This is a genomic window from Mesorhizobium sp. M0621 (assembly GCF_040320745.1).
Lineage (GTDB): Bacteria > Pseudomonadota > Alphaproteobacteria > Rhizobiales > Rhizobiaceae > Mesorhizobium.
The window spans coordinates 1-50,756 of the sequence record NZ_JAMYQF010000049.1 but is presented as its reverse complement, the minus strand read 5'-3'; the positions used below and the strand labels follow the sequence as shown (position 1 = coordinate 50,756).

Sequence of the window (50,756 nt, the reverse complement as noted above, 5' to 3'; positions counted from 1 at the left end):
GCCGGCATGGTCGGCACGCGCCAGTTGGAGCGCGTGCTTTCCCATGCGGCGGACGTTGGCGCGAAAGTCGTCCTCGTCGGCGATCCGCAGCAGCTGCAGGCAATCGAAGCCGGGGCTGCATTCCGCTCGATTCACGAGCGACACGGCGGCGTCGAAATCAGCCAGGTGCGCCGGCAGCGCGAGGACTGGCAGCGTGACGCAACGCGCGATCTGGCAACCGGCAGGATCGGCGCCGCGATCAACGCCTACGACGCGCAAGGCATGCATCAGGCTGCAACGCGCAATGAGGCACGAGGTGAACTCGTCGAGCGCTGGGACCGCGACAGGCAGGCGCATCCAGAGGCAACCCGGACAATCCTTACCCACACAAACGACGAGGTGCGCGCGCTCAACCAGGCAGTGCGCCAGCGGCTGCGCACTGCCGGCGATCTCGGCGACGAGGTTCAGGTGAATGTCGAACGCGGTGCAAGGGCCTTCGCCAGCGGTGACCGCGTCATGTTCTTGCGCAACGAGCGCGGGCTCGGCGTCAAGAACGGCACGCTCGGCATCGTGGAGGAGCTCAGCACACAAAGCATGACAGTTCGCGTTGACGATGGGAGGTCGGTGCGGTTCGACCTGAAAGACTACGCGCACATCGACCACGGCTATGCCGCGACCATTCACAAGGCGCAGGGCATGACGGTTGACCGCACCCATGTGCTCGCTACGCCGGGCATGGATGCACATGGCAGCTACGTCGCACTGTCGCGACATCGCGAGGGGATGGACCTGCATTATGGTGGCGACGACTTCGCGACCCGCGAGCGGCTCGCACGCACGCTATCACGCGACCGCGCCAAGGACATGGCGTCGGACTACGAGCAGATTGACCCGGCGCAGACCTATGCCGAGCGGCGCGGTATCACCTTCCGCGAGCGTGTGGCCGAGATCGTGCGCCGGATCGTTCCGGAGAAGCTGCGCGACAGGATCGGCGGGCTGCTGGACGGGTTGCGCTCGCCCGGAGACGACGAGCCCAGGCAGGAACGTGGACCTGGGCCGGGAAGGGAGAGTGTTGGGGCGCAGATCGGAGATGCAGGCCCGACGCCCGGCGGAGAAAATCTCGTCACCGGCGCGCCGCGCGACACGAATGTGCCGGTGGACGCGGAAGCGGCGTTGCGCAGCGCTCGCACAAAGGCGCTTGTGCGTCACGCGCGCGCTCTCGACGCGATGTCGCACAACGCAAACGCGGACGGGCAGGGCAGTCCCGACCAGATGCGCGAATTGAGGGATGCCCGTAGCACTTTCGAGAAGGTGCGGCCGCATGGCTGGCGCGATGCCGAAGCGGCTTATGTGAAAAATCCCGAGCTTGTCCGCGAGGCGGGGGCCGGCCGCGTCAGCCGCATCGTGCTTGCTCTCCAGCTTGAAACAGAAATCCGAACTGGGATGGACATCGATCCCGGCCATCGCGCCGACCGTTTCGTGGAACGTTGGCAGAAGCTCCACCGGACAAGCCAGGATCAATACCAAGCAGGCGACATGTCCGGCTACAAGTCAACGCGTTCGGCCATGTCCGATATGGCCAAGAGCCTTGAACGCGACCCTCACCTTGAATCCCTACTGGCAAACCGCAAACGCGAGCTTGGCATCAACGTGGAGTCGGGTCGTCGCCTGGGCGCGGAACTCGCCTTCAGCCATGGCATCGGTAAGGGGCGGGGCATTGGGATCTAAGGTATGCCGATTTGCCGCCGTTTCCACCCCGCAGCCGGCTGAGGCGACAAACCTCATTGCCTCCGGCATGGGTTCGTCCTCTCTGTCCCAGCAGAAATCAGCAAGAACCAGTGAGGTGCAGGCAAGCTATGCCCGAGCCGGATCGTATTATACGCCTCAAAACCGTCCTTGCCAGGACCGGCCTGTCCCGTTCAACCATCTATCGCAAGATCGGCGAAGGCACGTTCCCGGCGCAGATCAAGATCAGCATAAATGGTGCGGGATGGAGGGAATCCGACATCAATCGGTGGGTCGCTGATCCTGTCTCCTGGCACACCAAAGCGGGGCGAAAAAACAGCGACTAGTGGCGGTGGAGTGGCATGTTGCTGTCAACGTTGAACACTCCTCTCTGAGGCAAGTTCAACGACTGGGAAGGGGCCCGCAGCTGACTGTCCACTACTAGATGGCAACCTCGCGAAAGCAGTCGTCGCCCTGTGATCAAGCCAAAACTCGACGACAGTTCGTGTCTCGTCAAACTGAGCACTCCCGTCGGAGCCGCCCCGCCGCCTATCGCCAGACCTCCCGGAAGCCAGCTTGGTCGAGGTTAATCGGCGACTTCTGCTTCCAGAACGCCCCCTTGCCTTCGGCCACCGTCAGAGCGGCGAACTGCCCGATAACGGCCAGGCGATAGGCCATGATGTCGATGGAACAGCTTCGAAAACGCCGCCGCGGTCTCGTAGCCGACGCGGGTCGCAATCCGTGCAATCCCCTCGTCGCTTGTTTCGAGCAGAAACGCGGCCTCCGACATCCGGCGCGCGATCAGATAGCGGTACATGGACTCGCCGACGAGCTTGGTGAAGCGAGCCGAAAAAGCCGAACGACCAAGTCCCACGCTTTGCCCGAGGTCGCCAAGCGTCCAGGGCCGATCCGGCCGTTCGTGGATCAACTGAAGTGCCGGTCCTATGTGCGGGTCCGCCATCGCCCCCAGCCACCCGCCTTCTCCGGGGCCGAGCGACTTGATCCAGCTTCGCAACACCTCGACGAAGAGCACTTCAGTCAAACGTGAGAGCGCAACGCCTTGTCCGGGACGCTCGAACGCCGCCTCGCTCACCATGCGTTGCAGAATCGCCGCGAGCCATCCTCCGTCTTCCGTCGGTTTCAGGAGAAGCACGGGCGGAAGCAATTCCAAAACGCTACCGCGCGAGGGCCGTGCCACAGTGAAACTACCACAGATCATCGTCGCGAGCGGCTGCTCGCCGCCTCCATGACGAATGAGGCCAAGACGCCCGGCTAGTCGATCGATGTCGAGAATCGGTAGCGGCTCCGTCCGGCTATCCGAGTAGATCACATGGGGCTCGCCACGCGTGACGACAACAAAGTCGCCCTCGGTCAAGTGGAGCTCTCGTCCCTGTTCGAGCGCGAGGGTAGCCGAGCCACGGCTGAGATAGTGGAACAGAGCGTAGGGGCGCCTTGGCAACGCGAGATTCCAGGGATGGCCGAGTTCGAAGTGGAACAGCAAGGTTCCGCCAAGGCGAACGCGATCGAGCACTTCAGCGAGGATGTCCATGTCACCGACGTTAGCCCTTCGGACGATCCGACACAACATTCGGACGATTGTGCCCTAGCGTCCGCGACCTTCGCGGACGATCTCATGTCGCAGCGGCCCGATGCATCGCGAGGTCATCCATTTCGCAAAACGGCAGATGGAAGAACCGTGCCTTCGCACAGACGGCTGCCCATTCCCGGACGCGCGTCGTCCGCCATTCTAACCGGAGCAATCCAATGCGAAATCTTCTACTTTCCGTCGCCACAGTCCTCATGGCCGGAGCAGCAATTGCCGCCCCCGCCCAATCAGCTCAACTGCCCAAGGGGGCGGCTCATAATATCGTGCTCGTCCATGGCGCTTTCGTCGACCAGACGAGCTGGAAGCCTGTCGCCGACATCCTCACGAAGAAGGGCTACAACGTCACGCTCGTCGAAAACCCTCTCACCTCCCTCGAAGCGGACGTCGATGCCACCAAACAGGCGCTCGCGAAACAGATCGGCAAGACCGTTCTCGTTGGCCACTCCTGGGGCGGCGTTGTCATCACGCAAGCAGGTGACGATCCGAAGGTCTCGGCGCTCGTCTATGTCTCCGCATTCGCGCCCGACGTAGGACAATCCCTGGCCACCCTGGCAAAGAGCGGTCCGGCAACCGAAGGCGGTGCGGCGATTCATCCCGACGAAAAGGGCGATCTCTACATCGATCCCAAAGTGTTTCCTTCGGCAGTTGCGGCTGACCTTCCTCCGAAGATCGCCGAATCCCTGGCAAACCATCAGCTCCCGTTGAACCACACCGCATTCGAGGCTCCGGTCGACACGGCAGCTTGGCACGATAAGCCGACGTTCTATGTGATCAGCACGAGGGACAAGGTCATCGCACCCGAGGTCCAGAAGTTGTTCGCCAACATGATGAAGGCCCAGACGACTGAGGTCGCCGGCAGCCATGCCTCCCTGGTCGTCCACGCAAAGGAAGTCGCCGCGGTGATTGAAAAGGCCGCACTCGTGAAGTGACGATACCGCTCCCGGCACTTTCGTGCCGGGAGCACCACGCCTGCTCGGCGGACTACGGAATGCCTTGGACCACGAGCGGCTCAAACCTAGCCAAAACCGCACCGGCTACTCCCACTCGATTATTTATGCCAAGCATCCGGAGGATGACATGACTGAACTCGACACCGCGACCCAGGACGCCGCCACACTAGAAACAGCGCCCACCCGTTACATCGAAGGCAGCGGAATCCGCTTTGCCTATCGCCGCCTCGGCCCACCGACCGGAACGCCGTTGGTTCTCCTGCAGCATTTCTCGGGCAACATCGATGCATGGGATCCCGCCCTCGTCAATGTCCTGGCGGCCGATCGCCCGGTGATCGCTTTTGACAACGCCGGGGTCGGCCGCTCGACAGGCCAAACGCCGGACAGTATCGAGGCGATGGCCCGAGACGCGGTCGCCTTTATCAACCTGCTCGGCCTCTCCCAAGTCGATCTGCTGGGCTTCTCCCTCGGCGGCTGCGTCGCGCAGCAGATCGCCGCCGAGCATGGAACGCTGGTCCGCAAGCTTATCCTCGTCGGCACCGCTCCGAAAGGCGGAGAGGAACACCTATTGGCGGTTCTGCAGGACGCGTTTTCCCAAACCGAGGCGCCAGACCCCCGCCTGCCACTGTTCTTCACGAAGTCGTCCGCCAGCCAGTCGGCCGGCAGCGCGTTTCTGAAGCGGGCGAAGGTGCGTAAGGAAGATCGGGATACCGATAACGGCAGCACGGTGACCGATCCGCAGGCCAAGGCGCTTATTACCTGGTGCGCCACTCCTGATCCCGAGCACGCCACTCTGCGCGCCATTCACCAGCCCGCCCTTGTGGTCAGCGGCAGCCACGACACCATGCTGCCGGCGGACAACGCCTACGCAATGTTCAAGGCTCTAAGCAACGCCCAGCTGGTCCTCTATCCCGATTCCGGCCACGGCGCCCTGTTTCAGTACCACGAATTGTTTGCCAGCCACGTCCGGACCTTCCTGGGAGCCTAACCGGCGTTGCCTCATCCCGGCGCAATCGGCCGCGCGTTTATTCATGAGAGCTGTTGCGGAGAAAGAAATGACAATCGCCAAGGTCGAGGTTGAGCGTTTCAGCCTGAGGTGTTCCAAACCATTCGACGCGGTTGTGGCCGCCCCTTAAGTCGGCGGTCGGTCAACCTGACATGGTAGAATTTTTCAAGTCGACGAGGGCCGCAAATTCTTCTCGGATTTGGAGCGCGTTGTGCAAAACGGCCTAGGCCGCACAGGTCTCATGCTCTTCGCGGAATTCGACTTGGGCGCCATTCTACGGCGCGAAACTGGGCTCGACACTCCTAAAAGCATGCGGTTCTTGGTGGGCAATCCGCTCATTATGAAAGAAATGGTCAAGCACGTTCCCGATGCTGGATCTTACGCCCCAGTCACAGTCCTTGTTGATGAACGTCCCGACGCCGAGCATGTCTCCTACGACAAAATGGAGAGTTATCTGCTTTCCTATGGTAGTTTGGAGGCTCTTGCTGTCGCCCGCACACTTGATGCGAAAATCACAACCTGGTTACGCGAATGCGCAAGCTAAACTCTCCTGATGACGCTTCAGACTGATGGAAGTGAGAGTCCTATCGAAAACACATGATGCCGCGAAGGCAACATGGCAGCGACGGCTTTGAGGAAAGCGGTCACCGAAGCGTTTGTGGGCTCGGCATCCTTGCGGGTCGTAGCGGAGCGGCTCGGTATGGTATCGCTTGGAGAGATTGTGACAGCCCTGCGGACAAGCGCGTTGCGTCTCGGCGGAACTACTTGCGTCATGACGCGCCCTGCGCTTTCCCCTAGCGAGTTCGTCGAACTCACGCATAGGCGCGGCAGCGGCCATTCTTTGGCGCATTGAATGAACGGCTGCTTTTGGGCCGCGACAACCACTTCGAACGGCCGGCATTGGGCGCATTGCTGACATTGATTCGGAAACAGATAATCCGTAAAGCCCGCAGGTGCCGCCTTCGGCTAACTGTTTGCGGTACCGCGTGACAAGCGCACACCAGGGCCACCGCCATTCTCTGGAATGAATTCTATTCCGGCTGCTTCGAGCGATAGCTTCAGCACTTGCAGAATCGATTCAGATGCTGGCTTCGAACCACGTTCGAACTGCACTATCGTCCTTAAACTTACCTTGGATATATCCGCCAGTTCCTGTTGAGAAATGTCGAGAAGCCCACGGGCCGCGCGAACTTGGGCCGCACTTACCTTCATTGTTCAAATGCCCTGTTGCACAAAAAGTGCAAATATGCTTGTTTTAGGAAACGGCCATTGGAAGTGGTTCCCCGCTTCCAATGGTCTAACCACGCCCACGCTTTGCGGAGCTCGGATCATGGCTGATTCCGACCATAGCACGACTATGCCTCTCGTTACGAATGGCAGGAATACGGCGTCGAACTGGTTGCCGGATGCAGACCCCCTAACTCTACTGCTGCGAGATTGGTTGCGGGCGCAGCATGTTTCTCAGGTCCTTTGCCGTCTTCAACAGCGTCTAAAGAGGCGTTATCTTGACGCTAGAGGCTCGGAAGCGATGGAGAAGCAGGTCGCCTATTCAATCGCCTGCCAAGCGGAGGTCGAGGCCTCCACTGTGGCCTTGGAGATTCAGGACAAGCTGCCCCACATACGGGCTCGCTCACTTCTCGGCGTCGTCGCCAAGCTCGAAATAATCTTCGGCGCAGATCGCGACATCGACGACCCGACAGATTTTCCCTGGCCACATATCGAATCGATACTAAGTGACTTGAAGGAAGTCGCCGGGAGTGTGCCGCTGGAGCGGCCTGACCGATCCATCCTTCAGGCGGATTGTCGGCGATATCAAGCAATTGCCGCCGATTTGATCGGTCTCGAAAATCATGCCGCTGACCTCCCTTCTGCTCAGCAGCCGGCCGTTGGAACTTATAGAGAGTAGAAAAGGATACGCAAGCGCACATAACGGCCATTCGGCGCTGAGTCGATTCCGGCGATCCTTGTCTCGATGCAGATGTGCTCGGGACAGAAGCGGTGAAGGCGAGACTGCGCGCTACAAAACGCAGCGTTGGACGCGATGCAGACTCCGATCTGTTTTCGCGCAGGCGCGTCGTTGACGAGGCGTTCCTGGAACGAGCGGCTCGTCTGTTTGAGTCTCGCATGGGGCGATCTCTATCAACGGAGGACGCACGGCAAATCGTCGACAATATCGGCGGCTTCTTCCGCCTCCTTGCCGAATGGGAACGGATTGACCGGGGCAAATAGCTGACGCTTGATGCTCACGTGATAGCCTTCGTTGTGCGACCGTGCGATGAACGAGGGGCACCCCAGATGAACCAGCGACCTGGACGGATCGCCAAGCCAGCAGGCTTTGTAAAGGCGCTGCTTTACGCGCGCGTCTCCTCCAAGGAGCAGGAGAAGGAAGGCTTTTCCATCCCGGCGCAATGCAAGCTGCTGCGCGACTACGCCCAGCAACAGCGGTTCGACATCGTGCAGGAGTTTATCGACGTCGAGACGGCCAAGACCACTGGCCGGACCAACTTCACCGAAATGGTAAAGTATCTGCGAAAGCATCCCGGCATTCGAAGCGTCCTGGTCGAGAAGACCGACCGCCTTTATCGCAACCTGAAGGACTGGGTGACTCTCGATGAACTGGATGTGGAAATCCACCTTGCGAAAGAAGGTGTGACGCTGTCGCGAGACTCGCGCTCGTCTGAAAAATTCATGCACGGCATCAAGGTCTTGATGGCCAAGAACTACATCGACAACCTGTCGGAAGAAGCCCGCAAGGGGCAGATGGAGAAGGCGGAGCAGGGCATATGGCCGACAAAGGCTCCGCTGGGCTATGTCAACACCACGGGGAAGGATGGCAGAAAGGTTATTGAGCCGCATCCTGAACTGGCTCCAGTCGTCACACAGCTGTTCGAGCGCTACGCAACCGGCCAGTATTCGCTCAAGACCCTGGCTAAGGCAGCCCATGGCGATGGGCTGATCTACCCTAAGAGCGGCATCCCGGTTCCGGTCAGCACCGTACATATGATCCTGCGCAACCGCCTCTATACGGGACTGTTCAAGTGGAACGACAAATTGCACCAGGGCAAGCACGAACCTCTCGTATCGATCGAACTATGGGAGCGGGTTCAGGGCGTCCTGACGGGCCGCAATTCGGTGCCGACCCACCCGATGGGAAACGAGTTCGCCTTCACCGGCCTGATGACCTGCACCGAATGCGGCTGCGCCATCGTGGCGGAGATCAAGAAGGGCAAATACGTCTACTATCACTGCACGGGGCATACCAACAAAGGTCGGGGTGGATACGGTGATTGCCGCCGCAAATATGTCCGCGAGGAAGTGCTCGACCAGACATTCGCCAACCTGCTTGACCGGTTGCATTTCGACGAAGAGATACTGGAATGGGTAAAGGCAGCCCTCTTGGCCAGCCATGCCGACGAGCGCCGCGAGCATGAACAGGCGATCCATCGATGCCAGGTCGAGTACAAGCGGCTCGAGGATCGGCTGCACGCCATGTATCTCGACAAGCTCGATGGCCGCATCGACAACGCCTTCTACGATCGGATGTCAGCACAGTGGCGGACCGAACAGACGCGGCTGCTTCGCGAGATAGAGCGTCATGGTGGCGCCGAGGAATCGTACATGGAGGACGGCATCCGGCTGTTGGAACTGGCACGCAAAGCCAGCCGACTGTTTGCGAAACAGCCCGCGCACGAGAAAAAACGGCTCTTGAATCTCGTGCTGTCGAACTGCCAATGGAGTCAAGGCGAGGTTTATCCGGTCTTCAGGCAACCGTTTGATCTACTTGCGGAAACGGTCGTAGCCGGCGCAGCAATGGGTGCACAGCAGACAGCTTTATCGACAAGGAGTCCAGTTTGGCTGGGGCGCCAGGATTCGAACCTGGGAATGTCGGTACCAAAAACCGATGCCTTACCACTTGGCGACGCCCCAATTGCCGTCAGAGTCGCTTGTGCGGCGCGTTATTAGCAGAGCAGCCGAAAAGCACAATCCTTATGAGCGGCAGTCAGAACGATCAAATTTGGTCAGGCAAAGCAGCGCCGCCGGACGACATGGGTGGCTACTCGGACCACACAGCAATCTCGTTGCCGGCCGGATCGACAAAGTGGAAGCGCCGGCCGCCGGGGAATGAAAAGATCGGCTTGACGATCGTGCCGCCGGCGCTCTCGACGGCACCGAGCGCATCTTCCAGATCCTTGCTGTAAAGCACGGGTAGCGGCTTGGCTGGCGCTTCCCCGGCGTCGGCCTGGAAGCCACCGTCCAGGCCTTCGGAAAAAGCCGAATAGGTCGGTCCATAGTCGGTGAACGACCAGGCAAAGGCATTGCTGTAGAAGGCCTTGAGCCGGTCCAGCGTTCCACCGGTCGCCGGCATTTCCAGATAGTCGAGTTTTCCGGACAGTTTCATGAATCACCTGTTTGTTCCCTTTATGTTCTTGCAGGAAAAGCCTAGGAATGGCAAGTCTTTTTGACTGATCCTCGGACCGGGCTTTTGCTTAATCGATTGTAGCGGCCGCACGGCTTCGCCGACGCTTGCCTTTCGCACTGCAGCATCATATCGCTCCAAAGTCGGACACGGGCGGAACTTTCCATTTCGCCAATCTTTCCAATCTCCTGCAACCGGAGAGCAAAGCATGACCAAATGGGTTTTCACCTTTGGCGATGGTGCGGCGGAAGGCCGTGCCGGCGACAGGAATCTGCTGGGCGGCAAGGGCGCCAACCTGGCCGAGATGTGCAGCCTGGGCCTGCCGGTGCCGCCGGGCTTCACCATCACCACAGAGGTCTGCAACGCCTATTATGCCAATGGCAGGACCTATCCGGCGGAGTTGGAAGCCGATGTCGCGGTTGCGCTCGATCACATCGGACATTTGACCGGCCGCCGGTTCGGCGACCCGTCGAAACTGCTTTTGGTGTCGGTACGTTCGGGGGCCCGCGCCTCGATGCCTGGCATGATGGACACCGTGCTCAATCTCGGGCTGAACGACGAGACGGTCGAGGCGCTGGCCGCCGATTCCGGCGATGCGCGCTTTGCCTATGACAGCTACCGCCGCTTCATCCAGATGTATTCCGACGTCGTCATGGGCCTCGACCATGAGGTGTTCGAGGAAATCCTGGAGGACCAGAAGGGCGGGCTCGGCCATGAACTCGACACCGAACTGACGGCGCTCGAATGGCAAGGTGTCATCGCGCTCTACAAGGCCAAGGTCGAGGAAGAACTCGGCAAGCCGTTTCCACAGGATCCGCACGAGCAGCTATGGGGCGCGATCGGCGCCGTGTTTTCGAGCTGGATGAACAATCGCGCCATCACCTACCGGCGCCTGCACGACATTCCCGAAAGCTGGGGCACGGCGGTCAACGTCCAGGCCATGGTGTTCGGCAATATGGGCGAGACGTCAGCCACCGGCGTGGCCTTCACCCGCAACCCGTCTACCGGTGAAAAGATGCTCTATGGCGAGTTCCTGGTGAACGCGCAGGGCGAGGACGTCGTCGCCGGCATCCGCACGCCGCAGAACATCACCGAGGCGGCGCGCATTGCGGCGGGCTCGGACAAGCCATCGCTGCAGAAGCTGATGCCGGACGCATTCCAGTCTTTCGTCACCATCTCCGACAGCCTGGAAAAGCACTATCGCGACATGCAGGATCTCGAATTCACCATCGAGCGCGGCAAGTTGTGGATGCTGCAGACCCGCTCCGGCAAGCGCACCGCCAAGGCGGCGTTGAAAATCGCCGTCGAGATGGCGCGGGATAGGCTGATCACGAAAGAGGAAGCCGTCGCCCGCATCGACCCGGCCTCGCTCGACCAGCTGCTGCATCCGACCATCGATCCGAAAGCCGCGCGCGACGTCATCGGCATCGGATTGCCGGCGTCGCCCGGTGCCGCCACCGGCGAGATCGTCTTTTCCTCTGCTGACGCCGAGGAGTTGAAGACGCAAGGCCGCAAGGCGATCCTGGTGCGCATCGAAACCAGCCCCGAGGACATTCACGGCATGCATGCGGCGGAAGGCATTCTGACCACGCGCGGCGGCATGACCAGCCACGCCGCGGTGGTGGCGCGCGGTATGGGCAAGCCTTGCGTGTCGGGCGCCGGCTCGCTGCGCGTCGACTACAAGGCCGGCACGCTGATGGCGATGGGCTCGACCTTCCGCAAGGGCGACATCGTCACCATCGACGGCGGCAATGGCCAGGTGCTGAAGGGCGCCGTGGCGATGCTGCAGCCCGAACTTTCCGGTGATTTCGCCGCCATCATGGAGTGGGCGGACGCGGTACGCCGCATGAAGGTGCGCACCAATGCCGAAACGCCGCTCGATGCGCGCATGGCGCGCTCCTTCGGCGCCGAAGGCATCGGCCTTTGCCGCACCGAGCACATGTTCTTCGATGGCGACCGCATCGTCGCCATGCGCGAGATGATCCTGGCCGACACCGAAAAGGACAGGCGCACGGCGCTCGCCAAGCTTTTGCCGATGCAGCGGTCGGATTTTCTCGAACTGTTCGAGATCATGGCCGGCCTGCCGGTGACGATCCGCTTGCTCGATCCGCCGCTGCACGAATTCCTGCCCAAGACCGAGGAGGAGGTGGCCGAGGTTGCCGCCGCCATGAAGGTGTCGCCGGACAAGCTCAGGCAGCGGACCGAGGCGCTGCACGAGTTCAACCCGATGCTCGGCCATCGCGGCTGCCGCTTGGCCGTCTCCTATCCCGAAATCGCCGAGATGCAGGCGCGTGCCATTTTCGAGGCGGCCGTCGAGGCCGGCAAGAAGGCCGGTGCACTTGTGGTGCCCGAAATCATGGTGCCGCTTGTCGGCCTGGTGAAAGAACTCGACTACGTCAAGGCGCGCATAGATGCCGTCGCCAAGAGCGTCATGGAGGAAACCGGCGTCAAGATCGACTATCTCACCGGCACCATGATCGAACTGCCGCGCGCGGCGATCCGCGCCCATGTCATCGCCGAGTCAGCCGAGTTCTTCTCCTTCGGCACCAACGACCTGACCCAGACGACGTTCGGCATTTCGCGCGACGATGCGGCGTCGTTCCTCGAGACCTACCGCCAGAAAGGCATTATCGACCAGGATCCGTTCGTCTCGCTCGACATCGACGGCGTCGGCGAACTGGTGCGCATGGCTGCCGAAAAAGGCAAGGCGACGCGGCCCGACATCAAGCTCGGCATCTGCGGCGAACATGGCGGCGACCCGGCCTCGATCCGCTTTTGCGAAGAGGTCGGCCTCGACTACGTGTCCTGCTCGCCCTATCGCGTACCGATCGCCAGGCTGGCTGCCGCACAGGCGGCGGTGCTGGTCGCAAAGGCAGGCCGCGGCTAGGATCCGTTCAGATCGAGCTTACGGTTTTGTAAGCCAATTCACGCGAACGTGCTGGCGGCATTGCATAATTTCGACACTGTTCGCGCTCAATTTGCAGATACCCAGCCAATTGTCCCGGAAGCAGATGTTGCAGACCTCACCAGCGCCGTTTCGCTCTATCCTGGTCATTCAAACGAAGTTCATCGGAGATCTCGTCCTCGCCTCGGTGCTGTCCGAAAACCTGCGGCTTGAATTCCCCGATGCTAGGCTTGTGTTTCTGTGCGAGGCTCGCTTCGAGAGCTTCGTGATCGCTCATGGCATCGCATCCGAAGTGGTCACGTTCAGCCGCGCCCGCATGCGCGGCACCCCGCTGGAACGTGGCAAAGAGCTTTACGCCACGGTGCGGGCGCTGCGCCGCTTCCGCTTCGACCTGACGATCGATCTGGCCGATTCGAAGACGTCGCGGCTCATCAACGGGTTCGTCAACGCAAGGACCCGCGTCGGCTACAATCCTTCCGAAAGACCCTTGCGTATGCTGGAGCGCCAGCCTGCCAACGTTTTTTCCAAGCCCTACGGCTTTGATGGCCAGCATTTTCTGTACCGCTACCTCTCGCCGCTCGAAGCGCTCGGCATCGAACTCCGCAAGGTGATTCCGAGCCTTCAGCCGCTGCCGCTGGAGACGGCGAAAGCATTGGCGCTGCTGGGCAAGCACCACCTGCGGCCAAACGCTTTCATCGCCGTGCATGCGGGTGCAAGCTTCGAGGGGCGACGTTGGCAGCCGGAGCGGTTTGCCGCGGCGATCGGCGAGATAATGGGCGAAACCGGTCTGGATGTCGTCCTGGTGGGCGGTCCGGACGAGCGGGAGATTGCCGAACGTATCGTCGCCAGGACCGCGCCGTCGGTCGTCAATCTCGTCGGGGACCTGTCGCTCGAAAGTCTGCTGGCGGTGCTGAAGCAAGCCCGGCTGTTTCTCGGCAACGAGAGCGGCCCGATGCACATGGCCGCTGCTACCGGAACCCCGGTTGTCGGGCTGTTCGGTTTGACGCATCCGTCGCGTTGGGGTCCTGTCGGCGTGCCCAGCATCTCGCTCCAGCCGCCGATGCCTTGCAACTGCCTTGCCAAGGATCTCTGCCGCGCGCCGGATCCCAGCAGGGCCTGCTGCGTCTGGGGTCTGGAGGTCAAGCCTGTGGTCGACGCGGTACGCGAGGTTCTTCCGCGCACCGAAATGAAGCTGGGACGCGCCATCTGACATCATGGTCGCGCGGACAACCGCTATCGCGGAATGGCCTGTTCACCACACGAACGGTCAAATTGTCGCGCCGCGCGCTTTTCTGCTATCCACCATCCCGATTTCCGCCTTCATGCGGGTCTTGGGATGCCTGCTTGAAACGACCGTCAGGAATTCGGTTTGATGCGCCTGCTGCACAAAAATCTCTGCGTGATCGCCATGGCGTTGGCCATGGTATCCGCCGGTCATGCCGCGCCGCTCATCGAGCCCACGCTGCATATCAGGCCGGAGGCGAGCGGAGCCGGCCGCGTTGCGCTCACGCTCGATGCCTGCGGTGGGCAGACCGACAACCGGATCCTTTCGGCGCTGGTGGAAAACAAGATCCCCGCCACCATTTTTGTGACCGGGATCTGGCTGAAGCGAAACGCCGCCGCCGTCGAGATCATGCGGGCGCATCCCGATCTGTTCGAGCTGGAAAATCACGGTGGCCATCATATCCCGGCGGTCGACACGCCGCAGAAAATCTACGGCATCCGCAGCGCCGGCAGCCCCAACGCGGTGCTGGCCGAGGTCGAATCGGGTGCCGCCGCTCTTGCCGGGACCGGCGAGCCGGCGCCGAAATGGTTTCGTGGCGCGACCGCCGAATACAGCCCGTCGGCAATCGCCATGATCCGCAAGCTTGGCTTCAAGATCGCGGGATTCTCGGTAAACGGCGACGGCGGCTCATTGCTTGGCGCCAAGGAGACAGCGCGGCGCATTGCGGCGGCCAAGGACGGTGACGTGATTATCTCGCACATCAACCAGCCGACCCATGCCGCCGGCGAAGGCGTGGTGCAGGGGCTCCTGGCGCTCAAGGCCAAGGGCCTGACCTTTGTGCGGCTCGACGATGCCGATGCCGATGGCCTTGGCGATCACGGCACCACAGACTGACGGTGCATTGATATTCAGGTGACGCCGGCCTGCGAATGTCGGTTTCCTGCGCTTCCGGTACTCACGGACCAAAAGTCCGCTCCGTTCCGGTTCTCGGAACCCACCATTCTCGCCTCGGCCTGACCTGAATCTCAACGCACCTCACGCCGAGTTCGCCTGGGTTCGAAAGTCGGTCAGTCCGGTTTGGCTTCGATCGTGACCTTGCTGGCATAGAACGCGCCGTGGTTGCGGATCTCAGCCATTTCGTCGAAAGGACGCTCGTAGGCCCACATTGCGTTCTGGCCGGTTTCGCCGGCAGGCAGCACGCTCCAATAGCTTGCATCGCCCTTGTAGGGGCAATGGGTCGAGTGTTCGGTGCTGCTGAGCTTGCCGAAATCGATGTCGGCGAACGGAATGTAGAAGGCCGCGGGATAGGGGGCCTCGGTCAGCACCTTGGCCTTCGCTGATGAAGCGATGACCACGTCCCCGGCGCGCACGGTGACGGTGCCGGCGTAGGGCTCGATGGTGATAACCTTGTCGGGATTGCGTTGAAAACCGGGGGAGGGGTTGGCGATCTGATCCATGCGGGGTATCCTTGCGTCGACTTTAAGTGTGTCGCGCAAGGGCGTTGTGCAAGGTCTGCTGTCGCCATCCAGCACGCAAGGCCTTACCGAGGCCGACAATGACAGATCGCGCCTCCGAAGCTAATAGAAACACCTGCCGCCAGCGGTCAGGCGGCAGCCTTGAACACGTCCATGAGACCGGCATAGGCGGCTGCGATGCCGGCCACCGGGTTGCTGCTTCTCGACGCGGTTTCGACCTTCAATGGGCCGCCGCCGGTCGGCAAGGTGAGCAGCAGGAACTGGCGATTGCCACCGTCGCCGACGGATGCGGCCGCGACATGCTGGCCTTCGCCCTGGTTCTGGACGCACATCTTGAACAGCAGCGTGCCGCCGACCGCTTCGAGCGCGCCGCCGACAACTTCAACAAATTCGTCTTCGGAAACAGTCTTTGCATCCGGCACCAGATCGGCCAGACCTTCGGCAAGCGTACTCTCAAGGGCTTTGTCGTCGAGCTGCGCGTCCATGCGAACCTCTTTCAGTCGCCAATCGCCCCTTGCCCGTTAACGAAGCTTAACGCCGACGATGGCCGGATTGTGGCGGTTTTCCACCAATGCAGCGCTCGGCTGCGCTGGCGGCTGGACAATCCGGCGGTTCGCTCCACAATGGCACAAAAAGCACAACGCAAAAGCGTGAGGGAGGAACCAAATGCTGGGACTGATGCAGGAATGGCCGCTGCTTTGCCACAAGCTCATCGACAATGCCGAGCGGCAGCATGGCGTGCGCGAGATCGTGTCGCGCTCGATCGAGGGGCCAATCGTGCGCACCACCTATGCCGACATCCATCGTCGCGCCCTGAAGGTCGCCCAGCGGCTGGAGCGTGACGGCTATCGCTTGGGCGACCGCATCGCCACGCTGGCCTGGAACACCGCGCGCCACATCGAGGCCTGGTATGGCATCATGGGCATCGGCGCCATCTACCACACGCTCAATCCGCGGCTGTTTCCCGAGCAGATCGTCTGGATCATGAACCACGCCGAGGACAAGGCTGTCTTCGTCGACCTGACCTTCATGCCACTGCTGGAGAAGATCGCCGGTGCCGTTAAATCGCTGAAACAGGTGATCGTGCTGACCGACAAGGCGCACATGCCGCAGACGACCTTGCCGAATGTGGTCGCCTACGAGGACTGGCTTGACGAGGCGGATGGCGACTTCGCCTGGAAAACCTTCGACGAAGGCACCGCGGCCGGCATGTGCTACACGTCGGGCACGACGGGTGATCCCAAAGGCGTCGTCTACAGCCACCGTTCAAACGTGCTGCACGCCATGATCGCCGCCATGCCCGACGCCATGGGTCTGTCGTCGCGCGATACGATCTTGCCGGTCGTGCCGATGTTCCACGCCAATGCATGGGGTCTTGGCCAGAGCGGGCCGATGATCGGCGCCAAGCTGGTCATGCCTGGCTGCAAGATGGACGGCGCCTCGATCTATGAACTGCTCGACAGCGAGAAGGTGACCTTCAGCGCCGCCGTGCCGACCGTCTGGATGATGCTGCTGCAGCATCTGGAGGAGACCGGGAAGAAGCTTCCCTATCTCAACAAGGTCGTGATCGGCGGCTCGTCCTGCCCGCGCGCGATCATGACGAAGTTTCAGCAGAACTATGACGTTCAGGTCATCCATGCCTGGGGCATGACCGAAATGTCGCCGCTCGGCACGCTGTGCACCTTGAAACCGGACTATGTCGGGCTTCAGGGGGAAGCCCGACTCGATGTCCAGCAGAAACAGGGCTATCCGCCCTTCGGCGTCGAAATGAAGGTGACCGACGACGACAACAAGGAGCAGCCCTGGGATGGCAAGACATTTGGCCGCCTGAAAGTGCGTGGACCGGCCGTTGCCCGCGCCTATTATGGCGGTGCTGGCCCGGAACAGTTCGACGAGGATGGCTGGTTCGACACGGGCGACGTCGCTCACATCGATGCCGGCGGCTACATGCAGATCACCGATCGCGCCAAGGACGTCATCAAGTCCGGCGGCGAATGGATTTCGACCATCGACCTCGAGAATCTGGCTGTCGGCCACCCCGATGTCGCTGAGGCCGCAGCCATCGGCGTCCCTCATTCGAAATGGGGCGAGCGGCCATTGCTGGTCGTCGTCCGCAAGCCGGGCAAGGAGCCGACCAAGGCTGATATTCTCGACTTCATGGATGGCAAGGTGGCCAAATGGTGGATGCCGGACGATGTCGCCTTCGTCGGCGAAATTCCGCACACCGCCACCGGCAAGATCCAGAAGATCAGCTTGCGCCAGCAGTTCAAGGATTATCGCTTGCCTACGGATTGATGGGATGTTGCGTGTTTCGGCTTCATGCCATTGCAAAAAGGTTCTAAGTCTCCGTTCGGGTTGGGGTGGTGCGGCAATCGATGGCAAGTATTCCTGAACGGCAAACGTCGAGGGCGGCCGGCTGGTCGCGGCGCACGGCCGCTTTTTCGGCGGTGCTGCTGCTGACCGCTTTCGTAGGCCATCGCTTCGACCTCGTCGAAACACCGGCTTTCCTGTGGGTGCTGGGTATTGTCGCTCTGCTGGCGGCCCTGGCGCTGTTGTTTGCCGGATTTGCCTTTTCGCGGCTGTGGAACTTCGGCGACCGCGGCGGTCGCGACCTGACAGTCGGCGCCCTCCTGGCGTTGCTGGTGCTCGCACCTTTTGGCGTTGCCGCCTACTGGGCGACAATCTATCCGCCGCTCAGGGATATCTCGACCGATTTCGACGAGCCGCCGGCGCTCGACGTAAGTGACCGGACGAAGGAGATGAACGTGCTCTCCCCGTCGACGCCTGGCGAACAGCGGCTGCAGACCGATAGCTATCCGCTGGTCAGCGCACGCAGCTACGACTTGCCGTTCGAGACTGTCGTCAATGCCGTCGAAACCGTGCTCGACCGGCGCGATTGGGACCTGTCCGAACCCTATCCTGACCTCGCCGGGCAAAGTGACGTGACCATTACCGCAGTCGCCAAGGGGTTCGTGATCGGTCTTCCCGCCGATGTGGCGATCCGCGTGACCGACGATGGCGATACCGTCATCGTCGATATGCGGTCAGCTTCGCGATACGGCCGCTTCGACCTCGGCGACAACGCCGCGCGTATCGTCGATTTCCTCGCCGAACTCGACCAGGAAGTCGCCGGTCAGGTTGGCGCGGCGCCGGCCGAGTGATGGTTCAGAACGCCTGTCGCCGTGGAGATGCAACTCGAGTCTGCGGCCGACTATTCGCCAGGGTCGAACTCACCTTTGAACAAGACTGTCTCCACCGGCCCGAGGGGATTGACGATCCGGCTCTCCAGGACTTCGACAAGTTTGCGTCCGACACCCGCTATGTCCACGAAATGAACGCCGATCTTCGCAGGCAGGAAGCGCGATAGCCGCGTGCTGTCCCGAGTGACAATGTGGATGTCACTCCCTGGCGCGAGACCTCTTCTGCCAAGAGCGTGTAGTGCTCCCAGAAGGCCCAGTTCGTTGGCGCATGCCAAGCCCGTCGGCGGATCTGACCAGGCCAGCATGCGATCGAACCAGGCTGCGCTCGATTCCATGGTGAACATTCCATGACCGATCAGCGACTGGTCGATCGGAATACCAGCCTCGGCCATTGCCCTTCCATACCCGGAAAGACGCATGGCACTCGCCTGGTCCCCCGGAACGAGAAGTTGCAGCGCAATGCGTCGGCAGCCCTTGTCCATGAGCCGCCGGGTCGCCTCGTAGGCAATCTGTTCATTGTCGATGTCGACATAAGGATATGCTGTGTCTAGGTCAGTTCTTCCAAACGCGACGAATGGCATGCCTTTATCCAGCAATAGCTTAACGCGCGGATCACCCGAGACCATGCGCGTGATAATCAGTCCGTCTGTGCTGCCCGCCTGAAGCTGTCGCTGCACACTCTCGACCGGATCGTCATCGGGCGTGGTGGAATAGATGGACAGACTATAACCCGCTTGCCGCGCCGCCAGCGTCATGCCTTCGATCAAGGGAAGCTTCAACAGATCGGACAGATGGTCTTGTGTCTCCATCGGGTATACGGCCGTCATCGTCAGCGTGCGGCCAGTTTTGAGCGCGCGGCCATGATGATTTGGCACATAGCTGACCCGCTTCGCCGCCTCCTTGACGCGAGCGATGGTGGCGGGATGAACTTCCGGCCCATCCTTCAGAGCGCGTGACACCGTGGTCACCGAAAGGGAAAGTTCCGCCGCGATCTGTTTTAGATTGGCCACCTCGCCCGACCTCGTTTGTGAAAGCGCCGGCTGATCTTGCTGACCGTCACACGTTACCGGATTCCACCTCACGGTCAATCCAAGCTCTCGCTAAAGCAGCTTGACACTGGCACGCTTGGATGTAATCGTAACGTTACGATTACAAAGAAATGGCTATTTTAAGCGCATCTTGACAAATCCCAAGGAGGAGAACCTATGTCCTGGCTACGCATTTCCTTGACGGCATTGGCTATCTCGACCGCCGTGCCGGTCTATGCCCAATCAGTCACCATCACGACCGCGGGTGGCGACTATGGCACCGCCATGAAGGAGGCCATGTGGGCCCCTGCTGCAAAAGAGCTTGGCTATGATGTCCGCGAGGAGACCCTAAGCGACGGCCTGGCCGCCCTGAAGATGCAGGTCACCTCGGGTGCGGTCACAACCGACGTCATTCACCTGGGCTCACCGGAAGGCGCGCAGGCCGCCGCACAATCGCTGCTGGAGCCGCTCGACTACAAGATCATCGACCCAAAGGCCGTGCCGGACGGCGCAAAGTCCGACTACTGCTATCCGTTCGACTCCTATGGCACCGTCTTGTCGTGGAACACCAAGACCTATGGCGAGAACCCGCCGAAGACATGGGCGGAGTTCTGGGACGTTGCCAAATTTCCCGGCCGTCGTGCGCTGCGTGCCAATGCCCAAGACTCGATTGAGATCGCGCTGCTCTCCGATGGCGTAGCACCGGCGGACGTCTATCCCGTTCTCAGCACGCCGGAGGGTCTGGATCGCGCCATCAAGCGGCTTGAAGCAATCAAACCAAATGTCGCCGTGTGGTGGACCTCGGGAGCGCAGTCGGCGCAGTTGCTGAAAGATGGTGAGGCGGATTTGGTCGTTACCTGGAACGGGCGGGCCCAAACCGTGAAAGCGGATGGCGGCGCAGCTGACTACACATTCAAGGGATCGGTCATTGGCACCGACTGTCTTGCGGTGCCGAAGGGGGCGCCGAACAAGGAAGCAGCTATGAAGCTCATCGCGGCGATGACACAGCCCGCGCGCGTGGCGAAGCTGACCGACTTCATAGCCTATGGCCCGGTCAATCCTGCTGGCTATGAGGGTGGCCTTATCCCCGAAGACCGTCTCAAGACCCTGGCGACCGCGCCTGAAAATGCTGGCACTTCGGTGTTTTCGAGTGCGGACTGGTGGGTCAAGAATGGCGAGGCTGCCCAAAAAGCCTTTGATGAGATGATGGCCCGCTGAGTCTCAGCTCTAAGGCTTGAGCACATGATGAAGTCGCTCCCGATCACCATCGACAGCGTGCGCAAGACCTATGGGTCTTACGTCGCGCTGGACGATGTCTCGCTCGACATACGGGCTGGCGAATTCCTCACGCTGCTGGGGCCGTCGGGATCGGGCAAGACCACGCTGCTCATGGCTTTGGCCGGTTTTGTCCGGCCCGATTCCGGTAAACTCTTGTTGGACGATCGGGACATCACTCGCGTGGCCCCCAACAAGCGGGACATCGGCATAGTATTCCAGAACTACGCCTTGTTCCCCCACATGAACGTCCTGGCGAATGTCGAGTATCCGTTGGTGCTGCGCAAGGTGCCGAAAGCCGAGGCCCGCCAGCGGGCGCTCGACACCTTGGCCCGCGTGAAGCTGGATGGTTTGGCGGAGCGCAACATTGCCGCATTGTCCGGCGGCCAGCGCCAGCGCGTAGCGTTGGCGCGGGCGATCGTCTTCGAACCGCGCGTGATGCTGATGGACGAGCCGCTGTCGGCGCTCGACAAGAACCTGCGCGAAACCATGCAGTACGAGATCCGGCGTCTGCATGATCATCTACGGATCACCACGATCTATGTAACCCACGACCAGCGCGAAGCGCTGATTATGTCAGACCGGGTCGCGGTGATGAATTCCGGCCGCATCCAGCAGATCGACACGCCGCAGCGGATCTATGATCGTCCATCGACCCGCTTTGTCGCGGAGTTCATGGGCGAGGCCAACATTGTGGCCCCAGGCTCGCTGCGCAGAATAGACGGCGCCGAAGCATCACGCGAAACCCTGATGATCCGCGCCGAAAGCTTCCATCTTGATGCGAAGCTCGTCGGGGGAGACGGAGTGGCTCTCGAAGGAATACTGCGCGCCAAAGCGTTCCGCGGCGAGAACTGGCTTTTGACGCTGGCACTTGACGGCGGGCAAGAGGTTCTTGTCTGCATTCCGGCAGCCCTGGCCGGCGGCTGCGCCGAGCTTGCCGCCGGTCAGCGGATGACCGCATATGCACCGGCAGCGAAGGTTCACGCGATACCGGGAGCGATGGCGTGACCGTCGTCCGGGACCCGGCGCTCGCGGCGGACGCGCGGCGCGAGCGGCGGTTTTTTCTTTCACTTTCGCTCCCGGCGCTGTTCATCGTTGGACTGGCGGCGATACTGCCCATCCTTTGGATCATCCGGCAATCCTTCCTGACCACCGGGGGTGAGTACACCGTCGGCAACTACGAGAAGGTCCTTTCGAGCGGACTGACGTGGTCGGCGCTCGTCACGACCCTCGAACTATCCTTGGGTACGCTGGCGGCCTGCGTTGTTCTCGGCACTCCTCTAGCGCTGGCTCTGGCCAGCGTCAGACCAAGGCTGGCCAACGTGCTGATGGCATTCGTCATGCTGCCATTATGGACCTCGATCCTCGTGCGCACCTATGGCTGGCTCGCACTCTTGCGGCGCGACGGCCTGATCAACGCGGCTTTGACCGGTTCAGGCCTGACAGCGGAGCCATTGCCACTGGTCTACAACTTCACGGGAACGCTCATCGGCATGGTGCACTATATGCTGCCACTTTTTCTGCTGCCTGTTTATGCTGCGATGCGCGATATCGACCCAAATCTCATTCGCGCGGCTGCGAGCATGGGGGCCACTCTCAGGCAGGTCATCCGCACAGTCATTATGCCGCTTTCGGCGGGCGGCATCTTCTCGGGTTCGATCATCGTCCTCATCTACGCCATAGGTTTTTTCATCACGCCGGCGGTGCTTGGCGGCGGCAAGGTAAATCCGCTCTCTACCCGGATCGAGCGTACACTATCGACCTTTCAGGACTGGGGGTCGGCAAGCGTCCTGGGCATTCTGCTCCTCGTTCTTATGGCGCTGATCGGCGTGATGTTGCTGGCGGCACGCCGTCTGGTGGCCCGGAACACCGTGGAAGCCTCCCATGCTTGAAGCTTATCCGCAAAACAGGCTCGCCCGCATTTTGCTCTGGAGCTTTGCCGCTCTTGTCATGGCATTTCTGATGCTACCGACGCTCGTGGTGGTGCCGCTTTCCTTCTCGGCGTCGAATCTCCTCGAGTTTCCGCCGCACGCCTACTCGTTGCGCTGGTACGAGAACTTTTTCGGCTCGGCAACGTGGATGGCCGCGCTGAGAACGAGTTTGATTCTTGGGACGTTGACGGCGTTGATCGCGGTGCCTTTCGCGCTGCTCGCCTGCATTTCAATGAATCGGCTGGGCGGAAAGACCGCTGCGGCCATCCAGAGCGTCCTGCTGACCCCCTCGATCACCCCAGGTATCCTGCTTGCGATCGGTCTCTTCTTTGTGTTGGCCGCACAACATCTGATCGGAACGCTATTCGGTGTGCTGGTCGGACATGTGGTGCTGGCCGTTCCAGTCGCCTGCATTGTGTTGCTACCCGCTCTCGCCCGCTTTGACTGGAACCAGGTTCAGGCGGCACGCAGCCTCGGTGCAAACTGGGCCAGGTCCATTGGCGGAATCATCGTTCCGCAACTTCGGATCAGCTTGCTGTCAGCGACATTGATGGCGTTCCTGACTTCGCTCGACGAGTCTGTGATTTCGATCTTCATCGCAAGTGGTCGCAACAGCACGATGCCGAAGCTTATGTTCCTGTCGCTGCGCGATCAGATCGATCCGACCATTGCGGCGATCTCGACATTGTGGACCGTCATCGTCGTGGCCGTGGTCCTGATTGTGACCCTTCGCCAAAAATCCTGACCGAGACTGGAAACATGCCCACCAATTACCATGCAGCCGACGATCTGACGGATTATTCGACGGACATCCCTCAGGTAGGGTTGGCCATCATCACCGGGTCGGCCAACTGGGGACTTGCCTTCCCGGAAGATGTCGAATTCGAGGGTGTGCGCACCTTGCGGCGCGACATGAGTTTTGAAACGCCTTTCGGTCGCTCCGACAACTGGAAGCTTCTCGAGTTCGATGCGTCGATTACAGCCGAAGGTAAAACCAAACGTGCATTGTGCATGTATTCGCACGGCAATCCCCGAGACCATATCGACCATTCCTGCCATCGCCGCGCGTTCTGGGTGTTGATGAGCGCGGGTGTACGGCAAGTCCTCGCTTGTTCGACCGTTGGCGCCGTCAACAAGGCGATCCAGCCCGGAGACATGGTGGTGAGCGCCGATATCATCGAACTGTCGCAGACCCCGTTTTCACTGCTGCCTGGCCGCCAGAGCTTCGACTGCTCGGGCAAGCAGATCGTATGTCCAAGATGCGCGGCATTGCTGGCCGAGACCGCCCGGCGCCATTGGCCTGCCGAATGCCGGGTCCATGGCATCGAACAGCAGTTGGTGGCCGCTCATTGCTATGGGCCGCGATTGACCACCCCCGCTGAAGCTCTGGCGTATCGGAACATGGGAGCGGATGTGCTCAACCATTCGATCGCCCCTGAGGCTACCTTGTCGCGCGAGATCGGCGCGTGTTTCGTGCCCTTTGCGTTCGTGACCGCGGGTTTCAATGACTATATGGACCGCAACCGCCAGGAATTGCTGCAGGCAGACGTGTTGCCGAGCCTCTCCATGACGGCCTCGCGGGTTGCTCTGGAGACCGCGGCACGACTTCCGGCTAACCCTGAATGCTCTTGCCAGGGCTTGAAGTCGCCCCAACCGGCAGAGCGCTCCAGCCGTTTCTAACGCACGAGAGCACGGATGAACTCGTGCCCAGGTTTTAAGCGGCCGGCACGAAAATACCGGCTATGGCCGGGTCGCCGTCGGTGCCGACAAGACCGCGCGCCACCAGGTCCTCGAGATGGGCAAGCACCGACAATCCGGCGGCGCCATGCAGCCGCGGGTCGGTATCCCTGTAGATCGCCTTGACCATGTCCACGATCGTCCGGTCGCCCGCTCTGACACGCTCCAGTATGGCCCGCTCGCGCATTTTGCGGTGCGTCTTCAATCCGCGCATGAAGGCGCGCGGCGCCGTCACCGGCCCGCCATGTCCCGGCAGCAACAAGCGGTCCCCGCGTTCGATCAGCCGGTCCAGCGAGGCCATATAGTCGGCCATCGCCCCATCCGGCGGGGCGACGATGGAGGTTGCCCAGGCCATGACATGATCGGCAGAAAACAGGATGCCGGTTCCCTCCAGTGCGAATGTCGCGTGATTGGCGGTGTGGCCCGGGGTCAGAACCGTCCTGATCGACCAGCCGTCGCCGTCGACCACCTCGTCGTCGGAAAGGGCTATATCGGGGACGAAAGCCATGTCGGCACTGGCGTCGAGCGCATTGGTCTCGCCGATATGCAGGGGTCTTGCCGGCCTGTGTGACCCCTCTGCCAGTACGGGCGCGCCGGTGCGCTCTTTCAGCCGGGCCGCCAGCGGGGAGTGGTCGCGGTGCGTGTGGCTGACGAAGATATGACTGACCGGCCGGCCTGCGATCACGTCGAGCAGGATCCGCAGATGCGCTTCGTCATCCGGTCCCGGATCGATCACCGCCAGCGTATCGCGGCCAACGATGTAGCTGTTGGTGCCGTGAAAGGTGAAGGGGCTCGGGTTGCGGGCCGTGATGCGCTGGATGTCGGGCGCGACGCTTACCCCCTGGCCATAAAAGGGGTCGAAGCGGGTATCGAATTTGAGTGCCATGGCGGATGCAGCGGTGCCTTGTTTCTGAAAACGGCAAAACCGATTGCCGCATAACACGCAAGCCAATATAGGAGAACGTGAGGCCGCGAACATCGGATAGCGGCAACCGGATTGGGGAAATGCCATGGCAATTGCAACTACGATGCGTCCGCTTGTTTCTCTGGCTCTGCCGCAAAATGCCGCGGCGCGGCTGGCAACGCAGCTTTTCCTGGCCATCGCCGGAACGCTGCTGCTGACCCTGTCGGCCAAGACCAAGGTGATGCTCGGGCCGGTCGACATTTCGATGCAGACGCTGGCCGTGCTGCTGATCGCCGCCGCCTTTGGCATGCGTCTCGGCGTCGCCACCCTGCTGCTCTACATGGCGGAGGGCGCCATGGGCTTCCCCGTCTTCCAGAGCACTCCGGAAAAAGGTCTCGGCCTTGCCTACATGCTCGGCTCGACCGGCGGCTATCTCGCCGGCTTCGTGGTCATGGCGGCAATTGTCGGCTGGGCCGCCGATCGCGGCTGGGACCGCCATCCGATCAAGCTTTTCAACGCCATGCTGGTTGCCGAAGTCGTCATGATGGCCATGGGCTTCGCCTGGCTGGCGCTGCTGATCGGCCCGGAAAAGTCGTGGCAGTTCGGCGTCGTGCCCTTCATCGTCGGCGACCTGATCAAGGTGGCGCTCGCGGCAAGCCTGGTGCCGGCGGTGTGGACGTTGCTGAAGCGCGGCTGAAACGCGAGCAGCAGCCAGCGGCTTGAGCAATCAATCCTGGCTGGATCGGAGTGACTGGCGGGCGTGGTGTCAGCCAAGTGATCCCATCTAGGTTTCCGGAAACAGCTTCGGAAACAGCGCATCCAATGCGTCGGCCCGGAAGCGTAGCGACACTGGGCCTTTGGGTGTTTCCGACGCCAACAGACCGAGCGCGATCACGTCATTGAACACGCGACGCGCCGTGCGCTCGGGCAGTCCGCTAATACGGGATGCTTCGCCGCGTTCAAATTCGCCGCGCATTAGCGCTTCCTCCAGGAAGCGGCCGGCTTCGGGTTTCAGGCCGCTGCGCTCGACATAGCGACGTAGCCGCGTCGCGAGCGTGTCGAGATCGAACAAACCGGTCATAAAGTTCACCTGATCGATGCACACCTGCATGAACCATAGCGTAAAGTCGCCGAGTGCACGCTCGGAGAGGTTGCCTCGTCCGTCGAGATCTCCCTGGCGGGGCATATCGGCATGATCCATCATCCGCTTGTAGTCCGTGCGGCTTTTTAAGCCGCGCGCCAGACCGCGTGAGATCGACCACAGCCCATGCGCGGCGATCCCCGCTTCATGGGCCATGGCGTGGCTCATCAAACGGCTGACGCGGCCGTTGCCGTCGGGGAACGGGTGAATGAAGTTGAAACGATGATGCGCGGCGGGAATGGCCAGGATCCGTCCGGCTTTGCCCAGCCTATCGAAGCGATAGCGCATGGCAAAATGCTGCATGAAATCGTCGACGCGCTTGCTCGAAGGCGGCTCATGCCGGCCGACGGCGACGTCATGTTCTGGCTTCGATCGCCACTCGCCTGGCGCCATGACGAATTCACGGCCGGCCCCCTTGACAGTCAGCATGGGCGCTTCCGCATCGCGGTAGAATTCCGTATGCAGCCATCGCAGAAACTCTGTGGATGCAGGCTCAGGCAACCGCTTCTCGGCGGCCATACGATCGATCTCGGCTTGCAGGCGAACATGGGCGGCCGCCTCTAGCTGCAAGTTGCGGCGGTTCTCGTCTCGATCGAAATTTCCTGCCAGCGCCCGCTCGATGTCGCGCGGGCGCGTATCATGGCCCTCGATCAGGTTGCTGTAGTACGTGTTCATGATGCGTACCAGATCGGCGAGGTTGGCGGCGGTACGTGGGTGCAGGCTTTGGCCCAAAATGGCCGAGGTGGCCGATAGCTCCGCCAGCGCATCCGATATAGTTTCGGAAACATCCGTCAGGCGTGCCGGTTCGATGCGCTGTACGCTTTCTTCCATGGTTGGCCGATCTTGGTTTCCGCTAAATGCATAATTATAAATATATATTTCGAATTTGCCAAGATATTTGGCCGATCTTCTGGCCGATCATCGGCACTCTGCAGGCTTCGCGGGCCATAGGTGTCACGACGACGCCAAGATCCAGCGGCTTCGGGAACACAATATCCCCCTCTCGAAATCGATCTTTCCAAGCTCCCGCGCGACTCGCTATCGCTAAGGGATGCGATCGCCGAAGCAGTGCTGAAACTGCTCAGCGTCATTGGCTCCACCATCCCCGCATCGGCACTGTGCGCACAGCGGCTTTTCTGAAGCATCAAACAATGCTGTTGATCAAAACTTCTACTAACTATTGATATGAAATAGATGCTTGCTGGTGCAACCGCACTGTCGTAAACCCTTGATCTTCGACTATGTCGAAATCGCCGGGGGGCGAGACGTTCGATTCGTTCTACGAACGAACGAACGGGCAGGTCAGATGCAGAATCACGCTGGCCTGTCGCCGTCATGGCAACTTCGGGGGGAGGGGCAAGGCGTTGAATGTCGCAGCGTCAACGATCGTCGGAAGCCGGCATTTCCTGTTCAGGATTCGATTTCAGCTGCTTGGCGGGCTGACATTCGCGATTTTTGCGCCGGCCATTATCAGGATTGTCTTCAATCCTGAGTTTATCTATTTGGCAAACCTTCAGATGACGGTGACCGCCGCGGCGATCGCGCATCTTGCGGGTTTCCTCTCCTATCGCCGCATCGGAAACTTCCCGGGCGTGGCCGCGGCCAGTTACATCTTGCCGACATTTGCCCTGTCCTATGGGGCCGTTTTCCTGACCATTTTCTTTTTCCGTTTCGAGTACAGCCGGTTTCAGGCCGCCGCCAGCTTCACGCAATCCACCCTCTGGTATTTCGGCCTGAGCCTGTTGACGCGGCGTCTCGATCCGTACCGGCTCGTCGTGGTTCCCGGCGGAGATGTCGAGCGCCTCAAGACACTACCGGGGGTGCACTGGTTCTGGATCAAGTCGACCAACACCATCATCGAGAGAGCCAGCGGGGTGGTCGTTGATCTGCGTGCCGATCTTGGCGCGGAATGGGAACGATACATCGCGGATCGGGCCCTTTCGGGAACGCCGGTATATCATGTCAAGCAGGTCAGGGAGTCATTGACCGGTCGGGTCGAGATCGAGCATCTGTCCGAAAACACGCTCGGCTCGCTCAATCCGAACCAGGCCTATCTCAAGATCAAGCAGGCAGCCGATTGGGTCTCGGCACTTACCCTGATCGTCGTTCTTTCACCCGTTCTGGCGCTCGTAGCCCTGCTGATCAGGCTGGATTCCGAGGGTCCCGTGCTGTTTCGGCAGCACCGCATGGGCTACCGGGGCAAGATCTGCACGGTCTACAAGTTTCGCTCGATGCGGCAGCACGCCGGCGCCGGCGGCGACAAGGAGAAGGCGATCACCAAGCGCGACGACGATCGCATCACCCGCATTGGGCGTCTCCTGCGAAAGTTCAGAGTCGACGAACTGCCGCAGGTCATCAACATCCTACGTGGCGAAATGAGCTGGATCGGACCGCGACCGGAAGCTGTCGTGCTGTCGCAATGGTACGAGGCCGAGTTGCCGTTCTATCGCTACAGGCATATCGTCAGGCCAGGTATAAGCGGATGGGCGCAAGTAAATCAGGGGCATGTGGCTGCCGTAGACGATGTTATGGAAAAATTACACTATGATTTCTATTACATAAAGAACTTTTCGCCTTGGCTTGACGTTTTGATAACTCTCAAGACGGTGAAAACAATGCTTACTGGGTTTGGCGCGCGATAGCCAATGCGAAGCATGAATCCGGACAACGATCTCAGGAAGCAGATGGATCTCGCCTCCAGGAAAATAGCGATCATCGGACTTGGCTATGTCGGCCTGCCGCTCGCGGTCGCCTTCGGCGCCACCAGGGATGTCGTCGGGTTCGACATCAACCAGTCGAGGGTCGATGCGCTGAAGCGCGGCGAGGACCATACGCTGGAAGCCAGCAGCGATGAGATCAGGGCAGCCAAGGTCATCGAGAACACCCAGAGTGACCTCAACATCGCGCTGATGAACGAGCTGTCGCTCATCTTCGGCAAGCTGGGCATCGACACATCCGAAGTGCTGGAGGCCGCCGGCGCCAAATGGAACTTCCTGCGCTTCACGCCGGGTCTCGTCGGCGGTCACTGCATTGGGGTCGATCCCTACTATCTCACCCACAAGGCCCAGGAACTGGGCTATCATCCGGAGGTGATTCTTGCCGGCCGCCGTATCAATGACGGCATGGATCAGCACGCTGCGGACCAGACGGCCCCGCCTGATGATGCGCAAGGGGATACCCGTGGTCGGCAGCCGGATTCTGGTGATGGGCGCGGCCTTCAAGGAAAATTGTCCGGACCTGAGGAATTCCAAGGTCGCCGACATCGTTGCCCAACTCAAGGACTACAATGCCGGCATCGACATCTGGGATCCCTGGGTCGACGTGCAGGAATGCGCGCGCGCCTTTGGCGTAACGAGCATGAAGGCATTCCCGACGAGCCCTATGACGGCGTCATCGTGGCCGTCGGCCACAGGCATTTCCGTGCGCTGGGCGTCTATGGCCTGCAGTCACTTTGCAAGACCCCGGGCGTCATCTACGACATCAAGGGTCTGTTTCCCAGGCATGTTACGGATGGGCGCTTCTGATGAAGGTTCTGGTTACCGGCGCTGCCGGGTTCATAGGCTATCACGTGTCGAAGCGGCTGCTCGAGCGCGGCGACGAGGTTGTCGGCATCGACAACGTCAACAGCTATTACGATCCGCAGATCAAGGAGGCGAGGCTGCGGCTGCTGGAAGAGGCGAGCCGCAAGACCAATGCGGGCTATCATTTCATCCGCGGCAATCTCGCCGACAGAAGCGTTGTCGACGATTGTTTTGCCGACCACGCCTTCGACCGGGTAATCCATCTCGCCGCCCAGGCCGGGGTTCGCTACAGCTTGGAAAACCCGCGTGCCTATGTCGAAAGCAACATCATCGCGTATACCAACATGCTGGAAGCGTGCCGCAACAGCGGTGTCGCGCACCTGACCTACGCCAGCACATCGAGTGTCTACGGCGCCAACACCGACATGCCATTTTCCGAGCACCGGCCGGCCGACCATCCGCTGCAGTTCTACGCCGCGACCAAGCGTTCCAACGAGCTGATGGCGCACAGCTACAGTCATTTGTTCGGGCTGCCAACGACCGGGCTTCGCTTCTTCACCGTGTATGGCCCCTGGGGGCGCCCGGACATGGCGCTTTTCCTGTTCACCAAGAACATCCTTGCCGGCGAGCCGATCAAGCTGTTCAATAACGGCAACCACACGCGCGACTTCACCTATGTCGAGGACATCGCCGAAGGCGTCGTCCGGGCCAGCGACAGCCCGGCCACGGGCAATGCCGCCTGGGACTCCGGCCGTCCGGATTCGGCCACCAGCAGCGCCCCCTGGCGCATCTTCAACATCGGCAACAACAACCCGGTGAAGCTGACCGCCTATGTCGAGGCGCTGGAAAGCGCGCTCGGCAGGAAAGCCATCGTCGAGCTGCTGCCGCTGCAGCCCGGCGACGTGCCCGACACCTTTGCCGACACATCGGCGCTGGAGCAGGCAGTGGGCTACCGTCCGACGACGACGGTGACCGAGGGCGTTGGGCGGTTTGTCGAGTGGTACCTGGCGTATTTTGGGCGGGGATAGGCCTGTTCCTGGCGATTCCGGCTGATCCTCGATAGCTCCGTTCGATGACCGCGCAACCAGGAGGGGATGGAATCGATACGGTTCGCAAACAGGCAGTCTGCAATCCATTGCAGTCCCAGGCGCTGTTGAGCGTTTGCATCCCCACGTTTAATCGGCGGGATCGCGTTGCTGCGCTGGTTCGGGAGCTGCTGCGTGCGAAGTGCCCGTTGCAAATATGCGTCCATGTCGACGGTTCGACCGACGGGACGAGCGAAGCGCTTGCGGAAATCGCGTCTCGCGATGCCAGATTGGTGGTCACAACTGGCCCCAATGGCGGCAGAGGGGCCGCGATGTTCTCGGCGATCGCTTCCGCCACTGCCGATTATTGCATGATTTTCGATGACGACGACGATCTCTTTGCCGATCGTTTGCCTGAGGTTTGTGAGCGTCTCTCCCGGCAAAGTGCCGATGAGAAGCTTGCGGGTTTTGTGTTCTCGATGGTTCTGAGTGAACCAGATGCGAGAGCAAACCAGTTTCCGTCAGAGCGTACAAACCTGATCAAGATGCGAGCTGACGAAGGTGTGGTCGGCGACAAGAAGGAGGTCATCAGAACTGCCTTGTTGAAACGGGTTGCCGTGCCACCCGCAGGGCGGTTCCGCCGTGTTCCAACATCTCTTCTCTGGTCCAGATTGGCGATCGAATACGACGTTGTTTGTGTCAACGTCGATATCGGGCGAAAGCGGTACCTGCCGGAGGGGATGACCGCAAGAATTCGCCTTCTTCAACGACAAAATCCGTATCCGATGTTTTTGCTGAATTTGAACTACGTCAGGGCATTCTGGGTTGGACGATATCGCTCGGTTCGATTCTTGGGCAAGGCGGTCCTTGCCTGCATGAGCTTTGGTGCCTTGAGTTTCCCATTCTTGCTCAAGAGGTCATTCGCACGGGTGACCCCATGAAAAGAGCCAGCCTGTGGGAATTTGTGGAGTCCATCGTCATACGAATTGTGCCTGGTCTACTAAATATAGTGACCTTACTATATATAGGAAGCCATCTGGAAACTGGGCAGTATGGGATTTTCAGCACAACGATTGTGACGGTTTCATTTATTTCGACGCTTGTTTTTGGAATCGTAACTTATTCCATAATGCCAGTTTCTGCAAAAATGCATGCCGCGGGGTTAGGTAGAGAGTACGTATCGTCTATTCTTGTCGCCCTGTCTATTGTGGCGTTATGTGTCGTCTCGGTCGGATTGGTGCTGGTCTGGTTCGGATTTGGCAACGCCGTCGCCGCAACCATCATCGTTTCATTCGGCTTGCACACCGCACTTCAAGAACTCCTGAGGTCGCAACTGCGTTTGTGGGCATATGGTTGGTCGGCGATTGGCCAGGCTGTCGCATACCAGGCGGGAGCTATAGTCCTGCTTGTCGGAGATGCGAAAATAGGTTCCGCGCTTGCGGCCTTTTCGCTCAGCTATGTCGCCGGAGCGTTGATTTCATTTGCTTTCCTGGGGCCGATGAATCTGAGGCGGCCCCGCCTTTCCTATCTTGACGGGTCGCTGGCCACAGGCTGGGGATTTGTGTTGAGCAATCTGGCCGAGAGCGGCGTGTTTGTCGGCATTCGATACATCATTTTGATGTTTGGCTCTCAGGCCCATCTCGGCGTCTTCTCGTTTTGTGTCGATCTTTCACAACGCACCGTCGGCTTCTTCATGAATGTGGCCAGCTTCGTGTTCGTGCCAAGGGCGTTTCTCAGTGTCGCAAATGGAAACGTCCGGGAGTTTCGGCGCGGATTGTTTGAGGGGGCGACCATTGCGCTGATTTTTGCAGCTGTGTCTGCCGCGGGGTTAATTGGTCTGTTTTTTTCCGGCTATGCGTCCGGATGGCTGGGGAGGTCATTTGACCCAGCGGTCTTTGCGATCGTTTCTTGCGCTGTTCTAACAAACAGGACGAAGAAGGTGGTCATCGATCCGTTTGCGCTCCGCTCGAACAACGCAATGACGCTGACCTATTCTTACGCGACAGGAGCATTGGCTTGCTGCTGTTTGGCGGCTTTGAGTCTGTGGTGGCGGCTGCCGCTTGGCAGCGAAATGGCATTTCTGTCCGGATATGTCATAGCCGCGGCTTGTTCGTTTTTCGCGTTGAGGAGCGTGATCGCCGATGACGGGCCTAATGCTACGCAGAGAGTTCTTTTGGCAACTGGCTCTGATGCCAGGAATGAATGTGAGAAGTAGCGGGCACAGATCGGCCAACGGAATTCATGGTGAAGCAGTGTCGATATTGCGAAAGTTCGTTCGCGCGAACGTGGCCATTTCCGAGTTCCTGGACCGGGCGCTACCGTTGCGTCTTCGGATCGACGGCGACCGAATTTTTGCAACGGAGATAGCGCCTGCCTGGCTTGTCTCCGATGCGCTGGTTTACGACCTTGGCGGGGGTGCAAGGCCGTTCGTCAGTCTCTCGGAGAAGCGGCGCCTGAGGCTTTTTGTCGTTGGGGTCGACCTGGACGCGCAGGAATTGTCGAAAGCGCCGCGTGGGCTATACGACGAGGAGATTGAAGCGGACCTTACCTCGTTTGAGGGGAGGGGCAATGCTGACATTGTGATCTGTCAAGCGACGCTCGAACACGTGCGCGACGGTGAGGCTGCCTTGCGTGGCATTGCCAGTTGCGTGCGGCCAGGAGGCGTGGTTGCCATTTTCTCGCCCTCGCGCAACGCTGTTTTCGCCAGGCTCAATCGAGCCCTGCCGGAAGGAGTGAAACGACGGCTGCTTTTTGCGATCTATCCAGAAAAGGGCAAGGGTCATGACGGGTTTCCGGCTTTCTACGACAAGTGCCTGCCAAGTGACGTCGAAACAATCGCAAGACGGAATGGGCTGGAACTCGTCGAGCGTCGTCTGTTCTGGAAGAGTTCCTATTTCTATTTTTTCGTGCCGGCCTTTCTCGCCTGGCGCATCTGGCTAGGCGTTTCGGCTCTTCTTCTCGGCAAGGATGCTGCCGAAACCTACGCTTATGTCTTTCGGCGAAAACAGTGAAACCTCGCAGCTCATGAAAAGGAAGCTCGCGCTGATCGCCATCCCGCTCGACATCAAAGGCGGAGCCGAAACCATCCTGAAACTGGTTGCGCGTGTCCTCGCTAGCCGGCCCGATTGGGACGTCGAAATCGGCTTCCTGGGTGGCCAGGCAGCGGGGGACGCCGTTGGATCATATCGGGATGGAATTCGGCGCAGTTACGGCTTTGGCGGCGGCAAAGCGATGAGCGAACTTTTGCTTGTTCCGCGGCTGATCCGGCATCGGTACGACCTGGTGTTGTCGAGCCATGCGCGGGTGAATTCGTTTCTGGCTGCCGCTCGAAGTGTTGGAGTTCTTCGAAGCCGCAGGCTGGTCACTCGCGAGTCCACGATCCTGCTGGACCGCTTCAAAGGCCCTCGCGCACTGGCTTACAGGACGCTCTACGCCGCCTATGGCAGCCAGGACATGGTGGTCGCGCAAACGGGCTACATGAATGAATGCCTGCGTGACGTGTTGCCCCGGCGCGCCATTGCTAAACTGTGCACGTTGCCAAATCCGGTCGATGAAGATCTCATCATCAAATTGTCCACCGAGGCGTTGCCGGAAGATGACGCAAGGATATTTTCCCGCCGTCCACAGATAGTCTGGTGCGGCCGACTGATCGAGGTGAAGCGCCCGACGATCGCGGTTGATGTGCTCGCCGAGGTCAGACGAAGAACTGGCGAAGATTATGAGCTGACCATGGTTGGGGCCGGACCCATGGAAGCGGAGCTAAGAGCCTACGCCGGCAAGTTCGATCTGGCCTCTCGAATAAATCTGCTCGGTCAGAGAGGCAATCCATTTCCACTGTTTCGCGCATCGCGCGCCGCTCTGCTTACTTCGGCGACCGAAGGATTCCCAAACGTCCTTCTGGAAATGATGGCTTGCCGCATTCCCGGCATCGTCACCACGCCCTGCGCGGGCGATCTGGACATGCTGTCTGGCCTGGAGATTTCAGCCGGATTTGGCGCGTTGGAAATTGCGGATGCACTGTTGAAGGTCATTCACGCCGGCGATCGGTCGGCCTTGTATGGAAAGACCTTGTCGGAACGGTCGCCTGGGCGATTTGCGGATATGTTGTTGGGAGCGCCTTCATCATATCCGGGCGGGCAGAGATGATGCGCGCTGCTCGCAACAAGATAATCATCTCGATAAACACGTCCTGGAACGTCGTCAATTTCCGCAAGGGTCTGATCGAGGCGATGCAGAGCCATGGCTATGACGTCGTCATCGCGGCGCCGAGAGACGAGTACTCTTCGCTAATATCGGCTATGGGCTGCCGTCATGTCGAACTCGAAATGGACAATTCCGGCACGTCGCCTTTGCGGGACATGGTTCTTCTGTGGCGCTACTGGCGTCTCTTGCGGCGTGAGCGGCCGTTGGCGTTTGTCGGCTTCACGATCAAGCCCAACGTGTTCGGCTCCATCGCGGCCAATCTGAATGGTGTCCCGGTCATCAACAACATTTCCGGATTGGGGACGGCATTCGTCCGCGGTGGCCTCCTGCTCAGAATTGCCAAGGCGTTGTATCGGGTGGCGCTGGCCCGTTCCAAAATGGTTTTCTTTCAGAATGACGATGACAGGACGCTGTTCGTCGATGAGCGTCTGGTCCGACAAGAACAGACCGGGTTGTTGCCTGGCTCCGGTATCGACCTCGTGCGTTTTGCCCTGTCGTCTGAAGCGCCGTCCCGATCCGATGCAATTGTGTTTCTTCTCGTGGCCCGGCTTCTTTGGGACAAGGGCGTCGGCGAGTTCGTCGAGGCTGCCCGTCTGGTTCGCCAAGAGATGCCCGGAGTCCGTTTCCAACTGCTCGGCTTTCTTGATGTCGAGAACCGAACCGCCGTCAGCTGGCGGGAAGTCGAGCAATGGGTCGGCGAGGGATTGATCGAGTATCTCGGCTCCACCGACGATGTGCGGCCTTTTCTGCGTGCTGCCGATTGTGTCGTCTTGCCTTCCTATAGGGAAGGAACGCCGCGTTCGCTGCTCGAGGCGGCCGCGATGGGCAAGCCGCTGATCGCGACCGATGTGCCCGGGTGCAGAGAGGTTGTTGACCATGCCGTCAACGGCTTCCTGTGCAAGGCGAGGGACCCTGATGATCTGGCAAGCAAAATGATCGAGTTTGCGCGGATGAATGGCGCATCCAGGGACAGGATGGGCGCTCAGGGCAGAAACAAGGTCGAGCGGCAGTTTTCGGAAACGATCGTCATCGATAGGTACATGCAGCAGATAGAAAAGCTGGATGGCCTCGCGGCGAAAGAATGAAACGGGCTTGACGGATAGTTGGGCCGGATGGAGGACGGCCTTTGGAGCGGCGCACCGCGGCTATATCAGGGGATGGTCCTGACCTGCAAATCCGTTGGTGCCGGAACGCCTTGTGACGGCAAGATCGCTTCGAACGTTGGCGATACCCTGGTTGTGCAGTGCTTGACGGCCAAGCGGGAAAACCTGGCTATCATAGTTGCGCAGGGTCGTATTCTCTGCGCCAGCCGGTTCAAGCCGATCCAATGTACAAGTCTTGCCGAACGGCTATGGATTGGATGCTCTTGCGGCGAAATGAATGGATCTGTCCTGAACCCGGCCGGCGGTTTCCTGCATTTGAGTATTTACGGTCATCTGTTGGGTAACGTCGGTTCTTGAGCTTTTTTGGTCGAAACTGTTCATGCAATCTAGCTAAAGTACTGTGCTCCGACAGTCGCGAATCGGTCTAAATTGCCTCGCGCGCAAAATGTGTTGGAATTGTGATCGAAAAACTGCTACGTGCTGATCTGCTTTCTTTGGTGCGTCCGAAGGTGGATGCAGAGGGGATCAAAGACAGATGAATCTGTGAGCAAAATTGCGCCTGCCGTATTTGTTGCGTCGATCGGTTCGGCGGCTGCAGCCTGAATGTGCCGGCCAATTCGAGTCTCGATGTTTTCCGCCTCGACGACAACATTTGCCTCAAGCTTGTTGGTTCCGAACAGACGGTCGCCATTCAGCCGTCCGGTGGTGGCGGGGTTGATCTGCCGGAAGTGATTTTGCAGGCGCGCTTCTGACAACTGGCGTGCTCGCGGCGACGCAGTATGACGTCAACGGCGTCAGCCACTGACGGAGATTGCCGGGGGTGGAGCCGGTGTAATTCGTCCCAAGAGGGTGAATTGCAGGTTTGGGTGGGGTAAAAATGAGGATTCGTCGTAGGTTTGGGGCTGTTTTCGTTTTTGTTGTATTCGCCGCAGAGGGCATTCTGGTTGCAACGCCCGATGCTTTCGCTCAGGAGACCTGTTCCTGTCTTGCGACCGTGCCGGCGTCCGCCGGTGCGATAGGTCGCCTTACGCAGGTCCAGGGCAACGTTCAGATGTCCCAGGCCGGCGGCTATGCTGGCGTGGGGCCCGAAGCGCCAGTGTTTTCGGGCGCACGCATCATGACCGGGGCAGAGGCGTCCGCCTTGCTGGCGGTGGGTGCCAATTGCGCATTCGATATTCCTGGCAACACCACGGTCAAGGTCGATCCTGTCGAAGGTGGCATCTGCGTTTCGCTCGATACGCCAGTTGCGACGGTTGTGCCTGCCAGCTCGGAGCCTGTCATGCTGCCAGTTCTCTTGGGCGGGGCCGCGGTTGGTGGCGCCGCTGCTCTTATTACTGGGCTGCAGGACGACGATGACGCCGTCAGCCGATAGCCGAGGTCCGACACCCGCTGTTTTGCGTAATTTTGTCGAATGCGTCATTCGCCTTCGTGCGAGTAGCGCATTTGTGTTTTGTCGAGGCGAGGCTTTTGGCGGTCAACCGTCCGGACGCGATATTGCAGCATCGGGCGCTCGTGCTCATTGGAAAGCGGAATGCGAAAAGGTCTGTTACCGGCGGCGTAGGCCGTTTCGGCGGATTTGGCCGGCTGTTCAAGAGCGGGACCCAGTGATCGGCATTTTCGATTTTGCAAGGCGTCATGCAAGCACCCTGACAGCGTTGCTCGCATCGCTGGCTATATCTGCTTGCACCAGCACCCCGTCGACATCGACGTCATCCACAAATCCCGTCAGCGCCCTTCAGCCGGCGGCGTCCTCCACGGTTCTTTCGGGCGGCGGCACACTGCAGGTGGTGAAGGATCTGCCGCCGCCGCAGAACACCCAGAATGGCAGCGAGCAGCCCCTGTCTGCCAATGACGTGCTGGAGGTTAGCGTGTTCCAGGTCGACAATTTGAACAGAACTGCTCAGGTCGACGCAGGCGGGCAGATTTCTCTTCCGCTGATCGGAACGATGACCGCGGCAGGCAAGACCGTTCGTCAACTCGAGAAAGAAATCGAGACTGCCTATGGTGAAAAATACCTGCAAGCGCCGGATGTGACGATTTTCGTCAAGGAATCGATTGGCCAGCGCATCACGGTCGATGGTGAAGTGAACAAGGCCGGAATCTATCCCGTGTCCAGCAGTGCTTCCTTGTTGGACGCGATCGCCCTTGCCGGAGGCTTCAATCCGGTCGGTGATGCCGGCAAGGTCTTCGTTTATCGGAATATCGGCCAAAACAAGCTCGTGGCAAACTACAATGTCGAGGAAATCCGGGCCGGCAAAAATCGCAACCCACGCATTTATGGCGGCGATGTGATCGTCGTTTTTGCTTCGAAGTCGAAAATCGCGATGAACAATTTGAAGGATGCTCTGGGCCTCGCCTCCAGCGCGGCCCGCATTGCGGTCATTCCTTAGGACAGGTCACGATACGGACAACGCAGGATCACCTCGCGCATGCTCGATCATAACAGGCAGCCCCAACGTGCCGAACACGGACATGGCCAGGCTCAGTCCGCGGACCTCTATTGCGACGTGCCGCAAAACTACGGTCCTTATGGTCGCGGCTATGCCGGTCAGGATGAGGGGTTCAACCTGCTCAAGCTGCTTTTCTACATTGTCCAGTATCGTTGGCTGATCGTCATGATGGCAGCTGCTGGGCTTGTTGCCGGCGTCATCGTGACAATGATGCAGACACCAAAATATCAGGCAACGACGCAGCTCGAAGTTCTGGTCCCTTCGGCGAAGGTCTTTCAGGACATCGAAGTTGTTTCCGAAAACAGCGACGTCAGGGCCTTCCTGACCGCCCGTGAAAAACTGAAGAGCCGCGCGCTGGCTCAGCGCGTGACGTTCCAGCTGGGACTTGGCGAAAAGCCGGACTTCCTGTTTCCGACGCCGAGCTTTTCGCTGAGCAACATTGTCTACCGGGCGTTCGGACTGTCGAAGTCGCCTTCCATCGAGGAGAAAACGCCCGAAGAGCGCGAAGCAATCGCCATCAAACGGATCCTGGAAGACCTGACGGTCAACCTGGTCACCAATACAAGCCTGCTGTCGATCACCTTTGTCGATCAGAAGCCGAAATATGCAAGCGACGTAGCCAACCAGGTCGCCCAGAGTTTTATCGATCAACGCCTCGACCAGACCAGCGAGACCTCCGATTTGGCAAGGCAGTTCATCCAGGAACAAGTTTTGCAGGTGAAGCAAAAGCTGCAGACTTCCGAGGAGGAATTGGTCACCTATGCAAAAGATGCCGGCATCACGGTTACCGGCGACGACAAATCGCTGATCGGCTCTAACATCGAAGCCCTGAATACCGCGCTGGCCACGGCGATCCAGGAGCGCCTGGATGCGGGGCGGGTGGTGAGTCAGATAGAAAAGGGGCGCGGCTCAAGCCTCGGCCCGGTTCTGGAAAGCGAAGGTCTGCAGAAGCTCAGCGAAAAGCTGGCGGATCTGTCCAGCCAGTATCAGCAGAAACTGGGCATCCTGAAGCCTGGTTTTCCGGAGATGCAGCAACTGCAATCGCAGATCAAGGAACTGCAGCGGCTCTATGACAATGGCGTTCTTGCGATAACGGATTCGTTGCGACTGAAATACCAGGAAGCGCAAAGCAAGGAAGCCGACCTGAAATCCAAGCTCGCGGAGATGGAGAGACAGCAGGCCGTCTTCAACGACAAGAATATCAAATACACGATCCTGAAGCGTGAGGTAGATTCCAATCGGTCGCAGTATGACAGCCTTATCACCAAGCGGAATGAAGTCGGGGTTAGCTCGGAACTCAAGACGCAAAGCGCTGCGATCGTAGACTTCGCTTCGCTGCCCGTAGCCCCCTATTCTCCACGCCTGAGCATCAATCTTGCAATCGCGCTGGCGCTTTTCATAGCTTTGACTGCATCGATCATCTACATCATCGAACTCTTGAACAACACCTTCACCAATCCGGAGCAGGTCGAGAAAGAGCTGGGGCTGGCGATGCTCGGCATCCTGCCGCTTGTCGATGACCGCGAACTCATCGCCAGCATCGCCGATCAAAAATCAGGGCTCTCCGAGGCCTATCGTTCGTTGCGAACATCGCTGCAGTTCTCCGGTGCTGAAGGCGCGCCGCGATCGCTGCTGGTGACCAGTTCGGAACCTTCGGAAGGCAAGTCGACCACCTCGTTCAAGCTCGGCCAGGATTTCGCAGCGCTCGGCGCAAGGGTTCTGCTGGTCGATGGCGATCTTCGCAAACCGAACCTGCATCGGCTGTTCAGCCTCGACAATGCGATCGGGTTGAGCAACCTTCTGACAAATACCGTTCGCAAGGACGATCTGGCGAGCGTTTTCAGGACGACGAAATACCCTAACGTGACCGTGCTGACGTCGGGAACGATTCCGCCGAACCCGGCCGACCTGCTCTCTTCGCAGAAGATGGCGCTGATCTTGACCAATTTCGGCAAACGCTTCGATCTGATCATCATCGATGCTCCACCGGTCGTCGGCCTTTCCGACGGCCCAATCCTCAGCCGGCTTGCAGAAGGCACGTTGATGGTCGTTTCCACCAACCAGGTCACGCGCAAATCAGCCAAGACGGCGCTCAAGCGTCTGCGCGCAGCCGGTGCGAATGTGATCGGAGTGGCGATGTCGAAATTTGCCGTGAACAAGTTCGACTACAACTATGCCTACAAATACATGAACTACCAGTACTACGACTACGGCGCGAGTACCCCGAAAATTGAGGGCAAAGTCGATGACGGAGCAGGCCAGCCCGCTCACGCAAAATCTCCGGCGTTCCGGCGTTTGGTTCGTCGCCTCCGTTCTGGTGTTGGCGGCTTCATCGATCGGGCTAAGTCGGCTCCTTGAGGCCGGAACGCCGGCCGTCTCGCTTGCGCTCGATCCGTTGAACATAAATGCCTTGGTAGGTGACATCACCCATGAGCTGAATGAAACAGGCAGTGGTCCTGATCTCGACGCTTTGGCCGTCAAGGCAAGGGGCGCGCTTCGCTTCAATGTCGCGGACGCCCGGCTTTACAGCCTGTTAGGCGAGATCAAGTACCGGCAAGGCGAGAAAGACGAAGCTTTTGAACTCTTCGATCAGGCTCGAAAGTTGTCCAAGACGGAAATCCATGCGCTTCAGAGATCGATCGACCGTTCGATCGAGGGAGGCGATCTGTCGAAGGCCGTCGGCGAGATCGATACCTTGCTGCGCCGGTGGCCGGACCGTTTTCCAGTCATCGCGGCGGGCATGCCGGCCATTCTTTCAAATCCAGACGGATATCGGGCTGTCCTGGCAGCAATGAAGGCCGGGGCTCCGTGGAGGTCCAATCTTTTTTCCGCCCTTGGCCAGGATCCGCGGGGCCTGCGCGCCGCCAGCCAACTGTTGCTCGACCTTGCCGGATCGAGTTCACCACCGACATCGAAGGAACTGTCCGCAGTGATCAACGGCTATATCAGGCAAAAGGAATACGTGCCGGCCTATCGGCTGTTCCTTTTCAGCCTGTCCGATCAGGAGCGGACGCTGGGTGGCTACATTTTCAACGGCGGCTTTGAACCGGTCCGCAGCGGCAAGCCATTCGACTGGCAGGTTCACGATCGCTCCGGTCTGGAAATTACTTTTGCCGGGTCGCGCGATGTCGGCGAGAGCGACAGCGGAGCGACTGTTCGATTTTTGAATACGCCGGTGAAGAACGCAGCATTCCAGCAATATGTCGAATTGCCTCCCGGCTCCTACAGGATTTCCCTGACTGCCTCCGGGAGAAACCTGAAGCTGCCAAAGCAGCTGTTCTGGTCCATCAGATGCGCGGATCCGGCAAGCGAAATAGCCCGGTTCAACATTCCGGAAGGCACATTCAACCGACAGGACCTGAGTCTGGATTTCGCGATCGGACCGAGCGCGTGTCCGATGCAATTGTTACGGCTGGAAACAGCCGCCATCACTGAGAGCTGGCGATTTCGATACGTAGGCACGTTGGTCATGCACAAGCTGAGCATCGAAAGAGTTTCATCTTGAGAGAGTGGTCAATCCGGCCCACGGAATGGGAAAAGTACCTGCTTGGGTCGGTTCTTTTCCTGTCGGTGCTGATTGGCGGCGGCACGGCGAGTGGGCTTTACACCGAAATGCTGATCGAGATCGCGGCGATTGTCTCGGCCGCCGCCGTCCTTTCAAGGCCGTCGGGGCAGAGGGCCCCTCGGTCGGTCCTATGGCTGCTTGCCCTGGTGCTTGCCGTATTCTGTTTTCAAATCGTGCCGCTGCCTGCGGCCTTGTTGAGCGGATTGCGGCCCGAGGTGCTGCTGACAAGTCCATGGCTGGCCGGCGAAACCCGGCTGCGTTTCGTCAGTGTCGGCGTGGGGCGCACGATCGAATGTTTTTTGTATTTCTCGGCGGCGGCAGCATTCTTCCTGAGCGTCATCCGCTTGCGCCCGGATCAGGTCTACGGCCTTCTGCCTTTCTTTTTCATGGGTGTCATCTGTAACGGATTGGCGGCCGCGATCCAGTATTCACTCTCCGATACGGTTGCCATAGAGGGGTTGCTGCCGTTCACGGTCAATGCCGGGCTGTTTGCCAACCAGAATCATTTTTCGGCATTGCTCTTCGTCTCCATCCCTTTCGTTGTCTACTACGGTCTGTTCCGCGGTCACCTTCTGTCTGGATCGCTGGGATTGATAGCGCTGTTGCTGCTGCTTCTGGCCGCCGGTTCGCGCGCCGGTATCCTGATAGGACTGGCGATCACCATAGTATCGGTTATCTTTCTGTCCGCTCGCTCCAGGCTACGCGGTTATGGCATCCTTGCGGTTTTCATCGGTCTGTCGCTCTACACGATGGGCGCGTGGACGAAGATCGATGCGGAGGTGGTTGATCCGACTTTTGGGCGCGCTGAATTTGCCCGCACGACGATCGCGGGAATTGAAGAGAACTGGACGACAGGAGTGGGTTTCGGCAGTTTTCAGAAAGTCTATCAGATTTACGAAAAGGGCGAGATGATCTTCAAGCCCTACGTGAATCACGCTCATAATGACTATCTGGAACTGGCACTTGAGGGTGGCGCGCCCGTTGTTTTTCTGATCGCGGTTTACCTGACATTGCTTTTCGCGTCGTCCGTTGGGGTTCGGCGGTATCCGCTGCAGAAAGCCGCGTTCCTCTCGGTGTCGTTTCTTCTCGTTCACTCGCTGGTTGATTACCCCTTGCGAACAGCGGCGCTTGCGATGATTTTTGCCTACATGAATGGCATTGTCTTTCACAAAGGCTTTGCTGAACGGTTGAACCCAAGAGGCGAGCCGACCGAGGCCCATCATGACAATCGGCTTGTTCCCGTCATGCCGTCGGCTTTGGCAAGATGAGAGCAGTGGGGTCGCCCGGAATTGGCCACGGATTGGTGCCGGACCTGGTCTGGTCGTTTGTCGAGCGCCGAGATTGACAAGCCATTGCGTGGAACCTAATCACGGGCGGCAAGGGCCCGGGGGGCCTAGACATGTCAAGGAGAGCTTCTTGAAAGGAATTATCCTTGCTGGGGGCAGCGGAACGCGTCTTTACCCGCTAACATTAGCAATCTCTAAGCAGATTCTGCCGATATACGACAAGCCGATGATCTATTATCCGCTGAGCGTTTTGATGCTTGCGGGTATCCGTGAGATTCTGGTCATTTCAACGCCGCGTGATCTACCGGTTTTTCGCGATCTGCTTGGCGATGGATCGGAGTTCGGGCTTGAACTGTCCTATGCCGAGCAACCGCAGCCCAACGGCCTTGCGGAAGCCTTCATCATTGGCCGGGATTTCATAGGCAAGGACAGCGTGTCCATGATCCTTGGCGACAACATCTATTTCGGCGACGGGTTGTCACAACTTTGCCGGGCTGCGGCCTCGCGCGAAAAGGGCGCTTCGGTGTTCGCCTACCATGTCGAGGATCCCCAGCGGTATGGTGTCGTTTCATTCGACAAGGCCACCGGAACCGCGCTGACGATCGAGGAAAAGCCGCAGGAGCCGAAATCCAACTGGGCTGTCACCGGTCTCTATTTCTATGACAACGACGTCGTTGACATCGCCCCTGCCATCCGGCCCTCGGCGCGTGGCGAACTCGAGATCACGGCGGTCAACAATGTCTACCTCGAGCGTGGCCAGCTGCATGTTCACCGGTTGGGCCGCGGCTATGCCTGGCTCGACACCGGAACGCATGACAGCCTGCATGAAGCCTCCTCATTCGTGCGCACAATCGAGCATCGCCAGGGCATCAAGGTCGCCTGTCCGGAAGAGATCGCCTTTGAACAGAGGTGGCTGACCGTGGACCAGGTTCTGCGTCGCGCCGACCGCCTGGGCAAGAATGAGTATGCCGCCTATCTGCGCCGGCGTGTCGTCGATCTGTCGGAGGGCTAGGTGCTGGAGATCAGATCCCTTGCCATTGCTGGCATGCTGGAAATCGTTCCGAAGCGGCACGGCGACGCGCGCGGTTTCTTCATGGAGACCTACAATGCTGAGCGCTTTGCGCAGGCCGGCATAGACTTGCTTTTCGTGCAGGACAATCATTCCTATTCCGCGGCGGCAGGTGTTTTGCGCGGGCTTCACTACCAGCTTGCGCCGCGGGCTCAGGACAAGCTGTTGCGCGTCATTCGTGGCAGCATTCTCGATGTCGCGGTCGACATTCGCCGTAGTTCGAAGACCTTTGGGAAATGGGTCGCTCTCGAAGTGTCGGCCGAAAAGGGCAACCAGATTCTGGTGCCGAAAGGCTTCGCGCACGGCTTCGTAACGCTCGTGCCCGACACCGAGGTCCTGTACAAGGTCACCGACACCTATTCGCAGGCGCATGACCGGTCGATCCGCTTCGACGATCCCGCCATCGGCATCGAATGGCCGTCCTTGGCCGGCGGGTTCCAGCTCTCGGACAAGGACCTGAAGGCGCCGCTATTGGCCGCCGCCGAGGTGTTTGCCTGATGGATTGCCAAAAGGGTGTAGAATGAGGACAGGGGCATGAATTTTCTGGTGACGGGTGGTGCTGGCTTTATCGGTTCGGCGGTGTGCCGACACCTGTGTGCCAACCCGGCCTATCGAGTGACCAATCTCGACAAGCTCACCTATGCTGGCAACTTGGCCTCGCTACGGCCGATCGAGAACGCACACAATTACCGCTTCGCCCAGGCCGATATCTGCGACGAAAAGGCGGTGCTCGATATCCTCCACCGGGACGACATCGACATCGTCATGAACCTTGCCGCCGAGAGCCATGTCGACCGCTCGATCGACGGGCCGGGTGCGTTTATCGAGACCAACATCGTCGGTACCTACAAGATCCTCAATTCCGCGCTGGAATATTGGCGCGGCCTTCCGGAGGACAAAAGGAGCCGCTTCCGCTTCCATCACGTTTCGACTGATGAGGTGTTCGGCGATCTGCCTTTCGATGGCGGCATGTTTGTCGAGGAAACGCCCTACGCGCCGTCTTCGCCCTATTCCGCCTCGAAGGCGGCCTCGGACCATCTGGTGCGCGCCTGGCACGAAACCTATGGCCTGCCGGTCGTGCTTTCCAACTGCTCAAACAACTACGGACCCTATCACTTTCCCGAAAAACTGATCCCGCTGGTCATCCTCAATGCGCTAGATGAAAAGCCGCTGCCGGTCTATGGCGCCGGCGCCAATGTGCGCGACTGGCTGTTCGTCGAGGATCACGCGCGCGCGCTGGAATTTGTCGCAACCAGGGGGCAGCCGGGCGAAAGCTACAATGTCGGCGGCAATTCCGAGCGGACGAACCTGGGCGTCGTCGAGACGATCTGCGATCTGCTCGACGGCAGGCGGCCGCGGGCGGGCGGCAAGAGCTATCGCGACCTGATTTCCTTCGTCACCGACCGCCCCGGTCACGATCGCCGCTATGCCATCGATGCGTCGAAAATAGGCCGGGACCTGGGCTGGGCGCCCAATGAGAATTTCGACAGCGGCCTGGCCAAGACCGTCGACTGGTTTCTCGACAACAAATGGTGGTGGGGGCCGATTCGCGAACAGCGCTATGCCGGTGAGAGACTGGGCGAAGCGCGCAAGGGGGAGGCGTGAGGCTCGTTGTCACCGGACGCGAGGGCCAGGTCGCGGCAAGCCTTCTGGAGGCCGGCCAGGGGCGCGCCGGCGTGGAGGTCATTGCCATTGGCCGTCCGGAACTCGATCTGGCAAAACCCGATACTCTGATCGAGGCCATTGCGGCCGCGAAGCCCGACATCGTCGTGTCGGCCGCCGCCTATACGGCGGTGGACCAGGCCGAGGACGAGCCCGATCCGGCATTCGCGGTGAACGGCGTCGGTGCCGGCAAGGTGGCGGAAGCAGCAAGGCGGCTTGGCGTTCCCGTCATCCATCTTTCGACCGACTATGTCTTCGACGGCAGCGCTCCTGGTGCCTATGTCGAGACCGACGCAACTGCACCAGCCAGCGTCTATGGCGCCTCCAAACTTGCTGGCGAACAGGCGGTTGCATTAGCAAATCCGCGCCATCTGATCGTGCGCACGGCATGGCTCTACAGCCCATTCGGCAAGAATTTTGTCAAGACCATGCTGCGGCTTGCCGCCGACCGCGACGAGATCGCGGTGGTGGCCGATCAATGGGGAAATCCCACCTCAGCGCTTGATATCGCCGATGCCATCTTGCACACGGCGGCGAGGCTGCATGGCGACAAGAGCTTCGGTGCGCCCGGCATTTATCACCTGGCCGGCACGGGTGAGACCAACTGGAGCGGCTTTGCCCGTCATATCCTGGACACAAGCCGCGTGTCTGGTGGCCCTTGGGCGCGGGTACGGGACATTGCTACAATGGACTATCCGACCAAGGCGCGCCGCCCCGCCAATTCGCGGCTTTCGAGTGCGAAATTCACCTCTGTCTTCGGCTGGAATGCGCCGGACTGGCGGCAATCGACGGAAGCGGTGGTGCGTCGGCTTCTCATCGACGGAACGAAAAACAGGCGTTGACCGTATGAGTAAGCATCCCTCACTCAAAAACGCCCGCGAGGGGATGCCCGCCGGTGCAACTGCGCCGAAGGTGGGGGGCAAGGCGCAAGCCGTACGGCCTGCAAAATACGACGGCTCCCTTCGTGATCTGTACGAGGCGCATCGCGGCAAAGTGTCGGACAAATGGTCTATCTATCTCACCACATATGACCGCATTTTTTCAAAATACCGCAATATGCCAGTTCGCATTCTGGAAATTGGGGTTCAGAATGGGGGGGCGTTGGAAATCTGGCGTCGCTATTTTGCCAATGCGGAGCTTGTTCTCGGCTGCGATATCAACGAGGCCTGTGGCAATCTGGTTTTCGACGATAAGAAAGTCGCCGTTGTCGTAGGTGATGCCAATGCCGATGAAATAGAGAGGAATATTCTCGGAAGATCTAAAGAATTCGATATTATTATCGACGACGGATCGCATAAATCGTCGGATATAATACGAACATTTGCGCGTTATTTTCCGCATTTGTCCGAAGGTGGTGTGTACATAACTGAAGATTTGCACTGCAGTTACTGGGCTGAGTATGAGGGAGGTCTTTACGATCCATTATCGTCTATGTCATTCTTCAAAAGATTACTTGATGTGGTCAATTATGAGCATTGGGGCCTTGATCGCCGTCGAACGGATGCTTTGGCTGCTTTCTCAGGCAGATACGGGGTCGCCTTCGAGGAAGCTTCTCTTGCTTCGATCCATGCCATCGAGTTTTTGAATTCCCTCTGTTTCGTTTCGAGGCGCTCTATTCAGGAAAATGCGTTGGGGCGCCGGTGCGTGGAAGGCCGGGTTGCGCTTGTTGAACAAAGCGTCGTGCCGTTGGATGGAACGACGAGCAAGGCAGCGGATGAAACCGGGAGCGTGTGGTCGTTACAGTCAACGACTATGGAAGAGGAGATTGGGATCAATAGGGAGCTGATAAATCATCACGAGATGCGCATGGAAATGCTCTCCCATGACTACGAGACGCGCATGGAAATGCGAACCTATGAGCAGGAGGCGCGGATCGAGGTGCTCTCCCGCGAGCACGAGGCGCGGATCGAGGTGCTCTCCCGCGAGCACGAGGCGCGCATGAAGGCGCTCTCTTACAGGATAGCCGCAGCGCATGAACAGATCCGAAGTGGAGAAGAGGAGATCGCTCAGAGAAAAGCTGAGTCCATCGCAAAAGCCGCAGAGATTCACGTCTTGCAGGAAGAATTGTCGTTAGCGCGCACGATGACGAGTGCGCTTGAGGCAAAGCTGACAGAACATGAACTCGTAATTCAAGAATTCAAGGACTCAACAAGTTGGCGGATCACCGGACCTCTGCGAGCGCTTTCGGCGGGTTTTGGGCGGGCACTCCGAAATCTGCGCTGGAATTGAATTCTGGCATGGCGTCTGGACCTCGGAAAAATGAGTTGATCCGTTCAGGTGCCGCTAATTTGCTGCTGGTGCGTACTGTTTCTTTAAGATCAATCGGCTGGTCGAGAAACATTTCGAGTTGAATTAGTGCCGGGCCAGTGCACGTTTTCTAAAGATAGATCTAATTTTACGCTCCGAGGGTGCGGCAAACGCAATGGTCGATAGTTCCTCGTTTGATGCTTTCTCTTTTCAATATTATGGTGTAGGTCGGCGGCACTATTTATCAGTAGGATCGGTATGATCGGGATCTACGGCTCAAACGGGTTCATTGGTCGGCATTTGCTGCGGCGGCTCGCTCAGAAAGGTGTGCCTGTCCGAGCTGTGTCCAGGCGATTCGATTCCGAATTTCTGGGTTCAGTGGGAGGACACGCCGAGTTCATCGAGAGCGACTTTCGTCAGCCGATAGCCATGGCGTCCTCCCTGGAAGGGGTCGAGACGGTCGTCCAACTCATTTCGACCTCAAGTCCCGGACTGAGGAACGACCATACTATCGCTGATATCGAGGAAAACGTAGTTCCCCATGTCAAATTCCTGCATGCATGCCTGCAGGCGGGAGTGAAACGTTATGTATTCCTGTCGTCCGGCGGGACGATCTATGGCCCGGGTGCACCTGTTCCAACACCGGAAACATCCATGCCCAACCCGATCAACTCACATGGTCTGACCAAGCTCATTGTGGAAAAGTACATCCAGATGTACGGCCACGTCGACGGCTTGGACTATGTGATTCTGAGACTGGCAAATCCCTTTGGACCCGGCCAGATCTTCCGCAAAGGTCAAGGCCTTGTCCCTATGCTATTGGACCACTGGCGCAAGGGGCTGCCGATCCGCATATTCGGCAACGGCAAGGCTATGCGCGACTACCTCTACATCGACGATGTGATCGACGCGATAGAGGCGGCTTTGTCGCTTCCTGGTACGCCACGAGCAGTCATAAATATCGGGAGTGGAGAGACGCGCTCCGTACTGGAGGTGGTGGAGGCGATCGAGGGTTTGACCGGCCACGTCTTCGAGCGCGAATATGTGGGGACAAGAAGCACAGACGTCGATATCGCCAGCCTCGACATTTCCCTCGCGAAGAAGATGCTTGGTTGGAGGCCGGCCACCCCATTCGATGTTGGAATTCGAAATGCGGTGACGCTAGTGAGGTGAAAAATCCGAATGATGTCAAAAAGACTGCCGCCGCGTGAACTAGGGCTGATAAACTAAAATGCCAAATGGCATCATCCACATCGGGTTACCCAAAACAGGAACGACGAGCGTCCAGTCCGCGGTCTACAAACACAGAGACCGACTGCTGGCTGAGTTTGGAATTTTCTATCCGTGGATTTCCGAAAACTTGACAGACATATTGTGCACCGCCTTTCACGATGATCCGCGCAAGCATATCAATGTGCGGCTTGCCGGGGCTAACACGATCGAGAAGGCTGAACTGCTGAGAAGCCAGAGCCTAGCCGCCATCGAGCGCCATGGGAAACCCTTGTTCTTTCGGCCGAAGGCCTTGCCAATCTTGATCACAACGAACTGAAGAATCTGGCCGAGTGGGCCAAGCAATACGCCACTGATTGGCGTGTCTTGTTCTGGTCAAGGCATCCGATCGCTTACGCGGCCAGCACAATGCAGGAGATGATAAAGGGTGGCCTCACGATCGAACAGATACGGCTGGACATGCCCATCCCGCACTTTCGCGGCAGGTTGCGAAACGCGTTCTATGCGTTCGGGAGAAAGGATGTTGAGCTCGCTGCGTTCGAGGATATGATCGGCGAGGAAGGAGGGGTTGTTGCAGCCTTTTGTCGAGCCATCAGAGTGTCGGATGCCGTAGCCTTGCAAATTTCGTCATCCGTTCCGGTCATGAACGCGTCCATGTCGCTTCTTGCAACTTACGTGCTCGAAGGCATCAACCGGCAACGCAACATCATAGTTGACGGCCAGAGGAATCCTCTGCGTAACATGAATAAGCAGGACTACCTCGCTCGCTTAGAAGGCGATCGTTTCGATCTCTCTAGTTCGTCGACCGTGAACTATCCGCAAGCCGTTGATCTGGCATGTTGATTGAGGCGGATAGCGGCTTTTGGATTGCAGGATTAGCGGTTTATGGGG

General features: G+C 59.4%; 46 protein-coding genes, 1 tRNA gene and 5 pseudogenes. 42 read left to right on the top strand and 10 right to left on the bottom strand.

All coding sequences use genetic code 11. The features are described from left to right. Both NKI38_RS26185 and NKI38_RS26180 read left to right on the top strand, forming a co-directional pair. Positions 1-1,707 (top strand): AAA family ATPase (locus NKI38_RS26185; RefSeq protein WP_352662629.1); only part of this gene is annotated, 1,707 nt, incomplete at its 5' end. Positions 1,708-1,835: 128 nt separating this feature from the next. Beyond that, the gene (locus tag NKI38_RS26180) at positions 1,836-2,051 is read left to right on the top strand and encodes a helix-turn-helix transcriptional regulator (RefSeq protein WP_352662626.1); all 216 of its coding nucleotides are present in this window, start codon (positions 1,836-1,838) and stop codon (positions 2,049-2,051) included. 239 nt (positions 2,052-2,290) lie between these two features. Here the strand turns inward: NKI38_RS26180 and NKI38_RS26175 are convergent, their stop codons facing one another. Next, the gene (locus tag NKI38_RS26175) at positions 2,291-3,253 is read right to left on the bottom strand and encodes an AraC family transcriptional regulator (protein WP_352662623.1); all 963 of its coding nucleotides are present in this window, start codon (positions 3,251-3,253) and stop codon (positions 2,291-2,293) included. 215 nt (positions 3,254-3,468) lie between these two features. Between NKI38_RS26175 and NKI38_RS26170 the strand changes: the two genes are divergently transcribed. The 3 genes and pseudogenes from NKI38_RS26170 (at position 3,469) to NKI38_RS26160 (ending at position 5,810) form a co-directional block, all read left to right on the top strand. Continuing rightward, entirely contained in the window at positions 3,469-4,239 is a 771-nt protein-coding gene (locus NKI38_RS26170; RefSeq protein ID WP_352662620.1) for an alpha/beta hydrolase, read from the top strand. A 148-nt stretch (positions 4,240-4,387) separates the two neighbouring features. Next, positions 4,388-5,248, top strand: a complete 861-nt coding sequence (locus tag NKI38_RS26165; RefSeq protein WP_352662617.1) for an alpha/beta fold hydrolase — start codon at positions 4,388-4,390, stop codon at positions 5,246-5,248. 67 nt (positions 5,249-5,315) lie between these two features. Continuing rightward, a pseudogene (locus tag NKI38_RS26160) lies at positions 5,316-5,810 on the top strand (DUF302 domain-containing protein). Between the two features lie 422 nt (positions 5,811-6,232). Here the strand turns inward: NKI38_RS26160 and NKI38_RS26155 are convergent. Continuing rightward, a complete protein-coding gene (locus tag NKI38_RS26155) occupies positions 6,233-6,478 on the bottom strand; it encodes a helix-turn-helix domain-containing protein (RefSeq protein ID WP_352662616.1) in 246 nt (81 codons plus the stop codon). Between the two features lie 316 nt (positions 6,479-6,794). Here NKI38_RS26155 and NKI38_RS26150 point away from each other — a divergent pair, with 316 nt between their 5' ends. Beyond that, positions 6,795-7,172, top strand: coding sequence for a hypothetical protein (locus NKI38_RS26150; RefSeq protein ID WP_352662613.1), 378 nt, complete (start codon positions 6,795-6,797; stop codon positions 7,170-7,172). A gap of 389 nt (positions 7,173-7,561) precedes the next feature. Next, positions 7,562-8,548, top strand: a pseudogene (locus tag NKI38_RS26145) (recombinase family protein); the annotation flags it as partial. 570 nt (positions 8,549-9,118) lie between these two features. Here the strand turns inward: NKI38_RS26145 and NKI38_RS26140 are convergent. Then, positions 9,119-9,193, bottom strand: a tRNA-Gln gene (locus NKI38_RS26140). A 127-nt stretch (positions 9,194-9,320) separates the two neighbouring features. Beyond that, the gene (locus tag NKI38_RS26135) at positions 9,321-9,665 is read right to left on the bottom strand and encodes a VOC family protein (RefSeq protein ID WP_352662610.1); all 345 of its coding nucleotides are present in this window, start codon (positions 9,663-9,665) and stop codon (positions 9,321-9,323) included. Between the two features lie 226 nt (positions 9,666-9,891). On the opposite strand from NKI38_RS26135, the gene ppdK reads away from it, so the two are divergent. The 3 genes from ppdK to NKI38_RS26120 all read left to right on the top strand — a co-directional run bounded on the left by ppdK (position 9,892) and on the right by NKI38_RS26120 (position 14,707). Beyond that, the gene (gene ppdK, locus NKI38_RS26130) at positions 9,892-12,570 is read left to right on the top strand and encodes a pyruvate, phosphate dikinase (protein WP_352662607.1); all 2,679 of its coding nucleotides are present in this window, start codon (positions 9,892-9,894) and stop codon (positions 12,568-12,570) included. 124 nt (positions 12,571-12,694) lie between these two features. Beyond that, a complete protein-coding gene (locus tag NKI38_RS26125; RefSeq protein ID WP_352662604.1) occupies positions 12,695-13,798 on the top strand; it encodes a glycosyltransferase family 9 protein in 1,104 nt (367 codons plus the stop codon). A 162-nt stretch (positions 13,799-13,960) separates the two neighbouring features. Beyond that, positions 13,961-14,707, top strand: a complete 747-nt coding sequence (locus NKI38_RS26120; RefSeq protein ID WP_352662601.1) for a polysaccharide deacetylase family protein — start codon at positions 13,961-13,963, stop codon at positions 14,705-14,707. Between the two features lie 173 nt (positions 14,708-14,880). On the opposite strand, the gene NKI38_RS26115 is transcribed toward NKI38_RS26120, so the two are convergent. Then, a complete protein-coding gene (locus tag NKI38_RS26115; RefSeq protein ID WP_352662598.1) occupies positions 14,881-15,270 on the bottom strand; it encodes a DUF427 domain-containing protein in 390 nt (129 codons plus the stop codon). Positions 15,271-15,416: 146 nt separating this feature from the next. Continuing rightward, positions 15,417-15,773: a hypothetical protein gene (locus NKI38_RS26110; protein ID WP_352626635.1), complete on the bottom strand. Its 357-nt coding sequence runs from the start codon at positions 15,771-15,773 to the stop codon at positions 15,417-15,419. A gap of 181 nt (positions 15,774-15,954) precedes the next feature. Between NKI38_RS26110 and NKI38_RS26105 the strand changes: the two genes are divergently transcribed. Both NKI38_RS26105 and NKI38_RS26100 read left to right on the top strand, forming a co-directional pair. Continuing rightward, the gene (locus NKI38_RS26105) at positions 15,955-17,583 is read left to right on the top strand and encodes a fatty-acid--CoA ligase (RefSeq protein WP_352662595.1); all 1,629 of its coding nucleotides are present in this window, start codon (positions 15,955-15,957) and stop codon (positions 17,581-17,583) included. Between the two features lie 80 nt (positions 17,584-17,663). Then, a complete protein-coding gene (locus tag NKI38_RS26100) occupies positions 17,664-18,449 on the top strand; it encodes a DUF1499 domain-containing protein (protein ID WP_352662592.1) in 786 nt (261 codons plus the stop codon). Positions 18,450-18,499: 50 nt separating this feature from the next. Here the strand turns inward: NKI38_RS26100 and NKI38_RS26095 are convergent, their stop codons facing one another. After that, a complete protein-coding gene (locus tag NKI38_RS26095; protein ID WP_352662589.1) occupies positions 18,500-19,498 on the bottom strand; it encodes a LacI family DNA-binding transcriptional regulator in 999 nt (332 codons plus the stop codon). 243 nt (positions 19,499-19,741) lie between these two features. Between NKI38_RS26095 and NKI38_RS26090 the strand changes: the two genes are divergently transcribed. From NKI38_RS26090 to NKI38_RS26070, 5 genes are read left to right on the top strand one after another with little or no spacing between them, the layout of a single operon-like run. After that, positions 19,742-20,734, top strand: coding sequence for an ABC transporter substrate-binding protein (locus NKI38_RS26090; RefSeq protein ID WP_352662586.1), 993 nt, complete (start codon positions 19,742-19,744; stop codon positions 20,732-20,734). Between the two features lie 27 nt (positions 20,735-20,761). After that, the gene (locus tag NKI38_RS26085; protein WP_352662638.1) at positions 20,762-21,799 is read left to right on the top strand and encodes an ABC transporter ATP-binding protein; all 1,038 of its coding nucleotides are present in this window, start codon (positions 20,762-20,764) and stop codon (positions 21,797-21,799) included. Beyond that, positions 21,796-22,683, top strand: a complete 888-nt coding sequence (locus NKI38_RS26080) for an ABC transporter permease (RefSeq protein WP_352662583.1) — start codon at positions 21,796-21,798, stop codon at positions 22,681-22,683. Before NKI38_RS26085 ends, NKI38_RS26080 begins: the two co-directional genes overlap by 4 nt. After that, complete coding sequence (locus NKI38_RS26075; RefSeq protein WP_352624600.1) at positions 22,676-23,467, top strand: ABC transporter permease; 792 nt, start codon at positions 22,676-22,678, stop codon at positions 23,465-23,467. Before NKI38_RS26080 ends, NKI38_RS26075 begins: the two co-directional genes overlap by 8 nt. 14 nt (positions 23,468-23,481) lie before the next feature. Beyond that, positions 23,482-24,402 carry a phosphorylase family protein gene (locus NKI38_RS26070; protein ID WP_352662580.1) on the top strand — a complete coding sequence of 307 codons (921 nt, stop codon included), beginning with the start codon at positions 23,482-23,484 and terminating at the stop codon, positions 24,400-24,402. 34 nt (positions 24,403-24,436) lie between these two features. On the opposite strand, the gene NKI38_RS26065 is transcribed toward NKI38_RS26070, so the two are convergent. Continuing rightward, positions 24,437-25,345 (bottom strand): MBL fold metallo-hydrolase, encoded by a 909-nt coding sequence (locus NKI38_RS26065; RefSeq protein WP_352662577.1) that lies wholly within the window; start codon positions 25,343-25,345, stop codon positions 24,437-24,439. 124 nt (positions 25,346-25,469) lie between these two features. On the opposite strand from NKI38_RS26065, the gene NKI38_RS26060 reads away from it, so the two are divergent. Next, positions 25,470-26,060, top strand: a complete 591-nt coding sequence (locus NKI38_RS26060) for a biotin transporter BioY (RefSeq protein WP_352662574.1) — start codon at positions 25,470-25,472, stop codon at positions 26,058-26,060. A gap of 87 nt (positions 26,061-26,147) precedes the next feature. Here NKI38_RS26060 and NKI38_RS26055 read toward each other — a convergent pair whose 3' ends face one another. After that, positions 26,148-27,335 (bottom strand): Fic family protein, encoded by a 1,188-nt coding sequence (locus NKI38_RS26055; RefSeq protein ID WP_352662571.1) that lies wholly within the window; start codon positions 27,333-27,335, stop codon positions 26,148-26,150. A gap of 410 nt (positions 27,336-27,745) precedes the next feature. On the opposite strand from NKI38_RS26055, the gene NKI38_RS26050 reads away from it, so the two are divergent. The 10 genes and pseudogenes from NKI38_RS26050 to NKI38_RS26005 all read left to right on the top strand — a co-directional run bounded on the left by NKI38_RS26050 (position 27,746) and on the right by NKI38_RS26005 (position 36,713). Then, the gene (locus tag NKI38_RS26050; protein ID WP_352662569.1) at positions 27,746-29,146 is read left to right on the top strand and encodes a sugar transferase; all 1,401 of its coding nucleotides are present in this window, start codon (positions 27,746-27,748) and stop codon (positions 29,144-29,146) included. A 3-nt stretch (positions 29,147-29,149) separates the two neighbouring features. Then, a pseudogene (locus tag NKI38_RS26045) lies at positions 29,150-29,563 on the top strand (hypothetical protein); the annotation flags it as partial. A gap of 55 nt (positions 29,564-29,618) precedes the next feature. Further along, positions 29,619-29,807: pseudogene (locus tag NKI38_RS26040) on the top strand (UDP binding domain-containing protein); the annotation flags it as partial. Between the two features lie 220 nt (positions 29,808-30,027). Continuing rightward, a complete protein-coding gene (locus NKI38_RS26035; protein WP_352662566.1) occupies positions 30,028-31,053 on the top strand; it encodes an NAD-dependent epimerase in 1,026 nt (341 codons plus the stop codon). A 44-nt stretch (positions 31,054-31,097) separates the two neighbouring features. Continuing rightward, on the top strand, positions 31,098-31,991 hold the full coding sequence (locus tag NKI38_RS26030; protein WP_352662563.1) for a glycosyltransferase family 2 protein: 894 nt from the start codon (positions 31,098-31,100) through the stop codon (positions 31,989-31,991). Next, positions 31,988-33,265, top strand: coding sequence for an MATE family efflux transporter (locus tag NKI38_RS26025; RefSeq protein ID WP_352662560.1), 1,278 nt, complete (start codon positions 31,988-31,990; stop codon positions 33,263-33,265). The genes NKI38_RS26030 and NKI38_RS26025 overlap by 4 nt, the downstream gene beginning before the upstream one ends. Positions 33,266-33,311: 46 nt before the next feature. Next, a complete protein-coding gene (locus tag NKI38_RS26020; RefSeq protein ID WP_352662558.1) occupies positions 33,312-34,061 on the top strand; it encodes a class I SAM-dependent methyltransferase in 750 nt (249 codons plus the stop codon). Continuing rightward, positions 34,039-35,196 (top strand): glycosyltransferase, encoded by a 1,158-nt coding sequence (locus NKI38_RS26015; protein ID WP_352662555.1) that lies wholly within the window; start codon positions 34,039-34,041, stop codon positions 35,194-35,196. The genes NKI38_RS26020 and NKI38_RS26015 overlap by 23 nt, the downstream gene beginning before the upstream one ends. Then, positions 35,193-36,338 (top strand): glycosyltransferase family 4 protein, encoded by a 1,146-nt coding sequence (locus NKI38_RS26010; protein ID WP_352662635.1) that lies wholly within the window; start codon positions 35,193-35,195, stop codon positions 36,336-36,338. The genes NKI38_RS26015 and NKI38_RS26010 overlap by 4 nt, the downstream gene beginning before the upstream one ends. 27 nt (positions 36,339-36,365) lie before the next feature. Further along, entirely contained in the window at positions 36,366-36,713 is a 348-nt protein-coding gene (locus NKI38_RS26005; RefSeq protein WP_352662552.1) for a hypothetical protein, read from the top strand. Positions 36,714-36,829: 116 nt separating this feature from the next. Here the strand turns inward: NKI38_RS26005 and NKI38_RS26000 are convergent, their stop codons facing one another. Next, positions 36,830-37,111: a hypothetical protein gene (locus NKI38_RS26000; RefSeq protein ID WP_352662550.1), complete on the bottom strand. Its 282-nt coding sequence runs from the start codon at positions 37,109-37,111 to the stop codon at positions 36,830-36,832. Between the two features lie 122 nt (positions 37,112-37,233). Between NKI38_RS26000 and NKI38_RS25995 the strand changes: the two genes are divergently transcribed. From NKI38_RS25995 to NKI38_RS25930, 14 genes and pseudogenes are all read left to right on the top strand, one after another. Beyond that, a complete protein-coding gene (locus tag NKI38_RS25995; protein ID WP_352662548.1) occupies positions 37,234-37,728 on the top strand; it encodes a hypothetical protein in 495 nt (164 codons plus the stop codon). A gap of 232 nt (positions 37,729-37,960) precedes the next feature. Further along, positions 37,961-38,746 carry a polysaccharide biosynthesis/export family protein gene (locus NKI38_RS25990; protein WP_352662545.1) on the top strand — a complete coding sequence of 262 codons (786 nt, stop codon included), beginning with the start codon at positions 37,961-37,963 and terminating at the stop codon, positions 38,744-38,746. Between the two features lie 39 nt (positions 38,747-38,785). Continuing rightward, positions 38,786-39,118 (top strand): annotated as a pseudogene (locus NKI38_RS25985) (Wzz/FepE/Etk N-terminal domain-containing protein); the annotation flags it as partial. Between the two features lie 369 nt (positions 39,119-39,487). After that, entirely contained in the window at positions 39,488-41,164 is a 1,677-nt protein-coding gene (locus NKI38_RS25980; protein ID WP_352662632.1) for a polysaccharide biosynthesis tyrosine autokinase, read from the top strand. Beyond that, complete coding sequence (locus tag NKI38_RS25975) at positions 41,052-42,311, top strand: tetratricopeptide repeat protein (protein ID WP_352662542.1); 1,260 nt, start codon at positions 41,052-41,054, stop codon at positions 42,309-42,311. Before NKI38_RS25980 ends, NKI38_RS25975 begins: the two co-directional genes overlap by 113 nt. Continuing rightward, positions 42,308-43,639: an O-antigen ligase family protein gene (locus NKI38_RS25970; protein ID WP_352662539.1), complete on the top strand. Its 1,332-nt coding sequence runs from the start codon at positions 42,308-42,310 to the stop codon at positions 43,637-43,639. The genes NKI38_RS25975 and NKI38_RS25970 overlap by 4 nt, the downstream gene beginning before the upstream one ends. A 148-nt stretch (positions 43,640-43,787) precedes the next feature. After that, positions 43,788-44,669 carry a glucose-1-phosphate thymidylyltransferase RfbA gene (gene rfbA, locus NKI38_RS25965; RefSeq protein ID WP_352662536.1) on the top strand — a complete coding sequence of 294 codons (882 nt, stop codon included), beginning with the start codon at positions 43,788-43,790 and terminating at the stop codon, positions 44,667-44,669. Next, the gene (rfbC, locus tag NKI38_RS25960; RefSeq protein WP_352662533.1) at positions 44,670-45,224 is read left to right on the top strand and encodes a dTDP-4-dehydrorhamnose 3,5-epimerase; all 555 of its coding nucleotides are present in this window, start codon (positions 44,670-44,672) and stop codon (positions 45,222-45,224) included. A 36-nt stretch (positions 45,225-45,260) separates the two neighbouring features. Next, positions 45,261-46,331: a dTDP-glucose 4,6-dehydratase gene (rfbB, locus tag NKI38_RS25955; RefSeq protein ID WP_352662530.1), complete on the top strand. Its 1,071-nt coding sequence runs from the start codon at positions 45,261-45,263 to the stop codon at positions 46,329-46,331. Beyond that, on the top strand, positions 46,328-47,230 hold the full coding sequence (gene rfbD, locus NKI38_RS25950) for a dTDP-4-dehydrorhamnose reductase (RefSeq protein ID WP_352662527.1): 903 nt from the start codon (positions 46,328-46,330) through the stop codon (positions 47,228-47,230). Before rfbB ends, rfbD begins: the two co-directional genes overlap by 4 nt. Before the next feature lie 4 nt (positions 47,231-47,234). Continuing rightward, the gene (locus tag NKI38_RS25945) at positions 47,235-48,617 is read left to right on the top strand and encodes a class I SAM-dependent methyltransferase (protein WP_352662524.1); all 1,383 of its coding nucleotides are present in this window, start codon (positions 47,235-47,237) and stop codon (positions 48,615-48,617) included. A 276-nt stretch (positions 48,618-48,893) separates the two neighbouring features. Beyond that, positions 48,894-49,808 carry an NAD-dependent epimerase/dehydratase family protein gene (locus NKI38_RS25940; protein WP_352662521.1) on the top strand — a complete coding sequence of 305 codons (915 nt, stop codon included), beginning with the start codon at positions 48,894-48,896 and terminating at the stop codon, positions 49,806-49,808. A gap of 58 nt (positions 49,809-49,866) precedes the next feature. Next, positions 49,867-50,184 (top strand): hypothetical protein, encoded by a 318-nt coding sequence (locus NKI38_RS25935; protein ID WP_352662518.1) that lies wholly within the window; start codon positions 49,867-49,869, stop codon positions 50,182-50,184. Between the two features lie 89 nt (positions 50,185-50,273). Further along, positions 50,274-50,708 carry a hypothetical protein gene (locus tag NKI38_RS25930; RefSeq protein WP_352662516.1) on the top strand — a complete coding sequence of 145 codons (435 nt, stop codon included), beginning with the start codon at positions 50,274-50,276 and terminating at the stop codon, positions 50,706-50,708. Positions 50,709-50,756: the final 48 nt, after the last annotated feature.

What these genes read in the sequence shown, in the direction of transcription:
- NKI38_RS26180 (WP_352662626.1), top strand. Translation starts at nt 1,836, where the DNA reads ATGCCCGAGCCGGATCGTATTATACGCCTCAAAACCGTCCTTGCCAGG.
- NKI38_RS26175 (WP_352662623.1), bottom strand. Translation starts at nt 3,253, where the DNA reads ATGGACATCCTCGCTGAAGTGCTCGATCGCGTTCGCCTTGGCGGAACC.
- NKI38_RS26170 (WP_352662620.1), top strand. Translation starts at nt 3,469, where the DNA reads ATGCGAAATCTTCTACTTTCCGTCGCCACAGTCCTCATGGCCGGAGCA.
- NKI38_RS26165 (WP_352662617.1), top strand. Translation starts at nt 4,388, where the DNA reads ATGACTGAACTCGACACCGCGACCCAGGACGCCGCCACACTAGAAACA.
- NKI38_RS26155 (WP_352662616.1), bottom strand. Translation starts at nt 6,478, where the DNA reads ATGAAGGTAAGTGCGGCCCAAGTTCGCGCGGCCCGTGGGCTTCTCGAC.
- NKI38_RS26150 (WP_352662613.1), top strand. Translation starts at nt 6,795, where the DNA reads ATGGAGAAGCAGGTCGCCTATTCAATCGCCTGCCAAGCGGAGGTCGAG.
- NKI38_RS26135 (WP_352662610.1), bottom strand. Translation starts at nt 9,665, where the DNA reads ATGAAACTGTCCGGAAAACTCGACTATCTGGAAATGCCGGCGACCGGT.
- ppdK (WP_352662607.1), top strand. Translation starts at nt 9,892, where the DNA reads ATGACCAAATGGGTTTTCACCTTTGGCGATGGTGCGGCGGAAGGCCGT.
- NKI38_RS26125 (WP_352662604.1), top strand. Translation starts at nt 12,695, where the DNA reads ATGTTGCAGACCTCACCAGCGCCGTTTCGCTCTATCCTGGTCATTCAA.
- NKI38_RS26120 (WP_352662601.1), top strand. Translation starts at nt 13,961, where the DNA reads ATGCGCCTGCTGCACAAAAATCTCTGCGTGATCGCCATGGCGTTGGCC.
- NKI38_RS26115 (WP_352662598.1), bottom strand. Translation starts at nt 15,270, where the DNA reads ATGGATCAGATCGCCAACCCCTCCCCCGGTTTTCAACGCAATCCCGAC.
- NKI38_RS26110 (WP_352626635.1), bottom strand. Translation starts at nt 15,773, where the DNA reads ATGGACGCGCAGCTCGACGACAAAGCCCTTGAGAGTACGCTTGCCGAA.
- NKI38_RS26105 (WP_352662595.1), top strand. Translation starts at nt 15,955, where the DNA reads ATGCTGGGACTGATGCAGGAATGGCCGCTGCTTTGCCACAAGCTCATC.
- NKI38_RS26100 (WP_352662592.1), top strand. Translation starts at nt 17,664, where the DNA reads ATGGCAAGTATTCCTGAACGGCAAACGTCGAGGGCGGCCGGCTGGTCG.
- NKI38_RS26085 (WP_352662638.1), top strand. Translation starts at nt 20,762, where the DNA reads ATGAAGTCGCTCCCGATCACCATCGACAGCGTGCGCAAGACCTATGGG.
- NKI38_RS26075 (WP_352624600.1), top strand. Translation starts at nt 22,676, where the DNA reads ATGCTTGAAGCTTATCCGCAAAACAGGCTCGCCCGCATTTTGCTCTGG.
- NKI38_RS26070 (WP_352662580.1), top strand. Translation starts at nt 23,482, where the DNA reads ATGCCCACCAATTACCATGCAGCCGACGATCTGACGGATTATTCGACG.
- NKI38_RS26065 (WP_352662577.1), bottom strand. Translation starts at nt 25,345, where the DNA reads ATGGCACTCAAATTCGATACCCGCTTCGACCCCTTTTATGGCCAGGGG.
- NKI38_RS26060 (WP_352662574.1), top strand. Translation starts at nt 25,470, where the DNA reads ATGGCAATTGCAACTACGATGCGTCCGCTTGTTTCTCTGGCTCTGCCG.
- NKI38_RS26055 (WP_352662571.1), bottom strand. Translation starts at nt 27,335, where the DNA reads ATGGAAGAAAGCGTACAGCGCATCGAACCGGCACGCCTGACGGATGTT.
- NKI38_RS26050 (WP_352662569.1), top strand. Translation starts at nt 27,746, where the DNA reads ATGTCGAAATCGCCGGGGGGCGAGACGTTCGATTCGTTCTACGAACGA.
- NKI38_RS26035 (WP_352662566.1), top strand. Translation starts at nt 30,028, where the DNA reads ATGAAGGTTCTGGTTACCGGCGCTGCCGGGTTCATAGGCTATCACGTG.
- NKI38_RS26030 (WP_352662563.1), top strand. Translation starts at nt 31,098, where the DNA reads ATGACCGCGCAACCAGGAGGGGATGGAATCGATACGGTTCGCAAACAG.
- NKI38_RS26025 (WP_352662560.1), top strand. Translation starts at nt 31,988, where the DNA reads ATGAAAAGAGCCAGCCTGTGGGAATTTGTGGAGTCCATCGTCATACGA.
- NKI38_RS26015 (WP_352662555.1), top strand. Translation starts at nt 34,039, where the DNA reads ATGTCTTTCGGCGAAAACAGTGAAACCTCGCAGCTCATGAAAAGGAAG.
- NKI38_RS26010 (WP_352662635.1), top strand. Translation starts at nt 35,193, where the DNA reads ATGATGCGCGCTGCTCGCAACAAGATAATCATCTCGATAAACACGTCC.
- NKI38_RS26005 (WP_352662552.1), top strand. Translation starts at nt 36,366, where the DNA reads ATGGAGGACGGCCTTTGGAGCGGCGCACCGCGGCTATATCAGGGGATG.
- NKI38_RS25995 (WP_352662548.1), top strand. Translation starts at nt 37,234, where the DNA reads ATGAGGATTCGTCGTAGGTTTGGGGCTGTTTTCGTTTTTGTTGTATTC.
- NKI38_RS25975 (WP_352662542.1), top strand. Translation starts at nt 41,052, where the DNA reads ATGACGGAGCAGGCCAGCCCGCTCACGCAAAATCTCCGGCGTTCCGGC.
- rfbB (WP_352662530.1), top strand. Translation starts at nt 45,261, where the DNA reads ATGAATTTTCTGGTGACGGGTGGTGCTGGCTTTATCGGTTCGGCGGTG.
- NKI38_RS25945 (WP_352662524.1), top strand. Translation starts at nt 47,235, where the DNA reads ATGAGTAAGCATCCCTCACTCAAAAACGCCCGCGAGGGGATGCCCGCC.
- NKI38_RS25940 (WP_352662521.1), top strand. Translation starts at nt 48,894, where the DNA reads ATGATCGGGATCTACGGCTCAAACGGGTTCATTGGTCGGCATTTGCTG.
- NKI38_RS25935 (WP_352662518.1), top strand. Translation starts at nt 49,867, where the DNA reads ATGCCAAATGGCATCATCCACATCGGGTTACCCAAAACAGGAACGACG.
- NKI38_RS25930 (WP_352662516.1), top strand. Translation starts at nt 50,274, where the DNA reads ATGCAGGAGATGATAAAGGGTGGCCTCACGATCGAACAGATACGGCTG.